Consider the following 57,671-nt stretch of genomic DNA (forward strand, 5'->3'; position numbering starts at 1 on the left):
TGAGGTCGGCATAACCCAAGGCCAGCCCAAATTCAGGGTTTGTCGTCATCGGTATTTCCTACCCATACGCCGTTGTGGCCGCTGCGGACCCGGCGACGGCGTAAACATTCCTTAAGCCGCCCATGCGATACGCATTTCGGGTGGATTCAGATCAGCTATGACGATGCTTTACGACGATATGCCGGTACGGCGCCAGCTATCGCGGCCGGCGTGGCGGGCGATCGTTTGCGACACGCGTGGCTCACCAGCGATCGAGTTCGCGATCATTGCACCGATGTTCATCGCGCTCCTGCTCGCCATCATCCAGATCGCGCTGTTCTTCTTTGCGCAGCAAAATCTCGAGACCGTCGCGGAAAACTCGGTGCGCAAATTGATGACGGGCAACGCGCAGCAGGCCAACATGACGCAGGCCCAGTTCAAGAACGCGGTCTGCGCCGATCTTCCGAGTTTCATGAAATGCGCGAACCTGATGATCGATGTGCGGGTTGCGACGTCGTTCTCGGACGCCAATACGGCCGCTCCGACCATCACGTATGACTCGTCCGGCAAGCCGACGAACCTCCAATTCGCCCCGGGCGGCGCTGGTAGCATCGTCGTCGTCAAGACGATGTACGTGTGGGACGTCGCCGATGGCCCGCTCGGGTTCGACATCTCGAACATGTCGAACAACAAACGGCTGCTGATCGCAACGTCGGTCTTCAAGACGGAGCAATACGCATGAACGGTGCGGTGCTGGGCAGGCTGGCGCACGATACGCGGGGCGTCTCGCTCATCGAGTTCGCGATCTGCCTGCCTTTCCTGATCCTGCTTTTCACGGGCAGCTTCCAGTTGAGCGATGCCGTGGCAGCCAATCGCAAGGTCACCATGGCGGCCCGGACGATCGCCGATCTGACTTCGCAATATACCGTGGTGTCCGACTCCGATCTCGATACCATCCTGAACGCTAGCCAGCAGGTGCTGGCGCCCTATTCCGCGGATGCCGCCACCATGACGGTAACACTGGTGACGACCGACGCGCTTGCCAGATCCACTGTCGCCTGGAGCGATGGGAAGAATACCAACGGCCTCAAGCCGGGTACTGCGTTCAACCTGCCGCTCGCCATCAAACAGCCCGGCACGTCGCTGATCGTCGCGCAGGTGGTCTACACGTACAATCCGAGTTTCGGCGCCACGTATATTGGCACGATCCCCCTGACCGAAACGATCATCATGAGCCCGCGCGGTTCCAGCACGATCACGCACTCGTGAAAGGCCCGTTCATCACTCTCCCGAAAACCGGTACAAGACCATGACGATGTCCCTCAGATCCTCGATACGGCGATTGATACGAGATCGGCGCGGTAACGTGCTGATGATCATGGGATTTGCCACGATTCCGATGGTGTTCGCGACAGGCATGGCGATCGATTATTCGGGCGCCGCGCGGCTTAGAACCAAGCTTAACGCCGTCGCGGACGCCGCTGCGCTTGCCGCTGTCACCACGCCGATGATGAGCCAGACGAGGGAAGCGAGCGCACTTGCCGCGTACACCATGTTCACGTCGCAGGCGTCCAACATCAAGGGACTGGAATATACCCTGACGGGCCCGGTCTTCACGTCGAACGCGACCATGGCCTCCTATGATTACGGTGCGTTCAAGATCGTCATCACGCAGACCAACTCGACGGGAATCAATCGTACTGCGGTCGTCAGCTACAAGGCGCGGTCGCAGAACAGCTTCGCAGGCGTGCTGGGCATGGCGACGCTGCCGATCAGCGGATCGTCGACGACCAACGCGAAGGTCGCGCCGAACATCGATTTCTACGTCCTGCTCGATACGTCGGGATCGATGGCGTTCCCCGCGACCTCCGCGGGAATCACGCAATTGCGTGCGCGGACCAACGGCTGTGCCTTCGCCTGCCACTCGACCAATGACGCGACCGCACGCGCTAAAAATGGGTCGTATACCGACTATTACGGCGTCGCCCTTTCGTACGGTATTCCGCTGCGGGTCGACGAGGCGCGCAAAGCGGTCCAGTCGATGATGACGCAGGCCACTCAGACGTCGAACAACAACAATGCCGACTATCGTGCGGCCATGTATACGTTTGCGGCCTCGGATTCTCGCGCCAACAACAGCTTCAAAATGCTGTCACAACTGACGTCAAATCTTCAGTCCGTATCGGACAAGGCGTCACAAGCGCAGACTTCGCTCTATTACAACAACGGCTGCCCGACGAACAAGTTCTGCAACAACGACACCGACACGGCGACAAGTGACGCATTCAACAGAATGAACGCGTTGATGCCTGCTCCCGGCAACGGCACCAACGCTCTCACCGACAAGCCTCAGTCGATCATGTTCGTGATTACCGACGGCATGCGCGATGAACAGCGATCGTCTGGACGGCCCGAGATCCCGATCGACACATCCTGGTGCACGACAGTCAAGGCGCGGGGAATACGCATCGCCATTCTATATACCGAGTATCTGAAGAGCTCTATGGATGGTGACCAATGGTCCCAAGACAACGTCGTGCCATATCTCAGTCAAGTCGAGCCCGCGCTCCAGACCTGCTCGTCGGACGGGCTGTATTATAAAGTAACGACCGACGACGACATATCGACCGCGCTCAACCGTCTCTTCTCGCAAGCCGTGTCCACCGCTCGCATCACGCAGTGAGCGGTGGACACGAGAAGCGTTATTACTTATACGTAACCTTCTTCACCGCCTTCACGACCTTCGCAACGTCGACCAGCATCAGCTTTTCGAGGTTTGCCGCATAGGGCATCGGCACGTCTTCGTTGGTAACGCGCAGCACCGGGGCGTCGAGGTCGTCGAAGCCGTGTTCCATCACCACCGAGACGATCTCCGAAGCGATCGAGCAGGTCGCCCAATTCTCTTCGACGATGATCATGCGGTTGGTTTTGGCGAGGCTCTTCAGGACCGTCTCGGTGTCGAGCGGGCGCAGCGTGCGGAGGTCGATGACCTCCGCGTCGATGCCTTCCTCGGCGAGCTTCTCGGCGGCTTCGAGGCTGATGCCCACGCCGATCGAGTAGCTGACGATCGTCACGTCCTTGCCCTCGCGGACGATCCGCGCCTTGCCGATCGGCAGGACGTGGTTGTCGAGCTTGGGGACGTCGAAGCTGCGGCCGTACATCAGCTCGTTTTCGAGGAACACGACCGGATCCTCGGTGCGGATCGCGGCCTTGAGCAAGCCCTTCGCATCGGCCGCGTCATACGGCGCGATCACGATCAGGCCGGGGACGCTTGCATACCACGCCGCGAAGTTGTGCGAATGCTGCGCACCCACGCGTGACGCCGCGCCGTTGGGACCACGGAACACGATCGGGCAGCGCATCTGGCCACCCGACATGTAGTTGGTCTTGGCAGCCGAGTTGATGATGTGGTCGATCGCCTGCAACGCGAAGTTGAAGGTCATGAACTCGACGATCGGGCGAAGGCCGCCCATCGCCGCGCCTGCGCCGATACCGGCAAAGCCGTATTCGGTGATCGGCGTATCGATGACGCGACGGTCGCCGAACTCGTCGAGCAGCCCCTGCGTGACCTTGTACGCGCCCTGATACTGCGCGACTTCCTCGCCCATCACGAAGACGCGGTCGTCCTCGCGCATTTCCTCAGCCATCGCATCACGAAGGGCTTCACGGACGGTCGTCTTGACCATCTCGGTTCCCTCGGGGATCGCCGGGTCGGAGATGCCGACCTTCTCGGCGGACGCGACGAGCTGCTGCGTGCCGCTCTCGGCCTTGGCCGGCGACGCGCCTTCGGGAACCGGGGGAGCCTTGTCGTCCGACGGCGTTTCCTTTGGCGCGGCGTTGGCCGCATCACCGGAGCGTGCTTCCGCAGGCTTCTGGTCGCTCGCGCTCTCGCCCTCTTCGAGGATCGTCGCGATGACAGTGCCGACCTTCACGTTGTCGGTGCCCTCGGCAACCGCGATCGAGCCGATCGTGCCTTCGTCGATCGCCTCGAACTCCATCGTCGCCTTGTCGGTCTCGATCTCGGCGAGGATGTCGCCCGACTTGACGCTGTCGCCTTCCTTGACGAGCCACTTGGCCAGCGTGCCCTCTTCCATCGTCGGGGAGAGCGCGGGCATCTTGATCTCGATCGCCATCAGTACTTCTCCACCAGAACGTCGGTGTAGAGCTCGGCAGCATCCGGCTCCGGGGTCTGCTCGGCGAAATCGGCGGCTTCGTTCACGATTTTCCTGATTTCCTGTTCAAGGGACTTGAGGTCCGCCTCGGTCACGCCCTGCGCGTCGAGCAGCTTCTTCATGTGATCGATCGGATCGGATTTGTCGCGGACCGCCTGGACCTCGTCGCGCGTGCGGTACTTGGCCGGATCGGACATCGAGTGGCCACGGTAACGGTAAGTCTTCATCTCGAGGATGACGGGGCCCTTGCCCGCGCGGACCCAGGCTAGTGCTTCCTCGGCGGCACCGCGGCACGCCAGCACGTCCATGCCATCGACCTGGATGCCGGGAATGCGGAAGCTCTCACCGCGCCGATACAGCTGGTCCTCGGCGGAGGCGCGATTGACGCTGGTGCCCATCGCGTACTGGTTGTTCTCGATCACGAAGATGATCGGGAGCTTCCACAGCTCGGCCATGTTGAAGCTCTCGTACACCTGGCCCTGGTTCGCGGCGCCATCGCCGAAATAGGCCATGCAGATGCCGCCGTCGTTCGAGTATTTATGCTTGAACGCGAGGCCAGTGCCGAGCGACACCTGCGCACCGACGATGCCGTGGCCGCCGTAGAACTTATGCTCGGTCGAGAACATGTGCATCGACCCGCCCTTGCCCTTCGAGATCCCCGAATTGCGCCCGGTCAGCTCGGCCATAATGACCTTCGGGTCGATCCCGTAGGCAAGCATATGGCCGTGATCGCGGTAGCCGGTGATCACCGAATCGGTCTCGCCGTTGAGCGCGGACTGCAGGCCGACAGCGACCGCTTCCTGACCGATGTAGAGATGGCAGAAGCCACCGATCAGGCCCAAGCCATAGAGCTGGCCCGCTTTTTCCTCGAAACGGCGGATCAGCAGCATCTGCCGATACATTTCGAGCAGTTCGTCCTTCGACGCTTCGTACGGCTTTGGTTCGGCCGGTCGTTCGCGGTTCGTAATCGGCGGTTCGGCGATTGCGCGTGCTGGTGGGGGGGTCTTGGCCACGATGTGGGAAACCTCGTTTTCCGTAGGGGAGTTGAGGGAGCCTATAGGCGCGGACGGGGCGGAACATCAATTCCCGTCTGGGGTATGCACGCCATCCCCCCGAATGACGCCGATTCCACTGCTATCCCCGCCCCAAGCAAAGCTCCGGTTGCCCTGCGCTCTCGACGAGGCCTAAAGCCACCCGCAATGGCTTCAACGATCGATCCGCAACCGCATCCGCTTCGCATTGCCAATTTCCGCGCCTATTGGCTGTCCCGCTTCACCGGCACGATCGCCGTCAGCGCGATGTCGATCGTGATCGGGTGGCAGGTCTACAACCTCGCCCGCGAGACGATGGACATCCGCCAGGCCGCCTTTATGCTCGGCATGATCGGGTTCGCGCAGTTCGTGCCGCTGTTCCTGCTGACCCCGATCACCGGCCTCGTCGCGGACAGCTTCGATCGCCGCTGGATCGTCCGCGCCACGACCGCACTCCTGGTACTGACCGCCGCCACGCTCTGGCTGCTGACCTGGTCGGGCCATCTGAGCCTCGGCGTGCTGTTCGTCGCCGCGGTCGCATTCGGGATAGCCCGTGCCTTTTCCGGGCCGGCCTATTCCGCGCTTGCCCCCAACCTCGTCCCCCGCGCGGTCCTCCCGACCGCGATCGCGGTGAGTTCGATCGCGTGGCAGGTCGGCACGATCGCCGGACCCAGCGTCGGCGGGCTCCTGTACGCGATCCACCCGGAGGTCGCGTACGGCGTCGCAACGCTGCTGTTCCTGGTGGCGCTCGTCTTCATGTTCCTGATCGGCCCGGTGCCGCAGCCGGCGACGCAGACCGACCACCGCCCGCTCGCCCGCATCATCGAGGGCTTCAGCTATGTCCGCCGCAACCGGCTGGTGCTGGCGACGATCACGCTCGACCTGTTCGCGGTGCTGCTGGCGGGCGCGACGTCGCTGTTGCCGGTCTATGCGCGTGATATCCTGCACGTCGGATCGCAGGGGCTCGGCGTGCTCGCGGCCGGCATGGGCATCGGCGCGGCGGTCACCGCCGTGTGGTTCTCGGTCCGGCCGATGAGCACGAATGTCGGCATCAAGATGCTGATCGCAGTCGTCGTGTTCGGCCTCGGCATCCTCACCTTCGGTCTCGCCACCCCGATCGTCGCGCTGTTCGGGCTCGAGCCCGCCTCCATCGCCGGCGTGCCCGTCAACCCCGCCTTCATCCTCAGCCTCGTCGCGCTCATCGTCGCGGGGGGCGCGGACATGATCTCGGTCTATGTCCGCCAGTCGCTGATCCAGCTCCACACGCCGGACGCGATGCGCGGCCGGGTCAGCGCGGTGTCGCAATTGACCATCTCCGCCTCGAACGAACTCGGCGAATTCGAGAGCGGGGTGATGGCCTCGCTGCTCGGCCCGGTCGGCGCAGTGGTATTTGGCGGCGTCGGCGCTATTGCGATCACGATCGGCTGGGCGCGACTGTTCCCGGAACTCAGGGCGGCAAAAACCTTTGATCCCCCCGAGATGTTAGAGACCGAACCTCAGCACGGAGACGCCAAGCCATGAAGGCCACCTCGATTCTCGACACGATCGGCAACACGCCGCACGTCCGCCTGTCGAAGCTGTTCCCCGATTCCGAAGTCTGGGTGAAGTCCGAGCGCTCGAACCCCGGCGGTTCGATCAAGGACCGTATCGCGCTCGCGATGATCGAGGCGGCGGAAAAGGACGGCCACCTCCAGCCCGGCGGCACGATCATCGAGCCTACCAGCGGCAATACCGGCATTGGCCTGGCGCTCGTCGCGGCGGTCAAAGGGTACAAGATCGTTCTCGTCATGCCCGAAAGCATGTCGATCGAACGCCGCCGCCTGATGCTGGCCTACGGCGCGACCTTCGACCTGACCCCGCGCGAGAAGGGCATGAAGGGCGCGATCGAGCGTGCGCTCGAACTCGTCCAGCAGACCCCCGGTGCATGGATGCCGCAGCAGTTCGAAAACCCCGCGAACATCGCGGTGCATGTCGCGACGACGGCGCAGGAAATCCTCGCCGACTTCCGCGAGACGCCGATCGACGTGATCATCACCGGCGTCGGCACCGGCGGCCACATCACCGGCGTCGCCGAAGCGCTGAAGAAGGAGTGGCCGTCGCTCAAGGTCTACGCGGTCGAGCCCGCCGCCTCGCCGGTCATCGCGGGCGGCCAGCCCGGGCCTCATCCGATCCAGGGGATCGGCGCAGGGTTCATCCCGGTCAACCTCCACACCCAGGCGCTCGACGGCGTGATCGAGGTCGACGCCGCGGTCGCTAAGGACATGGCGCGCCGTTCGGCGACCGAAGAGGGCATGCTGGTCGGCATCAGCTCCGGCGCGACGCTCGCGGCGATCCTCCAGAAGCTGCCCGACCTGCCTGACAATGTGCGGGTTCTCGGGTTCAATTACGACACCGGCGAGCGCTATCTGTCGGTTCCGGACTTCCTGCCCGAACAGTGAGCGTTCCTTCTTCCGCGCGCGGCGCGCCGTCCTCCTCCGCGCGCGGTTCGACCGCGCTGCACGTCGTTCTGACGGCAATCGCCGGGCTCGCCATCGTCGGCCCGGCGCTGGTGGTGGCCAATGCGCCCGTTATCGTCCCGACGAAGCGCGTGGCACTGCCGCCGCGGCGCGTCGTGCCGAAGGCCGAGGTCCCACAGGTCGAACCGTTGAAGTTCGTCGACCTGACCCCGACCGACGCCCGCGCCTTCAACGCGACCGTCCCGTTCTCGACCGAGCCGAACCCGGCGGCCAAGCCGTTCCACTTCGCCGGCGCGCCGGACGATCGCGCGCGGGCAATGGACTGCATGGCCGCGGGCATCCTCTATGAAGCCGGCGACGACACGCTCGGCGAACGCGCAGTGGCGCAGGTCGTTCTGAACCGTTTGCGCCATCCCGCCTTTCCGAAGACCGTCTGCGGCGTGGTATTCGAGGGGCAGGACCGCACCACCGGCTGCCAGTTCAGCTTCAGCTGCGACGGCGCGATCACCCGCTGGCACCCGACCGAGGACGCCTGGCGCCGCGCGCGCGAGGTCGCCACCGCGGCGCTCGGCGGCGCGGTGTTCAGCCAGGTCGGCTATGCCACGCACTACCATACCGACTGGGTCGTGCCCTATTGGCAGTCGAGCCTGGACAAGATCACCGCGGTGCACACGCACTTGTTCTTCCGCTGGTCCGGCTGGTGGGGCACACCGGCGGCGTTCGGCCGTCATCCCGAAACCGTCGAACCGGTGATCACTCAGCTGGCCAGCCTGTCAGACGCGCACAAGACCGGCGCGGCCTTCGACGAGGCCCAGGCGGCGTTGGCCGAGGCCTCCGCGGCGATGGGGTTCGTCACGGCCGCGGACTCGGATGACGCTGGCGCCGATGACGCCTCCGCGCGGCGCATCGACGCGGATACCGTCGTCGTCGTGTTCCCGCGCGGGCAATCGCTGGACACGCTCGTGACGGCCGCGACGCAGTCGTGCGGCAACCGGTCCTTCTGTCGGTACATGGCATGGCTCGACGGCACGAAGGTGCCCACGTCGCTGCCGCTCGATACCGCGCAGATGACCTCGCTGACGTTCAGTTATCTGCGCGATCGATCGAACGGCTATGAACGGGCGTTGTGGAACTGCCGCGAGTACAAGCGCCCGGATCCGTCGCAGTGCCTCCAGCCGCCGGGAACAAAGATCGCGGCCCCGCCGCCCGCCGCAGCAGATCCCGCGGTCAAGCCTTCCGGAGCAGACCTCAATGGCGTCAGACGGAAGCCCACGGCTCCGTCGGACCCAGTCGCACCGGCAGCCAAAACCGTCGCCGGTCAGTAAGTCGCGTAGGCCTGAAGGCGATCAGCAGGTGGAGGGATGCGGCACGTCGTCGCATCCCTCCCGTTGCGGCAGACCTGCTACTTCGCGACACCAAGCTGTTGCAGCATGAATGCCTGCCATTCGGCATTCTGGCGATAGCGCTCGAACCGGCCGGACTTGCCGCCGTGGCCGGCTTCCATGTTCACCCGGAACAGCAGCGGGTTCTTGTCGATCTTTAGTTCGCGGAGCTTGGCGACCCACTTGGTCGGCTCGTAATATTGCACCTGGCTGTCCCATAGCCCGGTGCCGACATAGAGCGCCGGATACGCCTTCGCCTTGACGTTGTCGTACGGCGAATAGCTCAGCATGTAATCGTACGACGCCTTCTGCGCCGGGTTGCCCCATTCGTCATATTCGAACGTCGTCAGCGGGATCGACGCGTCGAGCATCGTCGTCACCACGTCGACGAACGGCACCTGCGCGATGATCAGCTTGTAGTCCTGCGGCGCCATGTTCGCGACGCCGCCCATCAGCAGCCCGCCCGCGCTGCCGCCCATCGCCGCGACGCGGTCCTTGGCGGCATATTTTTGCGCAACGAGATAGCGGGTGACGTCGATGAAGTCGGTGAAGCTGTTCTTCTTGTTGAGCAGATGGCCGTCGTCGTACCAGCCGCGCCCCATCTCCTGCCCGCCGCGGATATGCGCGATCGCATAGACGACGCCGCGATCGAGCAAGCCGATCCGGCCCGGATCGACCGCGGGATCGCTCGATATTCCGTAGCTGCCATAGGCGTATTGGAAGAGCGGCGCGGTGCCGTCGCGCTTGGTGCCCTTGGCGTAGACCAGCGACACCGGCACGCGCGTGCCATCCCGCGCAGGCGCCCAGACGCGTTCGGTGACGTATTTCGCAGGGTCGTATCCCGGCACCGGCGCAACCTTCAGCACGCGCCGCTCGCCGGTCTTCGCGTTGACCTCGTAGGTCGTCGTCGGCGTGACCAGCGAGCCATAGGTGTAGCGCACCCACGGCGTCGCCGTCTCCTCGTTGACGTCGAGCGACATGCGATAGGCAGGTTCGTCGGCGGTCACCGCGGTCGACTTGCCGGCATCGTTCAGCACCCGGATCATGCGGTTGCCGCCTTCACGCTGGTCGATCGCGACGAACCCGTCGAACGGCTTGAACCCCTCGATGAAGACGCTGTCGCTGGCCGGCGTCAGGTCGCGCCACGCTGCCGTGCCCTTGGCGAGATCAGCGTCGGCGACGGTGACGAGCTTGTAGTTCTTCGCGCCCTTGTTCGTGCGGATGATCCAGCGATTGCCGATATGATCCGCGCTATACCGGAACTCCCGCGCGCGCGGTGCGACGATCGTGAAATTCGTCGGGGCGGCCGCGGGCGCGCAGCGTTGCTCGTCACTCACCGTGCTGCCGACGCCGATGCAGACGAACTTGTCATCGGAGGTGCGCGAGACCTCCATCGAATAGGTGTCGTCCTTCTCTTCGTAGAGCAGACGGTCGCTGGCGACCGGCGTGCCGAGGACATGCGCCTTTACGCGGTAGCCGCGCAACGTGACGGGGTCCTTCTCGACGTACAGCAACGTCTTGTTGTCGTCCGCCCAGACGACGTTCGGCTCGATGTTCGAGAGCGTGTCGGCGATCGCCGCGCCGGTCGCGAGGTCCTTCACCTTGAGCACATATTGGCGCCGCCCAACGGTATCTTCCGCCCAGGCGACGCGGGCGTTGTCGGGGCTCACCGCCCAGTCGCTCAGCGCGAAGAAGCTGTGGCCCTTCGCCATCGCCGGCTCGTCGAACAGTGTTTCGGCAGGCGCGGTCGGGCTGCCCTTGCGGCGCTCGAGGATCGGATAATTTGCCCCCGTCTCGAACCGCGAACCGTAATAATAGCCGTTCTTCGCATACGGCACCGAGCTGTCGTCCTGCTTGATATGCGAGACGGTCTCTTCGTACAGCTTGGCCTGAAGCGGCTTCAGCGACGCGAGTTGCGCGTCGGCATAGGCGTTCTCCGCGGCAAGGTAGGCGAGCATCTCCGGGTTCTTCCGCGTGTCGTCACGCAGCCAGTAATAATCGTCCTCGCGCGCGCCGTTGGGCGACGTCACCTGGAACGGCTTCTTGGCGACACGCGGTGGTTGGACCTGTGCGACCGCCGCGGTCGAGACCAGCGCTACGCCGGCCAGCATAATGTACCGTATCGTCATTGTGCTGCTCCCTGTGCCGGCGTCGTTGCGCCTGCCGGCTTTCGGTATCGATCGAACCAGGCGATGATCGCCGACGCTTTTGCCGCCGATTGCGACGGGCGGGCGGCAAGGCCACCGTGGCTCGCACCCGGCACCTTCACAAGCGCGGTCGGCACGCCGCGGATCTGAAGCGCCGCGTAATATTGCTCGGACTCACTCACCGGCGTCCGGTAATCGTCGCCACCGACCACCACCAGCGTCGGTGTCTTGACGTTGCCGACCAGGCTCAGCGGCGAGCGGTTCCAATAGCTCATCGGATCTTCCCACGGCAGCTTGGTGAACCAGTAGCGCGAAGTGAAAAGCGTGTTGTCCATCGTCAGCGCCTCGCTGATCCAGTTGATCACCGGCTTCTGCGTCGCGGCGGCCTTGAACCGGTCGGTCTTGCCGACGATCCACGCGGTCAGCAGCCCGCCGCCCGAACCGCCGGTCACGAACAGATTGTCCGGATCGGCGGTACCCTCCGCGATCGCCGCGTCGACCGAGGCGATCAGGTCGTCATAGTCCGCGGCGGGATAGGTCTTGTCGATCAGGTTGGCGAACCCGGCCCCGTAGGAGGTCGAACCGCGCGGGTTCGTCCACAGCACCGCGTAACCGGCCGCGGCGTAGAGCTGCATATCGGTCGCGAAGCCCGGGCCGTAGGCGGCGTTCGGACCGCCGTGGATCTCCAGGATCAACGGCACGCGTTGACCTGCGACACGCCCCGGCGGAGTGGCGAGCCATGCGTCGATCGGGCGACCGTCGGGCGCAGTCACCGCGATCTTCCGCACCGTCGCCAGCGCCTTCGATCCGGTCAGCACCGCGTTCAGCGTCGTCAGGCGTCGCGGCTTGCCGCCCGCCAGCACCCAGACGTCGGCGGGGGCGCTCGCATCGCCGCCGGTATAGGCGATCGTGCCGCCCTTCGAGACCGAGAACTCGCCGCCGGTATAGGGCCGGTCGAGCCCGCCGCCCGCGACATTGTCGATCAGCGGCGTGACGCGACCATCGACACCGACGCGTGCGACGCGACGCTGGCCGTGGTCATCATAGCTCGCATACAGGCTGCGACCGTCGGCAGACCACACCGCGTCCTCGATTCCGCGGTCGAGCGTGGCGGTGAGCGAGCGCGGCAAGGCAGCGTCGCGATCACCGACATAGAGCTGCGTGTTCTCGTAGCTGCGGCGCTTGTCGTCGAAACCGAGCCACGCGATCTTCGAGCCATCCGGCGACACGCGCGGTTGGGCGTCGGGGCCGTCGCGCGTCGTCAGCGTCCGCATCGTGCCGCTCGTCGCATCGACCGCGATCACGTCGGAGTTCATCACCTGGCGATCGGCGGCGGGGCCACGGATCGCGGCGAAGACGATGCTGCGGCCATCGGGCGTCCACGACAGCGGGCCACCATCGTCGAACTTGCCGTATGTCAGCTGCCGAGCCGCGCCCCCGTCCGCGCCGACCACGAACAGATGATCGTACCCCGGCTTCACATAGCCCGGCCCGTCGTTGCGGTAGTTGACGCGGTCGATGATCGTCAGCGGCTCGGCCCATTTCGCGCCCTCGGGCTTGGGTGGCTGCGTGCCAAGCTTGGTCCCCTCGCCCGCCACCGTGGCGATATAGGCGAGCTTCGTGCCGTCGGGCGACCAGGCGAGCGCCTGCGGATCGCCGGGGAAACTCGTCACGCGCGCGCTCTGCGCACCGCCGATCCAGCGGACGAACAGCTGCGATCCTTCGCCGTCGCGCGCTGCATAGGCGATCCTTGCCCCGTCGGGCGACCAGCGCGGGCTGCTGCCGTCGGTGGCGAACGGGGTCTGGCGACCACTCGCGACGTCGATCAGCCAGAGCGAGGATTGCATCTTGTCGGTCATCACGTCGCCGGTGCGGCGGACATAGACGATGGTCTTGCCGTCCGGACTGATCTGTGGATCGGCTGCGATCGTCAGACCGAACAGATCGCTGCCGGTGAAGCTGCGCGATGGACCGTCAGGTACCGGGGCAGTCGGCTGTTGCTGGGCAAAGGCCGGCGTCGCCGCGAGCAGGAGGAAGGCAAGGGTCAAGCGCAACGAACGGCTCCTTCGATTGAACCGCGGCACGATGACACATTATCACGTGGAGGCAAGCGGTACGAACGTGACCGGCAAACCATCCTTCGGCCGTGGGATCGGGAACACCTGCCACGCGTCGCCGCTGCCCGCCGCCGCCTCGATCCGGTAGCGCGTGAGCAGGTGCGCGATCAGCAGTCGCATCTGCATCGTCGCGAAGTGCAAGCCGATGCACATGTGCGCGCCGCCGCCGAACGGCACCCACGCGAACCGGTGCCGCCCCTTCGACGCCTCGGGCGTGAAGCGCAGCGGGTCGAAGCGCTCGGGATCGGGCCAATATTCGGCCATCCGGTGCGTATAGGTGATCGCCGTCCCGACGCTCGTCCCTGCGGGAATGTCATACCCGCCGAAGCTGAAACCCTTGAGCGCACGCCGCGGGATCGACGGGACCGGCGGCATCATCCGCAGCGATTCCTTGAACGCGTATTCGGTGAGGATCAGGCGATCGAGCTGCTCGGTCAGCGGCAGCGCCGTATCCAGCGCGGCGACTTCCTCGCGCAGCCGCTCCTGCCACTCCGGGTTGCGCGCGAGCAGCATCACCAAGCTCGTCGCGGAGGACGTGATCGTGTCGTGCGCCGCCATCATCAGGAAGTTCATATGGTCGGCGATCGCCAGCGCAGACAGCGGCGCGCCGTCGTCGTCTGTCGCACGGCAGAATTGCGAAAAGAAATCCTGACCGTCGCCGGTCCGCCGCGCGGGGATTTCGCGCTCGAAAAAGTCGACGAGATACGCGCGCGCCTTCACCCCTTTGCGCATCTGCGTGCCTGGCCAGGGCTTGCGGATCGGCGAGACGCTCGCCTGCACCTCGTCGACGAACGCCTGGTTGATCCGGTCCGCCTCCGCGCCGAGCGGCACGCCCAGGAAACTGGTCGCGGCGAGATCGAGCGTGAGCTTTTTCACCACGTCGTAGAAGCGCAACGTTTGCCCGGCCCAGCCACCGATCGCCGCTTCGATCCCGGTATCGAGTTCGGTCGCATAATGCCGCATCGGCTCGGGCTTGAACGCCACCGACAGCGTCTTCCGGTCGGCGCGATGCTTGTCGAAATCCATCAGCATCAGACCGCGCGGGAACAGCAGGTTGAGCACCGGGCCCCAGCCCTGTTCGGACGAGAACATCTTGTCGCGGTCGAACAGCACCAGTTCGTTCGCATCGGGACCGAGCAGGTTGACGCCGGTACCGCCGAGCGCGCGATTGCGATACACCGGGCCATAGCGCGCCGCCATATCTTCAGAGAACGCGATCGGATCGGCGAGCAATTTGAAGGTGTTGCCGACGAACGGCAGCCCGTAGTTGCCCGGGATATGATCGAGCGCGCCCTTTCGCTGACGCGGGAGCCAGTGCGGACTGGCGTTCTGCAACATGGCGTGGCTCATCGGCGGATCCTCAGCGACATGCCGGCTTGGCAAGCCTCGAATACGGGCATAACTAATGTTCTGCAACCGGGGCGCGGATCCCGGGGCTTTGACAGGAGAGATGCATGGACCTCGCAAACAGTGCTGCCGTGGTGACCGGTGGCGCGTCAGGATTGGGCGCGGCAACCGCGCGTGCGCTGGCCGCCAAGGGCGCGAAGGTCGCGATCTTCGACCTCCAGGCGGACAAGGGCGAAGCGCTCGCGGCGGAGATCGGCGGGGTGTTCTGCAAGGTCGACGTGACGTCGGACGACAGCGTCGATGCGGGGTTCGCGGCGGCGCGGGCGGCGCACGGTCAGGAGCGGATCCTGGTCAATTGTGCCGGCACGGGGAACGCGGCGAAGACCGCGGGACGATCGAAGCAGGACGGCTTGATCAAGCATTTTCCGCTCGATGCGTTCGACCGGATCATCCAGATCAACCTCGTCGGCACGTTCCGCTGTCTCGCCAAGTCGGCGGCCGGGATGCTGACGCTTGAGCCCGGCGAGGACGGCGAGCGGGGGGCGATCGTCAATACGGCGAGCGCGGCGGCGGAGGATGGCCAGATGGGGCAAGCCGCGTATTCCGCGTCGAAGGCTGGCGTAGTCGGGATGACCTTACCGATCGCGCGCGACCTGATGAGCGAGGGTATCCGGGTGAACACGATCCTGCCGGGGATCTTCGACACGCCGCTGCTGGCGGCCGCCCCGCAGCAGGTGCGCGATGCGTTGGCGGCATCGGTGCCGTTTCCGAAGCGGCTCGGGCGGCCGGAGGAATTCGCGGCGCTGGCGCTGACGATGATCGAATGCGGGTATTTTAACGGCGAGGATGTGCGGCTCGATGGCGCGATCCGGATGGCGCCTCGGTAACGTAAGTCGTCCTCACCCTTCTCACGGCCACACGATAGCGGGCCGCTCCCTCTCCCAACTGGAAGAGGGAGAGACGCCGAAGGCGGCGATGGGTGAGGATCGACGGGTGCGCAGGACTAAAACCCATCACCACCACCCCGGCGGAGGCCGGGGCCCAGTTGGGGAACGGTGCTGACGAAGGACCGCACGTCGTTATTGATACCTTTCCAACTGGGCCCCGGCCTCCGCCGGGGTGGTGTTTATTCAGCGGAGGTAGTGCTCGGTTTAGCGGGACTTTAGTCTCAAGCAGCCCGCGCCAATTGCCGCCCCTTGATCATGTCCGCCGCCTTCTCCGCGATCATGATCGTCGGCGCGTTGGTGTTCGAGCCGATCAACGTCGGCATCACCGATGCGTCCACCACGCGCAGTCCCTGCAACCCGCGCACCGCCAATGTCGCATCGACCACCGCCAGCTTATCGTCGGAAGTGCCCATCTTGCACGTCCCCACCGGGTGGTAGATCGTCTCCGCGGTCCGCCGCACCCAAGCGTCGATCTCGTCGTCGGTGCGCACGTCCTCACCCGGCGACAGCTCCCCCGCCCGGTACGGATCGAGCGCCGCCTGCCGAGCGACCTCACGACCGATCCCGACGCACGCCCGCATCACCCGCCGATCCTCCACGGTCGCCAGATAGTTCGCGACGATCACCGGATCGGCAAACGGATCGGCCGAGCGCAGCCCGATCCGCCCCCGGCTTTCAGGGCGCAACTGGCAGAGATGCAGCGTGAAGCCGTCCTCGGTCGCCTTCACCTTGCCGTGATCCTGCATGATCGCGAGCACCGCGTGGATCTGCACGTCGGGCCGCGACAGCCCTTCGCGCGACGCTACGAACGCGCCGGCCTCGAGGAACTGCTGCCGCCCCGCACCCTTGCCGCGCAACAGGTAATTGAGCCCGACGCCGATCATGCCGACGCCCTTGGTCATCGCATAGCCGGTGCGTAGCCCGCGCGACTTCCAGTTCATCACGACGTCCAGATGATCTTGCAGATTCTCCCCCACACCGGGCAACGCATGCACCACGCCGACGCCCGCCGCGGTCAGCCGGTCGGGATCACCGATCCCCGACAGCTGGAGGATATGCGGCGACTGGACCGCCCCCGCACACAACAGTACCTCGCGCGCCGCGGTCACCGACTCCGCCCGAGCCCCCTTGTCGAGCACATAGTCGACACCGACCGCACGCCCCTTGTCGATCCGGATCCGCGTCGTCCGCGCGCCCGTGACGCAGGTCAGATTGCGCCGCGCCAACACCGGGCGCAGATACGCCGCCGCCGTGCTCCACCGCTTTCCGTCCGCCACCGTCAGGTCGTACCGCCCGAATCCCTCCTGGCTCGCGCCGTTGAAATCCTCGGTCACCGGATAGCCCGCCTGCCGCCCCGCCTCGACCAGCGCGTCGTAGAACGGGCTGTCGGACTCGCCGCCCGAGATCGTCAGAGGCCCGCCACCGCCATGCAGGGCGCACTCGCCGCGATGATGCCCCTCGAGCCGCTTGAAATACGGCAGCACGTCGTCGAACGACCAGCCCGGCAGCCCCATCTGCCGCCACTCGTCGTAATCCTCCGGATGCCCCCGCGTGTAGATCATGCCGTTAATCGACGAACTGCCGCCCAGCCCCTTGCCGCGCGGCCACCACAGCCGGCGGTTGTCGAGATTGGGCTCGGGTTCGGTCCAGAAGCCCCAGTTGCTCGCATTCTTGCTCTTGATCAGCTCGCCGACGCCAGCGGGCATCCGCACCAGTACGCCGTCGTTGCGCCCGCCCGCCTCGAGCAGCAGCACTGACACATCGGGGTCCTCGGTCAGCCGCGCGGCGAGCACACAGCCGGCCGAGCCCGCGCCGATAATCACGTAGTCATACGTCTGCATGCCCGCATCCTCTTGTTCACGCTCCGCTTTTTACGGAGTCGCGGTATCAGGCTAGCGCTCGCACAGCAGCGTTAGCAACCCACCGCGCAGCACGTCGCGGTCGATCGCCTCGTCCGGATGCAGTTCGCTGAGACCAATCGCGAGCAGCGCATAGGCGCGGATCCCGGCTTCGACCGAGTCGAACCCGTGCGCCGACAATTGCGCGACGAGAAACGCCATCACCGTATCGTCATGCTCGCGGATCGCCGCCGCCACCCGAGCGTCGCTTTTCGCCCAAGCGCGCATCGCCAGCGCCAGCTGCGCCATGTCGTGATCGCGGACATGATCGGCGAACGCCCGAATCCGCTCGACCGGCGACAAGTCCGACGCGGAGAGCTTGGCCACCAGCGGGTCGATATGCGCCTCGACGAAATATCCCGCGAGCGCCGCGTGATAGCCATCGAAGTCCTTGAAATGATGGTAGAAGCTGCCGGTCGACGCGCCGAGCGCCTGCGCCAGGCTGCGCAGTTTCAACGCGCGCAGCCCGCCGGTCTTGAGCGACGACAGCCCCATCTCCAGCCAGTCGCGCGGCGCCAGATCGCCACGCGGTGCCGTCACCTCTTCCACCAATACCCTGCTTGACAAGCCATTCCCCATAACGAATGTTACGCCGTACCGAAGCCGGACGCAATCCGGCATCAGGCACCACGACCGAAACGGCGGGTGCAACAGGAGAGCGATGTGGCCGAGGCACTGATCATCGACGCCGTCCGTACCCCGCGTGGGATCGGCAAGACCGGCAAGGGCGCGCTTGCGCACATGCACCCCCAACATCTCGCCGCGACCGTCCTGAAGGCGATTGCCGAGCGAAACAAGCTGGATACCGCCGATGTCGACGACATCATCTGGTCGACCTCGACGCAGCGTGGCGAACAGGGCGGCGATCTCGGGCGGATGGCGGCGCTCGATGCGGGCTATGACGTGAAGGCGAGCGGGACGACGCTCGACCGGTTCTGCGGCGGGGGGATTACGGCCGTGAACTTCGCCGCGGCGCAGATCATGAGCGGGATGGAAGACCTCGTGATCGCCGGCGGGACCGAGATGATGTCGCTGACAACGACGATGATGCAGGACGACATGGCGGCGGGGAAGCGGCCGCTCGGGATCGGCTCGGGCAACGCCAGGCTCGACGCCGCGCATCCGCAATCGAACCAGGGCATCTGCGCCGACGCGATTGCCAGCATCGAGGGGATCGACCGCGAAACGCTCGAAGCGCTCGGGCTCGAAAGCCAGCGGCGGGCCGCAGTCGCGATCGCCGAAGGGCGGTTCGATCGCAGCCTTGTCCCCGTCACTGATACCACCGGCGCGCTGGTCCTCGAAAAGGACGAATATCCGCGGCCCGACACCACCGCCGAGGGGCTCGCTGCGCTGCGCCCGTCGTTCGCCGGGATCGCCGACGTGCCACTCGACGACAAGGGCACGACGTACCGAAAGCAGATCAACCGCCGCTATCCCGACGTCGATATCAAGCACGTCCATCACGCCGGCAATTCGTCGGGCGTGGTCGATGGCGCCGCGGCCGTGCTTCTCGCGAGTGCCGACTATGCCGCCAAGCATGGCCTCAAGCCCCGCGCGCGGATCGTCGCGATGGCGAACATGGGCGACGACCCGACGCTGATGCTCAACGCCCCCGTCCCCGCCGCGCGAAAAGTGCTCGCGAAGGCCGGGCTGACGGTCGACGACATCGACCTGTGGGAGATCAACGAGGCGTTCGCGGTGGTCGCCGAGAAGTTCATCCGCGACCTGAAACTGGATCGCGAGAAAGTGAACGTCAATGGCGGCTCGATCGCGCTCGGCCATCCGATCGGCGCGACCGGGGCGATCCTGATCGGCACGATATTGGACGAGCTCGAACGCCGTGACCTGAAACGCGGGCTCGTGACGATGTGCGCGGGCGGCGGGATGGCCCCGGCGATCATCATCGAGCGCGTCTGATGCACCCCGTCGCGCACGCGCTGACGACGCCCGACAAACCCGCCTACATCATGGCGGCGACGGGCGAGACGGTGACGTATCGCGACCTGGACGAACGTGCAAACCGGGGTGCGCATCTCCTCAGGTCGCTCGGGCTGAAGCGCGGCGACGGCATCGCGGTGCTGATGGACAATTCGCCGCGCTATCTCGAAGTGATGTGGGCGGCCGAACGCACCGGTGTGTACTGCACCTGCCTGTCGTCGAAACTGACCGCGAGCGAAGCGGCCTACATCATTCGCGACGGCGATTGCCGCGTGCTGATCGCGAGCAAAGGTTGCACAGAGGTGGCAGCGGCCCTCGTTCCAATGCTCGATGACGTGCGGCGCTACGTCGTAGACGGCGCGATCGACGGGTACGCGTCTTACGAAGCCGCGCGCGATGCGAAACCCGCCGCGCCTATTGCCGATCCCTCGCCCGGCGGCATCCTGCTCTATTCGTCGGGCACCACCGGCAAGCCCAAGGGCGTCAAGCACGCGCTGTCGGACGAGCCGTTCGGCACCAACATCTCGCCGCTCGTGATGCTCGGCAAGGGGCTGTACGGGTTCACGCCCGAGATGGTCTATCTCTCGCCCGCGCCGCTCTATCACGCCGCGCCGCTGCGCTGGTCGATGGCGGTGCATCAGGTCGGCGGCACCGTCGTCGTGATGGAGCATTTCGATCCCGAAGCTGCGCTCGCCGCGATCGAGCGCTACCGGATCACGCACGCGCAATGGGTGCCGACGCACTTCATCCGCCTGCTCAAACTCCCACCCGAAGTCCGCGCGCGCTACGACGTGTCGTCGCTGAAGGCGGTGTGGCACGCCGCCGCCCCCTGCCCGCTCCCGGTCAAGCAGGCTATGATCGACTGGTGGGGGCCGATCATCGGTGAATATTACGCCGGCACCGAAGGCAACGGGTTCTGCGCGATCTCCAGCGCGGAATGGCTGACGCACAAGGGTTCGGTCGGCCGCAACCTGACCGCGCAGACGATGATCTGCGACGAGCAGGGCAACGCATTGCCCCCGCGCGCGGAAGGCGACGTGTATTTCGCGGGCGGCGGCGCGTTCGAATATCACAACGATCCCGCCAAGACCGCGGAGGCCGCCAACGCGCACGGCTGGACCACGCTCGGCGACGTCGGCTGGCTCGACGAGGAGGGCTATCTCTACCTCACCGATCGCAAGAGCTTCATGATCATCTCCGGCGGCGTGAACATCTACCCCGCCGAGATCGAGAACCTCCTCGTCACGCACCCGAAGGTCGCCGACGTCGCGGTGATCGGCGCGCCCGACGACGAGATGGGCGAACAGGTGGTGGCGATCGTCTGCCCCGCCGACCCGACCGAGGATCGCGTGCAACTCGCCGCCGAACTCAGCGCCTTCGCCCGCGCGAACCTCAGCCATGTGAAGGCGCCGCGCCGGATCGACTTCCGAGAGACCTTGCCGCGGCACGAAACGGGCAAGCTCTACAAACGCCTGCTCCGCGACGAATATTGGGCGAAGCCTCAGGAGTCCGCATGAACTTCGATTATTCCGACGACCAGAAATTCCTCAAGGACGAAGCGCGCAAATTTCTGACGGCGCACTGCGGCAGCGACCGCGTCCGCGCGGTGCTCGATGATGTCGGCACCGCCTATGACGTCGATCTCTGGAGCGCGGTCGGCGCACAAGGCTGGCTCGGCGCGGCGATCCCCGAGGAGTTCGGCGGACTGGGGCTTGGCCATATCGAACTCTGCGCGATCGCCGAGGAACTGGGGCGAGCCTGCGCCCCGATCCCGTTCGCCTCGACCGTCTATTTCGTCGCCGAAGCGCTGCTGCTGTACGGCAGCGACACCCAGAAAGTCCGATGGCTGCCGAGGATCGCGGCGGGCGACGTCATCGGCGCGTTCGCGACGTCGGAAGGTGCCGGCCCGGTCACCGCACGCTCGGTCCGCACCACCGTCTCCGGCGGCAAGCTCACCGGCGAGAAGATTCCCGTCACCGACGGCGACGTCGCCGACCTGATTGTCGTTCTCGCCCGCGACGGCCTTTACCTCGTCGAGCAGGGCGCAGGCGTCACCGCGGAGGTGCTTGAAACGCTCGACCCGACCCGCAGCGCCGCCCGGCTCACCTTCACCGACGCGCCTTGCGAAAGGCTCGGCACCGACGACGGCATCGCTGCGATGCAGGCGGTGTTCGACCGCGCCGCCGTCCTCCTCGCGTTCGAGCAGCTTGGCGGCGCGGATCGCTGTCTGGAGATGGCGAAGGGGTACGCGCTCGACCGCTATGCCTTCGGGCGGCAGATCGGCGGCTACCAGGCGATCAAGCACAAGCTCGCCGACATGTACGTGAAGAACGAACTCGCGCGCTCGAACGCCTATTACGGCGCGTGGGCGCTCAACGCGGGCGCCGCCGAACTCCCGCTCGCCGCCGCCACGGCGCGCGTTGCCGCCTCCGACGCCTATTGGTTCGCGTCGAAGGAGAACATCCAGACGCATGGCGGGATGGGCTTCACCTGGGAGTCCGACTGCCACCTCTATTACCGGCGCTCGCGCCAGCTCGCGCTCGTCGCCGGCAGCCCCGCGGCGTGGCGCGAACGCCTCGTCGGCCAACTCGAAATGCGCAACGCCGCCTGATCGGAGCAGCACATGGACTTCAAGGACAGCGACGCCGAAGCCACGTATCGCGCCGCCGCACGCGCGTGGCTCGACGCGAACATCGCCGAGCACGATGCCGGGCACTACGACGATGACATGGCCAAGGCGAAGGCATGGCAGGCGCGCAAAGCGGCCGGTGGCTACGCCTGCATCACCTGGCCGCGAGAATGGGGCGGCGGCGGCGGCACCCCGATCGAAAGCGTCATCTTCGGCCAGGAAGAGGCGAAACACGCGGTCGACGGCAGCTATTTCACGATCGGGCTCGGCATGTGCGTGCCGACCGTGATGGCCTATGCCGACGGCGCGACCAAGCAGCGCTTCGTCGGCCCCGCGGTGCGCGGCGACGAGATCTGGTCGCAGCTCTTCTCCGAACCCGCCGGCGGCTCCGACGTCGCCGCGATCCGCACGCGCGCCGTCCGCGACGGCGACGAGTGGATCATCAACGGCCAGAAGGTCTGGACCTCGGGCGCGCATTACAGCGACTACGGGATCGTCCTGGTCCGCACCAACCCCGACGTGCCCAAGCACCAGGGCCTGACGATGTTCTGGCTCGACCTCAAGGCGCCGGGGATCGAGATCCGCCCGATCCACCAGATGTCCGGCGGATCGAGCTTCAACGAAGTCTGGTTCCAGGACGTCCGGATGTCCGACGCGCAACGCCTCGGCCCCGTAGACGGCGGCTGGAAGGTCGCGCTGTTCACGCTGATGAACGAGCGTCTGGCGATCGGCACGAGCGGTGGCGTCGGCCCCGAGGACATCCTCGCCTTCGCCGCCCAGGCCAATGGCGGAGACGGCCCGCTGCTGAAGGACGCCGCGTTTCGCCAGACGCTCGCCGACTGGTGGGTGCAATCGGAGGGCCTGCGGAACACCCGGATGCGGACGATCACCGCGCTGTCGAAGGGCCAGGTGCCCGGCCCCGAAAGCTCGATCGGCAAGATCGTCGCCGCCAACCAGTTGCAGGCGATCGGCAACACCGCGGTCGAGGCGGGCGATCAATACGGCATCATCTCCGACCCCGCACTCACCCCGCTGAAAGGCGCGTTCCACGCCGCGACGATGTGGGCGCCGGGCCTCCGCATCGCCGGCGGCACCGACGAGATCCTCAAGAACATCATCGCCGAACGCGTCCTCGGCCTCCCCGGCGAAATCCGCGTCGACAAGGACCAGGCGTTCCGGGACCTGCCGGTGGGAGCGTGAAGCGCATTGCGCCCCCCATCCTTCGTCACAGCCGACGCAACAGAACGTCACCCCAAGACGTGCCCTCTGGGGGGAAGCGTTGCTTCGCTATCTGAGGCTTGGGGGCTTGCCCGATGACCAACGAGGGTTCAGTTTTTACAGATGAAAAACTTGGATATCGCCGAACGCGGGTCGATCAGTCATCGCCACGCTGCCGAAGTTTCAATCCGGATCGGCGCACGTACGAAATTCGATGCCCGCGTGACCAACACTGGCCTGCTTTCCGTCGGCGTCCTCGTGTCGAGTATTCTGCTGTCGAGCGCCGTCATCGTCCTGGCAGCGGGAGGTAAGCACAAACGAAAGCCGTTGGCACCGCCTCCGGCTGAGCATCGCAACTAGCGGGCGGTATCTACGACGTCACACGACCGCTTGGCGTTCGCTTTAACCCCGCTCACCTTGCGAGGCGGGTTCGTTACCCATTCGAGGATGCCCTGATGACCGACATGCACACCATCCTCACCGTCCAGCGCGAAGCGTTCATGGCCGAGATGCCAGTCACGAAAGCCGTCCGCCTAGACCGCCTCAAGCGCACCGCGGCGATGGTACGGGAGAACGCGGCGCGGTTCTGCGACGCGGTGTCGGAAGATTTCGGGCATCGTAGCCGCGAGCAGACGATGATCACCGATATCGGCGCCTCGCTCGCGCCGATCGCGCATGCCGCCAAGCATCTCGACCGCTGGATGAAGCGCGACCGCCGCCCGGTCCAGTTTCCGCTCGGTCTGCTGGGCGCGAAGGCGTGGGTCGAATACCAGCCCAAGGGCGTGATCGGCATTATTGCGCCGTGGAATTTCCCCGTGAACCTGCTGATCGGTCCGCTCGCGGGCGTGTTCGCCGCGGGTAATCGCGCGATGGCGAAAACGAGCGAGTACACGCCCGCCACCGCCGCGCTTTTCGAGGAGATCGCCCCCAAATATTTCGCGCAGGATGAACTCGCGATCGTCTCCGGCGATGCGGAAGTCGGCAAGGCATTCTCCGCGCTTCCGTTCGATCATCTCATCTTCACCGGCGCGACCGCGATCGGCCGCCACATCCTCCATGCCGCCGCCGATAACCTCACGCCGGTCACGCTCGAACTCGGCGGCAAGTCGCCGGTCATCTTCGGCGCTTCGGCGGATATCGCGAAGGCCACCGAACGCGTGACGCTCGGCAAGATGATGAACGCCGGGCAGATCTGCCTCGCCCCAGACTATATGCTCGTTCCCTCCGCGGACGAAGCCAAGGTCGTCGACGGCATAAAGGCCGCCGCTAGCGCGATGTACCCGACGCTGCTCGCCAACGCCGACTACACCTCGGTGGTCAACGACCGCCACCACCAGCGCCTCACCGACTGGATCGCCGACGCCCGTGCAAAGGGCGCGACGGTCGAGGTCGTGAACCCCGCCAACGAGGATTTCGGCGCCGCCAACTCGCGGAAAATGCCGCTGCACATCGTCCGCGATGCGACCGACGACATGATCGTGATGCAGGAGGAGATCTTCGGCCCGGTCCTGCCGATCCGCCGCTACGACGGGATCGACGATGCGATCGCGCAGGTGAACCGACGTGACCGACCGCTCGGGCTCTATTATTTCGGCAGCGACGACGCGGAACGCCGCCGCGTGCTCGACCGGACGATCTCGGGCGGGGTGACTCTCGACGATGTGATATTCCACATCTCGATGGAGGACCTGCCGTTCGGGGGCAGCGGCCCATCGGGGATGGGCGCGTATCACGGGATCGAGGGCTTCCGCACGTTCAGCCACGCACGCGCCGTGTTCAAGCAATCGCGGCTCGATGTCGCCAAGCTCGCCGGGTTGAAGCCGCCTTATGGTGCGGCCGCCGCCAAGACGATCGCCCGCATGATCCGCTGATCCTTCCCGTGCGGGGAGGGCAGGATGGCCAAGTGACAGGCCGTCCGCACCCGGCTACCCCCGATTCGTGCACCGTCTTCGCCGCCTTTCCCTGTCCCATCGCTACCTCGCGGCAATGCTGTGCATGGCGGCGCTGGCGATGAAGCTGCTGGTACCCTCGGGCTACATGGTGTCCAGCGAGCACGGCCGGATCGCGATCACGCTCTGCTCGGGCATGACCCCGCAGGACATGGCGGCCCAGCCGTTGGTGACACAGGCGGTGACCCCCCAGGCAATGGCGATGCCGGGCATGCACGACGACGGTGCCGGATCGACAATGAACCACGATCGCTCGACCAAGCACGACAAGGCGGAGATGCCCTGCGCGTTTTCCAGCCTGACCGCGCACGCGCTGGAAAGCGTCGATCTCGTCCTGCGGATCGCTGCGATCGCCTTCGCCATGGCGCTCGCATGGCGGTATGTCCGACCGCTCCCGCGCGCGCTGACGCGGTATCTGCGCCCGCCGTTGCGCGGCCCGCCGGCCTACCTCTGATCCTCTGAAACGCATGTCGCCGAGCGCGATGTGCACCGATTCATGACGCGCATCCCTGAGATGCGCGCCGATCACTGGAATTGCCGATGTTTCGATTCACGCCTCCCCACGAGGCGACGATGGCGCTGGCCGTCGTCGTGCCGCTGCTCGCCTTCGCCAACCCGAGTGCCGCGCAAACCGCCAATGCCCCGCCGACCGAGAGCGATACGCGCTTCACGATCGGCGATATCGTCGTGACCGCGCCGAGCATGGCGCGGTCGACCGGCAACGTCCTGACCTCGGTCGATCTGCTCGGCGGCGACGTCGCGCAGCGCCAGTCGGTCGACAACGCCTGGGAGATCTTCGCGCGGCTGCCGGGCGTCGTGCTGACCGACTTCAACCAGGGCACGACGTCGGGTCGCTTCTCGATCCGCGGGTTCAACGGCGAGGGCGAGATCAACGCGGTCAAGCTGATGATCGACGGCATCCCGACCAACGACAATGCCGGCGGGATGACAGGAATCGACATGATCGCGCCGCTCGACATCACCGGAATCGAACTGGTCCGCGGCACGTCCGATCCGCGCTGGGGCCTCAACAACATCGCCGGCAACGCCAACATCCTGACCCGGATCGGCGGCACCTACCTAGACGCACGGCTCATCGGCGGCGCGTTCGGGACCGCCGATGGCCAGGTCTCGGCGGGGCTCGAACGCGGCAAGTTCAGCCAGAATTACCTCGTCAGCTATCGCCGCACCGACGGCTATCGCGACCATGCCGATCTGGATCGGCTCAATCTCGCGGGCAAATGGTTCTACGATTTCGGTGCGACCCGGCTGGGTGCGATCGTCCGCTACTCGACTGCGACCGCGCAGGAACCGGGCTATCTAACGGACGCCGACGCCTATACCGACCGGCAACGATCCTATGCCGTGTCCGAAACCGATGGCGGCAAGCGTCGGATCGGCCAGTACAGCCTCCACCTCGATTCGGATCTGGCCGACACGCTGGCGCTCAGCGCGAAGGGCTATGCGAACAGCCTCACCGACGACCGCTATGTGCGGTTCTCGGCCAGCGTCGCGCAACAGCGGCGGCTGACCGACGAATGGCAATATGGCGGCATCGTCGCGCTGCATTATCATCCGCGCGTCGACTTTCTCCACGCGCTGATGATCGAGGCGGGGGGCGACATCCAGGTGCAGGACAATCGCAGCCTGCGCTGGCTGACCGACCGCCGCGTCATCACCAGCCAGACGCGCGACCAGCAATTCGGCCTGACCGTGTATGGCGGCTATCTCCAGGCGGTGATCGAGCCGACCGCCTGGCTCAAGATCACGCCGGCGTGGCGGGTCGACCGGGTCGATGGGCATTTCGCCAACCGGCTCGCGGGCACCACCGCGCCGATCAACGACTATGGCACGATCAGCCAGCCCAAGCTCAGCGTGGCGATCACCCCGGTCGGCGATGTCACGCTCTATGCGAATTACGGCCGGACGTTCCAGATCGGTGCGGGCTCGGGCGCCTATATGGTGCCGCCGCGCACCGTCGATGTCGCCCCCTCGATCAACGAAGGCTATGAGGGCGGTATCAAGGTCACACGGGGTCGCTGGCTCGAGGCACGCGTCGCGCTGTGGCAACAGACCGCAAGCGGCGAACTAAAGCGACGGCTGAACGACCCGTCGGGCGATTTCGACAATCTCGGCAAGACCCGGCGGCGCGGAATCGACCTCCAGCTCGACGTAAAGCCGGCGCGCGGCGTCGACCTGTGGGGCAGCTATTCACACCAGACCGCGACGATCGTCACGCCCGACCCCGCGACCCCGTCGCAGGCTGGCAACGCGATCGATCATGTCCCGCAGAACGTCGTCTCCGGCGGGCTCGACGTGACGACGGTCGACCGGTTGCGGCTGTCGCTCTGGGGCAATGGCCAGTCGAGCTATGAACTCACCCCGGCCAACACGCAGGGCCGCTACGGCGGCTACGTCGTGCTCAACGCCGAGGTCGCCTATACCGTGACGCCGCATGTCGAACTGTCGCTGCAGGTCAAGAACCTCGCCAACGACCACTACGAATATGTCTGGTATGACGGGACGCAGCGGCTCCACGCGCCGGCCGATCCGCGGTCGCTGTTCGGCGCGGTACGGCTGCGACTCTGATGCGCATGCAAACGACTGCGCAGCCGCGGTCGGTCCGCGTCGCGGTCCGCCGCATCCATCTCTGGCTCGGTCTATCGATCGGGCTGGTGTTCGCCTTCGCCGGGCTGACCGGCAGCGCGCTCGTCTTCTACCCGGAGATCGACGCGGCCTTCAGCCCGCCATTGCGCGCGATCCCGGCGGGCACGCGCCCGCCATCATGGCAGGCGGTGGTCGATACGCTCCACCGCGAGCATCCGTCGCGGACCGGCGCCTGGCGAATCGAAGTCACCTCGGACGGCGGCGCGATCCCGGTCCGCTATTATACGCCGAAGGAAACCGCCGGCCGTGCGTTTGCGCCGATGCTGCTGTGGATCGACCCGGTCCGCCTGACGACGATCCGGACCGGGTTCTGGGGCGATACCGTCGTGACCTGGATCTACGATCTTCATTACCGGCTGTTGCTGGGCGAGCCGGGCGGGATCGCGATGGGCATCGCTGGAATCGCAATGCTCGTCCTGATCGTCAGCGGGATTTGGGCGTGGTGGCCGCGACCCGGCGGCTGGTGGCGCGCGCTGCGGTTCAAACCCGCCGCCGCCGCGATCCGCCGGCTCTACGATCTGCACAAGCTGACCGGTCTTATCGGTCTTATCCCGCTGCTCGCGATCACCGCGACCGGCGTGCTGCTCGATCTGCCAAATCAGACCCGGCCGTTGATTGCCCGCGCCTCGCCGCTGTTTCAGACGCCCGCGCTGGTCGTCGTGCCGGCTGGCCCCGCGCTGCCAATCGACCGGCTGATCGCATCCGCCCGGCGTCGCTTTCCCGACGGTGGGCTCGCGTGGATCGAGACGCCGGCCAATGCCACCGGGCCGATCCGCATCAATCTCGCGCGAAAAGGCGAACCAAGCCGCCGGTTCCCCCGCACCAATGTCTGGCTTGACCCGTACACCGGGCGGATCCTCGCCGTGCGCGACGGCCTTGCCGACGCCAGCGGCGACACCGTGCTGAGCTGGCTGCACCCGCTCCACGGCGGCGAAGCGTTCGGCCTGATCGGGCGGTGGCTGGCGTTCGTCACCGGACTGGTGCCGAGCGTGATGCTCGGCACCGGCCTGTTGCGCTGGCGACGACGATCACCACCCCGCCGACGGTCATGATCCGCAACTAGGCGATACCCGCGCCGCGCCGAACCGCCAGCGCAACCCCCGCCCAGTCGACATCCTCGCCCTCGCTGGCGATCGCCGACCTCAGGTGATCGCGCACAATTCCGAGGATCGGCATCGGCGCGCGCAAGCTGGTCGCGGCGGTGTCGGCCAGCGTCATGTCCTTCAGCCCGAGCGGCGCGGCAAACCCCGCCGGGCGGAACCGGTCTTCGACGAGGATGTCGCCGTAGGTCTGATAGATCGGCGCACCGAACAGCGTGCCGGTCAGCACGTCGAGCAACGTCCGGCGATCGACGCCGCCCTTCTCGGCGAGCGTCATCGCCTCTGCCATCGCCTCGACCGCGGCCATGATCATGAAGTTGCCGCTCAGCTTGACCAGATTGGCGGACGACGGCGTATCGCCGATCCGGAACGTCCGCTGCCCGATCGCGGCGAACAGCGGCTCGCAGATATCGAGGTCGGCCGACGCCCCCGCGGCGATCACGAACAATTTGCCCGCCTCCGCTGCAACCGGCCGCCCGAACACCGGCGCCGAGACGAAACCGTTGCCCGTATCGGCCGCAAGCCGATCCGCGAGCGCGATGCCGATCGTGCTGTGCGACACGTGCAGCGCGGGCGCGTTGCGGATACCCCCCTCGCCGTACACCACCGCCTCGACCGCAGCATCGTCCGCGAGCATCGTCATCACGACCTCGCCTTGCGCCGCATCGACCGGCCGTTCGGCCAACCGCGCGCCGGAATCGACCAGCGCCGCGGCCTTGTCCGCAGACCTGTTCCAAACCGTCACGTCATGCCCGGCCTTGACCAGGTTGGCCGCAATCGCGCTGCCCATCTGGCCGAGGCCGATAAAACCGATCTTCATGTCCTGTATCCTGTCGTAGTACGCCACATCACAGCGCAGAGACTGCGCGGACGTTCCCGTTGTCGCACCAGGCCTACGACCGGAACGACGCTATTCCGTCGATCGCACGACCTCGACGATGTCGAAATCATACCGTTCCCAACCGCGCGCGATGCCCGGATCGCGCGCGGCGGCGCGCTTGCGACGCGCCTCGGCAAGCGACTTGGTATGACCCCAGAACACCTCGGTCCGCCCGCCCCCGAGGTGCGCGACGAGCCGCCAGTAATGCGTGAACTCGGTGGCCGTCGGTCCGATCGTCTTCACATACCCGTCAGGCAACGTCGCGGTCAGCAGATATTTCTTCTTCGCCATAGGCCGGCGAGCATGCACGAGGATTGGGCACACGGCCATTGGTCGCGTGGCGGTTGAAGTCTGCCGCAGAGGCGTCGCAGTGAAGGCGCACGGGGTTGCGCCTCGGCAATGCCCCGACGATGTAGCGAACGCTGGGTGCCGCCCACGCCTCCACGGTGAAGGCTGGCTTACCCAACCGCAACACGCCCTGAAACAGGTATGGAGACGATCGATGACGACGGCCTATGACACGAGCCTCGGCCTATATATCGCCGGCGAATGGGTTAGCGGCGGCGGGCGAGATACGCGCGACGTGCTCAATCCGGCGACCGGCGCGGGCCAGGCCGCGCTGCCGCTGGCAACCGTGGCGGATCTCGACCGTGCGCTGGAGGCGACCCAGCGCGGGTTCATCGCCTGGCGCGCGACTCCGCCCGAAAAGCGTGCGGCGATCCTGACTCGTACAGCCCAACTGCTCCGCGAGCGCGCCGACCACATCGCCCGGATCGCGACGCTCGAACAGGGCAAGATCCAGGCCGAGGCAAAGGGCGAGGTCGCCTTCGCCGCCGCGCTGCTCGATTTCCACGCCGGCGAAGCGCAGCGCATCTACGGTCGCGTGCTCCCGCGTCCGTCGGGCACCCGCAGCCTCGTCCTGCACCAGCCGGTCGGGCCGGTCGCCGCGTTCTGCGCGTGGAACTTTCCGGTGATGAACGTCGTCCGCAAGATCGCGCCGGCACTTGCAGCGGGCTGCTCGATCATCATCAAGCCGTCCGAGGAAACCGCGGGCAGCGCGGTCGAGGTTCTCAAGTGTTTTCAGGATGCCGGGCTCCCCGGCGACGTCGCGCAGTGCGTCTTCGGCGTCCCCGACATGGTGTCGCGCCACCTGCTCGCCTCGCCGATCACGCGGAAGCTCAGCTTCACCGGCTCGGTGCCGGTCGGCAAGGCGCTGATGAAGCTCGCCGCCGACACGATGATGCGGACGACGATGGAGCTCGGCGGGCACGGTCCGGTGCTGGTGTTCGACGATTGCGATCTCGACAAGACGCTCGATACGCTAGTCGCGCACAAGTTTCGTAACGCCGGACAGGTCTGCGTCGCGCCGACCCGCTTCCATGTTCAGGACGGCATCTACGACCGGTTCGCCGCGGGCTTCGCGGAACGCACCCGCGCGCTGAAGGTCGGCGACGGCATGGAAGCCACCAGCCAGATGGGGCCGATGGCCAATGCCCGTCGACCCGAGGCGATCGCCGAACTCGTCGGCGATGCGACCGGTCACGGCGCCAAGCTGCTCGCAGGCGGCGAATACGGTGGCAGCGGCGGGTTCTTCTTCCAGCCGACCGTGCTCGCCGACGTCCCCCTCTCGGCACGTGCGATGAACGAGGAGCCGTTCGGCCCGATCGCGCTGCTCAGCCGCTTTGCGACTGACGAGGACGCAGTCACCGAAGCCAACCGCCTGCCGTTCGGCCTCGCCGCCTATTGCTTCACCGAAAACGGTCGCCGCCAGAACATGCTCGGCGACGCGATCGAGGCGGGGATGATCGCGATCAACAACGTCCGGCTCAGCTATCCGGACAGCCCGTTCGGCGGGATCAAGGACAGCGGCCATGGCTCCGAGGATGGTCCGGAAGGTGTCGCCGCACATCTGATCACCAAGGCCGTCCACATCAGCTGACACCATCTCGATGGCGGCCGATGCGACGATCGGCCGCCATTCGACGGCTTAGAACGACTGCGCCAGCCGCCGATGCATCGAGCGCACCGCGCTAGGTTCTGGGGCGGGCATTGTTTGCGCGGCATCGAGCAGCGCGACCCGGCGGTGCAGATCCGTACTCGAGTCGATCAGCGACCGGGCGCGGGCGGGTAGCGATTCAAGCAGAACCCGATCGGTAACCGGCCCATCTCCCAGCCGCCGCGACGGATCGAGCGCATCCTTGACCGCCAATTCCCCCGCCTGGATCGCGCGCTGCGTCAGCAGCCAGGCGATCACGTGCATCAACCGCGTCGTCACCTTCAGTGATTCGCAGCTGAAGCCGACCCGTACGAACGGGTCTAGTCCGTCGCGCTCGTTGCGGCCGACCTCGTCGAAATACGCGCGCGCTTCATCCGCAAGCAGCATCGATTCGCTGTACAAGGCATCGATCAAGCGAGGGTGCAGCCGCGATTCGGCCTGGACGTCCATCATGTCTGCGGCGATGCCATAGCGCGTGCCTCTGCCACACCATGGAAAACGCCGCGTTAACCTAGAGCTGTCCCGAAATGCGTCGATTCGATCGCCCACGCTTGGCGCCGGACCCGTGCGTCTATCAGGCGATGATGTCGGGTATCAGCATGTCCTCGCGCGCAGCAATTTCATCGCGCAACCGCAGCTTGCGCCGCTTAAGGCGCGCGATCTGCAGCTGGTCGGGTACGGGCTTGGCCGCCAAGGCCGCGATCGCGTCATCGAGATCGCGATGCTCGACCCGCATGCTTTCAAGTTGAGCCTTGATCTGCGCCTCGTCCACCTCGTCCCCCGGTATTACTGGCTGCCGGTCCGCCCCTTAGCAAATTCACCGGGAGGCGCGAGCGATAAACGCGGCTGTCCCAAATCCAGTCTGATTCGCGCCTCCATCACCGGTCATCGCGCAAAACGGGTCGTCCAATCGATTTGGTCCATTTCCGATGAAGACATTTTCGTGACGGAGTGGTTTACTCCGTCCCCCAACCCGAATGCAGGAGGTATCCTACCGTGCAGACGACGCATCAGACAGCTCTGGAAACCAAGCACGCCGTGCTCGATCAACGGATTGCAGCCGAAGCTCACCGGCCTTTGCCCGATGCGACCATCCTGGCAGGATTGAAAAAGCAGAAACTGAAGCTGAAGGAAGCCATCGTCAGCCTGTGATACGCTGAAACCAGCCCTCCCCGGACGTCGATCCGGGGAGATACGCGGTAGCCAATGACATCGCCCGGCGATCAGGGTCCCGATGTAGCCTTGGTCTGGAACGATGTGTCGACCGGCTTTGACGCTCCGACGGCTTTCCGCGCTTTTTTGGGATCGACTGGCGAATCGAACGCGACGCCGACGCGCCCCTCGGTGCACCAGGCAACCTTGCCGCCGACCTCTCCGATCCCGCGCACGTCGAGCTGCACCGGAGTCGCTATAGCGACCATTTTATCCAGTTCGAGCATCAGGCCGCGTTCGGACAGATTACGAACCCGGACTTCGCGCGTCTGTTGCTCGCCGGCCAACCGAAGGTGCGCCATCAACAACAGGCTGTCTCGACTACCGACCCGGCCGCCGGATAGCTTGGCGGAGCCTTCCTCGCGTTCGACGCCATCCGCGGCGGCGGTCAACCGGTCAAAAATATCTGCCACTGATACCGCCCGTCTGGCCGAGTTGGCCCGTCTGATTGCCGACCGATCCTGATCTTCGACCGAGCATAGCATCGCGCCGTGGCTAAATACCTAACGCATTCACCCACGGTCGACGACCCGGCAATCGCGGGCGGATCGTCAATCTTCGCGCGAAACCTTCTCATGCCGCTCGTGCCGCTCTTGCGCCTCGACCGTCATCGTCGCGATCGGTCGCGCTTCCAGTCGTGCAAGACTGATCGGTTCGCCGGTAACTTCGCAATAGCCGTATTCGCCCTCGTCGATCCGGCGGATCGCGGCCTCGATCTTGGAGACGAGCTTGCGCTGACGATCGCGTGTACGCAGTTCGATCGACCAGTCGGTCTCGCTCGATGCGCGGTCCGTCAGATCGGCTTCGCGCAATGAGTCGACCTGCAACTGTGACAGGGTTTCCTGCGACTCCCGCAGGATCGCCTCTTTCCAAGCTTGCAGCTTGCGACGAAAATACGCCTGCTGCCTTAGGCTCATAAACGGCTCGTCCGCGTCGGGGCGGTACCCTGCGCCGTCCGCACTGCCGTCCTCCGCGCTCCGGTCGTTGGCAGCGCCGCGATTGGAATTGTCGGTATCGTCCATACGATTCATAACGGTCGCCATACCACTCTCCCTTTGGCTCCGTCGGATCAGCCACGCCGATCTCCAGAAGCCCCCCCAAAATGGTGAAAGCGCCTATAGTCGCACCCGCCATACACCACAAGCGAGAGGACTTGCGCATAATCGGGGATTAACGACATTTTATTACGGACGCTTTAGACGCGGTTGCACGACGAACTCGGTGAGGCCGATCTGGACCATATAAGTCGTACGGCGACAGCGGGTTGAACCCCGGTCCACTTTGGCACTTTTCTGTCCCACGCCGGTACGTTAACGTCGATCCTGACGAATATGGATTCGATACCAGCTCGTTAACTATGCGAGACTTGATCAAGGCGGTTGCATTTAACCGTTTCTTTTGCCGTTAGTAGTACAGCGGAGTGGAAGCTGCGGACGGGGTGCGACATTGAAGCGAATGTCGAAAATGAAAGAATGACGATATGTCGGTGAGGATGGCTCTGGCGAAATTATGCGCATGCGCATGCGGCGGTGCGTTGATCGGCGGCGGTGCCGTGCACGTGGCCGAACGCCCGGCACGCACCGCCAACACCAAACGCGTGCTGGTCAAACGCGTCGTTCATCGTCAGGTCGCCTCGGTACGGCCGCGCCTGCGTCGCCACGTAACGACCACCACCAGCACCGCCTGCACGCCGACGATCGTCACGGTCGCCAACGCCGCCCCAAACCCCGCAATCGCGCCAGTCGGTAGCGGCTTCATCGGCGGCGGCGGCGGTGGTGGCGTTCCGGTCGTCGTCGGTGGGAGCGGCGGCTTCTTCGGCGGCTCGGGTGGGTTCGGCGGCGGCTTCGGGGGAGGCTTTGGCGGCGGCGGGTCGAGTGGCAGCATCGTGATCTCCTCGACGTCCAGCGGCGGGTCCACCTCGACCGGCGGCGTCAGCAGCACTTCCGCGTCGGGTGGGTCGAGCGGCGACGTATCGTCCTCGTCCAGCGGCAACGTCTCCTCGTCCTCGAGTGGCAACGTCTCCTCGTCCTCAAGTGGCAACGTTTCTTCGTCGTCGAGCGGTAACGTGACCTCCGCGTCTAGCAGCAGCACCTCCTCAGCATCGTCGACCTCGTCAGCGAGCAGCACGTCGACCAGCAGCAGCACGAGCTCCGGTGGCCATCATGATGATCCACCGGGATCGAGCGGTGGTCCACCTGCCCCCGTCCCCGCGCCGCCCATGGTGCTGCTGTTCGGTGCCGCCGCGGCGGCGCTGGTGGCCCGAAAGCGGTTCAGCAAACCGAAGACAGTTCAAGCCTGAGCTTCGGCCGCAGAGCATAAAAAAGGCCCCGGTGGATAAATCCACCGGGGCCTTTTAAATATCCATTACGGAATTCCGGTTCGCGTCAAACCTGTCGCGTCAGGCATTCTTCAGCGCCTTCTCGATATCCGCGATCGGATGGCCGGTCAGGTCCTTGTCCAGCTCGCCCGCCAGCCGGCTGCTGACCTCCTTGTGGTAATGCTTGCGCATTTCCCCCAGCGTCTTGGGCGGTGCGACGATGATCAGCGACTCGTAATCGTTCTTCAGCGCCCGCGCCTTGAGGAAATCCGCGGCTTCGGCGGCGAACCGATCCTCTTCGATCTGGTGAAAGTCGGTCGGCTCGACCGAGCTCTGCACGCCGCCCTGCGGTGACGAGGCACGTCCCGCGGCATCGGTGGCCTGGTCGCGCGTCGCAGGGTTGATCTGCTCCTGCGCCTTCTCGACGACCAGATTGGGGGCGGCATTGTCGCCCTCGTTGCGCAGGAACAGCATTTTCCGACCGTCCGCGACGAGCACGACGGAATTGTGGGGAAGCTGCATGCGGTCTCTCCTTTTCGCTCTGCGTATGCGGGGTGAACGCGCCGCATACCGGGGAGGTTGCGAACCCTTCTGATCCTCCCCCGCCAGGGGGAGGTGACTGGCACTTGCCAGACGTAGAGGGAGGTAAGGGATGACCGCCGTCCCGTGTCCCCCCTCCGTCGCCTTGGCGCCACCTCCCTCCTGGCGGGGAGGATCGTAAGGGTAGCACTGCCTTGCGCGTGCCACGCCGTCTCGGCATAGCCTCGGCCATGCACGACATTCGCCTGATCCGAGACGATCCCGCCGCCTTCGACGCCGCCCTCGCCAAGCGCGGCGTCGCGCCGCACTCCGCAGCGCTCGTAGCGCTCGACGAGCAGCGCCGCGCGACGATCGCGGAATCGCAGAGCGCGCAGACGCGGCGCAACGAATTGTCGAAGGCGATCGGTCAGGCCAAGGGACAGAAGGACGAGACCAAGGCACAGGCGCTGATGGTCGAAGTCGCGACCCTGAAGGACGCACTTCCCGAACTCGAAGCGACTGTCACACGGCTCGATGGTGAACTTGAATCCGCGATTGCAGCGATCCCCAACCTTCCCGCAGCCGACGTGCCTCAAGGTGGCGGCGAGGACGACAATGCGCTGATCCACACCCGCGGCACGCCGATCAGCTTTCCCTTCACCGCACGTGAGCATGACGCGATCGGCCCGGCCCTCGGCCTCGATTTCGAGACCGGCGCAGCGATGTCCGGCGCGCGCTTCACGCTGGTCCGCGGGCTCGCCGCCAAGCTGCAGCGCGCGCTTGGGCAGTTCATGCTGGACCACGTGTCCGAGGCCGGCTTCGAGCAGGTGTCGCCGCCCCTCCTCGTCCGCGACGAAGCCGTGTTCGGCACCGGCCAGCTGCCGAAATTCGCGGAGGACCTGTTCCGCACCACCGATGGCCGCTGGCTGATCCCGACCGCCGAAGTGAGCCTCACCAATATCGTCCGCGAGCAGATCCTGAGCGAGGCCGAACTGCCACTGCGCTTCACCGCGCTGACGCCGTGCTTCCGCTCCGAGGCGGGCGCGGCGGGGCGCGATACGCGCGGCTATATCCGCCAGCATCAGTTCGACAAGGTCGAGATGGTCTCGATCGTCACCCCCGATATGTCCGAAGCCGAGCACGAGCGGATGACGGCCTGCGCGGAGGGCGTGCTCGACGCGTTGCAGCTACCGTTCAGGCGGATGCTCCTATGCACCGGCGACATGGGCTTCACCGCGGCACGCACCTACGATCTCGAAGTCTGGCTGCCCGGCCAGGCGCGCTACCGTGAGATCAGCAGCGTCTCGACCTGCACCGACTTCCAGGCGCGCCGGATGAACGCACGCTATCGGCCCGAAGGCGAGAAGGGCACGCGGTTCGTCCACACGCTCAACGGCTCGGCGCTCGCGGTCGGCCGCACGCTCGTCGCGGTGCTGGAAAATTATCAGCAGGAGGATGGCTCGGTTGCGGTGCCGGCGGTGCTCCAGCCGTATCTCGGCGGGCTGACCGTGCTGGAGCCGAAGCGCTGATGCGGATACTGCTCACCAACGACGACGGCTATCATGCGCCCGGCCTGAAGGTGCTGGAGACGATCGCCCGGACCTTGTCAGACGACGTCTGGGTGGTCGCGCCGGCCGAGGAACAGTCGGGCGCCGGCCACTCGCTGACACTGTCGCGGCCGATCCGCGTGCGGAAACACGGCGAGAAGCGCTACGCGGTCGCAGGCACCCCGACCGATGCGGTGATGATGGCGCTCGCCAAGATCATGAAGGACTGCCCGCCCGACCTGATCCTGTCGGGCGTCAACCGCGGCGCGAATCTAGCCGAAGACGTGACGTATTCGGGTACCGTCTCGGCGGCGATGGAGGGCGCGCTGGGCGGCATCCGATCGATCGCGCTGAGCCAGATTTACAGCCGCGAAGGCATGGGCGACAGCGTCCCGTTCGAGGCGGCGGCGACATGGGGCGAACGCGTGTTGCGGCCACTGCTCGACGCGCCGCTGGCGCCGCGCACCTTGGTCAACATCAACTTCCCCGCCGGCCCGGCCGATGCGGTGAAGGGGGTTCGCGTCGTCGGCCAGGGCTTCCGCGACTATGGCCGGTTGCAGATCGTCAGCAACACCGATCCGCGTGGCTATGACTATCACTGGTTCGCGCTCGGCCGGACCGTCGAGACACCCGCACACGCGACCGACCTCGAGGCGACCGCGGACGGATTCGTGTCGGTTACGCCGCTTCATCTCGACCTGACACATACCGAGTCGCTGGACATGCTCGCCCAGGCCTATCGGTGATGGTGCGTGCGCGGTTCCTGGCGGCGGTAGCGGTGCTGCCGTTGCTCGGGCTTGCCGCGTGCATTCCGCAGGTCGAACGCCCCGCCGGCTATGGACAGCCTGCTCCGGAGAGTCGTCCTCAGCGCCCGTACCGAAATCCGCCCGCCCAGCGCGATACCCCGCCACCGCGGCAGGCTGAGCCCGTATCGCGGGACAGGGCTGATGATCGCCCCGGCCGCGATACCGGCGAAGTGACCACCCTGCCCGCGCCGCGTCCCGCGTGGGAGGCACGCCAGGTCCGCGCGGATGCGAAGACGATCCCCGATACGACCTATGTCGTGCAGCCCGGCGACACGCTGAGCCGGGTCGCCGATCGCAGCGGTGCTAGCCTCGAGGCCATCGCGCGCGCGAACGATCTCGATTCGCCCTACACGATCGAGACCGGCGAACGGCTGAGGATCCCGGGTGGTCGTTATCACCAGGTCCGGCGCGGCGAGACCGGTATCGCGATCGCCCGCGCCTATGGCGTCGAATGGTCGCGGATCGTCACGGCGAACGCGCTGGTCGAGCCCTATGTGCTGCGCGCCGACCAGCGGATTCTGATCCCCGACGCGCCCGGCGGTGGCAGGCCGAGTGCCTCGGAACGCGCGCAGGCCTTTACGCTCGACATCGACGACATTCTGACCGGCGGCGAGCCCGCGCTTGCGAGCAACCAGGCTCCTGCGAAACCGATCGCGACGCCGCGCCGCGTGCTGCCGTCCAACGCCGTCGTCACCGGGCCGGCGCGACTGGCGAGTGGTGGTTTTCTTTGGCCGGTCGACGGCAGGGTCGTGAAGCGCTTCGGCCCCGGCGCGAGCGGCGAACGCAACGACGGCATCAAGATCGCGGTGCCGATGTCGACGCCGATCCACGCCGCCGCTGACGGCGTCGTCGCCTATGTCGGCGACGGCATCGCCGCACTCGGCGGGCTGGTGATCGTCAAGCACGGTGGCGGCTGGACGAGCGTCTACGGCCATGCATCGAAACTGCTCGTCCAGCGCGGCCAGAGTGTGAAGCGCGGGCAGACCATCGCGCTATCGGGCGACACCGGGTTCGCCGACCGCCCCGAACTCCACTTCGAACTGCGCAAGGGGCGGACACCGGTGGACCCGACGTCGCAGCTCCCGCGAAGCTGAAACCGCCTCCCCCCCCCGTCATCCCAGCGAACGCTGGGATGACGGCGGTGGCCGGAATAAAGCGAATCTCCCCTCCCGCTTGCGGGAGGGGTCGGGGGAGGGCATGGGGGCGACGAAGCCCCTCCCCTAACCCCTCCCGCACGCGGAAGGGGAATGAGACGCACCATGACCTACCAGTCCGACCTGCTCACCACGCTGACCTCGCGCGGCTATGTCCACCAGATGACCGACGCCGCCGCGCTCGACGCGCTTGCCGGCAAGCAGGTCGTGCCCGGCTATATCGGCTTCGATCCGACCGCGCCGTCGCTGCACGTCGGCAGCCTCGTCCAGATCATGCTGCTCCGCCGGCTCCAGCAGACCGGGCACAAGCCGATCGTGCTGATGGGCGGCGGCACCGGCAAGATCGGCGATCCGAGCTTCAAGGACGAGGCGCGCAAACTGCTCGGCGAGGACGGGATCAAGGCCAACGTCGCCTCGATCCGCCGCATCTTCGAACGCTTCCTCACGTTCGGGGATGGCCCCACCGACGCGGTCATGCTCGACAACGCCGAGTGGCTCGACGCGCTCGAATACATCCCGTTCCTGCGCGATGTCGGCCAGCATTTCTCGGTCAACCGGATGCTCGCGTTCGATTCGGTCAAGCTCCGCCTCGACCGCGAGCAGTCGCTGAGCTTCCTCGAATTCAACTACATGATCCTCCAGGCGTACGACTTCCTCGAACTGTCGCGGCGGGCCGACTGCCGGTTGCAGATGGGCGGATCGGACCAGTGGGGCAACATCGTCAACGGCATCGAACTGTCGCGCCGAATGGACGGCACCGAGGTCTACGGCGTCACCACCCCACTGATCACCACGGCGGATGGCGGCAAGATGGGCAAGACGATGTCGGGCGCGGTCTGGCTGCACGAGGACCAGCTGTCGACCTTCGAGTACTGGCAGTTCTGGCGCAACACCGACGACCGCGATGTCGGACGCTTCCTCCGCCTCTTCACCGACCTCCCACTCGACGAGATCGCGCGTCTCGAAGCGCTTCAGGGTGCGGACATCAACGCTGCCAAGATCGTCCTCGCCAACGAGGCGACGGCGATGTGCCGCGGTCGGGCTGCCGCCAAGCAGGCTGCCGATACCGCCCGAAAGACATTCGAGGAAGGCGCCTCGGGCGATTCGCTGCCGAGCTTCCCGGTCAGCGGTGGCGCGATCGGCATCGTCGAGGCGCTGGTCGGCCTGGGCTTCGTCGCGTCCAACGGCGAAGCGCGGCGCAAGATTGCCGAGGGCGCGGTCCGGGTCGATGGCGAGGCCGTGAAGGAGCCAAGCGCCTCGATCGACGTCGCATCGCCGGTTCGTCTCAGCCTCGGAAAGAAACGGCACGGGATGCTAACCCCCTCGTAATCGGCACATTTTCTTAACGGAAAACCGAGCGTTAAGCATCCTCGTTCGTTCGGGGTTCACCGCCGGCACGCTAATCCGATAGCTTCCGTAACTGGGGGAACATCCGATGCGAAACTATGCCACGGCTGTTCGAGACCATCGCGGCGAGCCGCGCGACGAGATCATGCACCGTACGCACGCGATCGACGGCGACGGTCGCAGCATGAAGCTGGTGCTGGTCAACATGTCGGCGAATGGCCTGATGGCGCGCTGCGAAGGTGCGCCCGAGGCGGGCGACCGGTTGCGGATCACGCTGCCGATCCTCGGCGGTGTCGATGCCGTCGTGCGCTGGTCGCTGGGCGGGCGGATCGGCTGCGAGCTCGAACGAACGATCCCGCTCGCCGAGTATTACGGGATGCTGTCGGTGCTGGTCCGCAACAGCTGAGGTCAGCCGGCGCGGACCAGCAGCACGCCGCCGATCACCAGCACCACGCCTGCAACGCGCATGAGACTGATCGGCTGGGCGCTGAGCCCGAGCAGGCCGAACCGATCGAGCACCAACGCGGTCACAAGCTGGCTTCCGACCGCGATCGTCAACGCGGACGCGAGCCCAAGTCGCGGCGACGCATAGGCCAGCGCCGCGACGAAGCACGCGCCGTAGAGCCCGCCAAGCCACGCCCAGCTGGGCGCGCCCTTCAGCGCTGCCGGCATCGTCCGATCGGCCGCCGCCCAGATCGCGAACAGGATCGCGGTGCCCATCGCAAACGAGACCAGCGACGCGAGCCAGACCGAGCCGGACGCCTTTGCCAACGCGGCGTTGGTCGGCGGCTGGACCGCCAGCCCGACACCGGCGAGCAGGACGATGAGGATCGGGAAGAGCGGTGGCATCCGTCGTCCGTGGCGACGGGCGGCCGCGAATGCAACCGGTGAGACGTGCATCTCAACCCGATCGCAGCAGCGCCACACCCGCATCGCGGTCGAACAGGTACAGGGCAATGCGTGCGGCCTGACCCCGCGGCCCCTCCAATCCACCGTCGCGATCGATAAGCAGTCGCGCGTCGTCGTGCGCGCATTCCAACAGGTCGGCCATCATCTCCGGCGTCGCGAGTCGGAACGCCATCTCGCCGGACTGCCTGGTACCGAGCAGTTCGCCTGCGCCGCGGAGGCGGAGGTCCTCCTCGGCGATGCGGAAGCCGTCGTTGGTCTCGCGCATCAGGGCGAGGCGCGCGCGGGATGTCTCGCTGAGCGACGAACCGCGCATCAGCAGGCAGATCGACCGGCCGGTGCCGCGCCCCACCCGTCCGCGGAGCTGGTGGAGTTGGGCGAGACCGAAGCGGTCGGCATGCTCGATCACGATCAGCGTCGCGTTGGTGACGTCGACGCCCACTTCGATCACGGTGGTGGCGACGAGGACGGACGTGCGCGCGGCGGAGAACTCGGCCATCACCGCGTCCTTCTCAGCCGGTTTCATGCGGCCGTGGACGAGCGCCACCTTGTCGCCGAAGCGGGCACGCAGTGTCTCCGCGCGCATTTCGGCAGCGGCGAGGTCGCTCTTCTCGCTCTCCTCGACCAGCGGGCACACCCAGTAAGCCTGCCCGCCATCCGCCAGATGCCGGCCGAGCGCATTGACCACGTCGTCGAGGCGGTCCTCCGAGATGACGCGCGTCTCGATCGGCTGGCGTCCGGGCGGCATCTCGTCGAGGCGGCTCACGTCCATCTCGCCATATTGCGCGAGCGTCAGCGTGCGCGGGATCGGCGTCGCGGTCATCGCGAGCAGATGCGGCGGCGCGACGCCTTTTGCCTGCAACGTCATCCGCTGCGCCACGCCGAAGCGGTGCTGTTCGTCCACCACCACGAGCGCGAGGTCCTTGTAGCCGACCGCATCCTGAAAGATCGCGTGCGTGCCGACGAGAATGTCGATCTCGCCACTCGCCAGCGCCATCAGCGTCGCCTCGCGTACGCGACCCTTATCACGGCCAGTGAGCACACCGATCTCGATCGGCAGCCCGGCGAGCGTCTTTCGCAACGTCTCGTAATGCTGGCGAGCGAGGATCTCGGTGGGTGCAAGCATCGCGGCCTGTGCGCCCGCCTCGACCGCTATCAGCATCGCCATCGCCGCGACCAAAGTCTTGCCCGAGCCGACATCGCCTTGCAGCAGCCGCAGCATTGGCGATGTCTGCGCGAGATCGCCCTCGATCTCGGCCACGGTGCGGGATTGGGCGCCGGTCAGCGTGTAGGGCAGCTTGAGCAAGTCACGCAGCCGGCCGTCACCGTGGAGTGCCCTGCCCCGCCGCTTGCGCGTGTCGGCGCGGACCAGCGTCATCGCGAGCTGGTTCGCGAACACCTCGTCATACGCCAGCCGCTCCCGCGCCTTCGCATCCGACGGGTCGGCGTGGATGCGCGCCAGCGACTCGTGCCAGCCCGGCCATTCGCGTTTTGCCTTGAGCCCTGGCTCGATCCACTCCGGCAAGTCCGGCGCGCGCGCGACCGCCTGCGTGGTCAGCGCCGCCAGCCGTCGCGACGTGAGCCCTTCCGACAGCGGATAGATCGGCTCGCGCTCGCGCAACTCCTCGTCCGGCTCGACGATGTCGGGATGGACGATCTGCAATTCCTGGCCATATTCGTCGAGCCGCCCCGAGATCCGCTTGGCCTCCCCGATCGGGAGGAGCTTCTTCGCCCAGCCCGAACTGCCGCCGAAGAAGACGAGGCTGACGTAGTTGCCGTGCTCGTCGGTCGCCTGCACGCGCGTAGGCCCCCGCCCCGCGCTGATCTTGTAGTCGCGCGGGGTGAGCGTGATTGTGATGATCCGCCCGGCATCGCTCGACATCAGCTCGGTGCGCGGCAGGCGATCGACGTAGCCGGTCGGCAGATGGAAGGCGACGTCGACGACGCGCGCGAGCCCGAGCCGGTCGAGCGGCTTGGCGAGCGCAGGCCCCACCCCCTTCAGGACGAGGGTTTCGGCGAACAGCGGATTGAGGATTTCGGGTCGCATGACTATCTGGCCTCTATAGCCTAGCCGACGCTCGCTACCAGCGGGTCGCCGGCTCTTCGTGTTTGGAGATACGATGGATCACGAGACCCGCCTCAAGCGCCTGGGCTTCCGCAGCTCGCACCGCGGCACGCGCGAAGCCGACATGATGATCGGCGGCTTCTTCGCGACCTACGGCCGGACGTGGACGCCCGAGCAGCTCGACTGGTTCGAGGCGCTGCTGGAGGAACAGGACGTCGACATCATGGGCTGGGCGATCGGCTCGATCCCGTGCCCGCCGGAGTGGGACGGCCCGATGATGCAGGCGATGCGCGACATCAATTACGTCACGGTCGTGAAGTAACGCACTCCCTCTCCCCGCTGGGGAGAGGGTCGGGGTGAGGGGCAGCCAAGCAGTGCAGTGCCCGGAACAGCCCCTCACCCAGCCCTCTCCCCAACGGGCAGAGGGCTTTAGGAAACCAATGCCAGACCTCAAGACGATCCTCTCCGCGACGAGCCCGCTGATCCTCTCGGGCGTGCCGTCCGGCTTCCAGCCGTCGCTGCTCGCCGACCTCGCCCGCGCTGCGAAGACCCGCGCGGTGTTCATCGCGCCCGACGACGCCGCCATGCGCGCGATCGCCTCGACCGCCGCATATTTCGCGCCCGATCTCGAAGTGCTGAGCTTCCCCGCCTGGGACTGCCTCCCCTACGACCGCGCCTCTCCCACCCTACGCATCATGGCCGAGCGTGTCGCCGCGCTCCAACGCCTGCAAGGGAAGCCCAAGGGTCCGCAGCTCCTGCTGACCACCGCCAACGCCGCGACTCAGCGCGTCCTCACCCCGTTCCGCATCCGCCAGCTCGTCGCGCGGCTCGCGCCCGGCGAGCGGATCGGTCGCGACAAGCTCGCGATGCTGCTCCAGGCGAACGGCTATGTCCGCACCGACACCGTCCACGACCAAGGCGAGTATGCGGTGCGCGGCGGAATCGTCGATCTCTACCCGTCGGGCGAAGACCACGCGCTGCGCCTCGATTTCTTCGGCGACGAGATCGAGAGCGTCCGCACGTTCGACGCGGCCGACCAGCGCACGACCGGCCGGATCGACGGCTTCGTCCTGCTCCCCGCCTCCGAAGCGCTGCTCGACGAGGACTCGATCAAGCGCTTCCGCACCCGCTACCGCGATGCGTTCGGCGCGACCGCGACCGGCGATCCGATGTACCAGGCGATCTCCGAAGGCCGCCGCATCGCGGGCATGGAGCATTGGCTGCCGCTGTTCGAGGAGAAGATGGCGACGCTGTTCGATCATCTCGGCGCCGACGACGTCGTGGTGCGCGACAACGGCGTCGCGGCGGCGGTGGAGAGCCGGCTCGAATCGATCGCCGACTATTACGAGAACCGCAAGCGCGCCGAGGCGGCCCAGCCCGGCAGCTATCGCCCGCTCACCGCTAAGGCGCTCTATCTCGACGCGCAGGAATGGTCCGGCGGCGTCGAGGCGTTCGCCGCGCACATCACCTCGCCCTTCCACGAACCCCCGAGCGACACCGTGCTCGACTTCGACGTCGACGGCCCCCGCGATTTCGGCCCCGAACGCGCCGCGCAGGCGAACATCTACGAAGCGGTTGCCGATCACGTCGAGAAGCTGCGCAAGCAGGGGCGGAAACCGATCCTTGCCAGCTACTCGATCGGAGCGCGCGAACGCCTGGGCAGCCTGCTCGCCGACCACGGCATGAAGGGCGGCAAGCACGCCGAGACCTGGCAGGAAGCACTCGGCATCGCCGACACTGCCCGCAGTTTCGGCGTCGCGCTGATCGTCCTGCCGCTCGATCACGGCTTCACCGCGCCGGAGATCGCGGTCCTCACCGAGCAGGACATGCTCGGCGACCGCCTCGTCCACCGCAAGAAGCGCAAGAAATCCGCCGACGCGTTCCTAGCCGAACTGGCCACGCTGACGCCCGGCGACCTCGTCGTGCACACCGAGCACGGGATCGGCCGCTATGAAGGCCTGACCTCGATCCCCGTCGGCCAGAGCCCGCATGACTGCGTTGCGCTGAGCTATGCCGGCGGCGACAAGCTGTACGTGCCGGTCGAGAATATCGACGTCCTGTCGCGCTACGGCTCGTCCGAGGAAGGCGCGACGCTCGACCGTCTCGGCGGCGAAGGCTGGCAGCGCCGCAAGTCGAAGATGAAGGAGCGGATCCGCGAGATCGCCGGCGAACTCATCGCGACCGCCGCCGAACGCGCGCTGCATCCGGGCGACGTGCTCGAACCCGATGCAAGCGGGTACCCCAGCTTCGTCGACCGTTTCGCGTACGAGGAAACCGAGGACCAGGACCGCGCGATCGAGGACGTGCTCGGCGATCTCGCGGCGGGCAAACCGATGGATCGGCTGGTGGTCGGCGACGTCGGCTTCGGCAAGACCGAGGTCGCGCTCCGCGCGGCATTCGTCGCGGCGATGGGTGGCAAGCAGGTCGCGATCGTCTGTCCGACGACGTTGCTCGCGCGCCAGCACTACAACAACTTCGTCGCGCGCTTCGAGGGTTTCCCAATGAACATGGGCCGCCTGTCGCGGCTCGTCACCGCGAGCGAGGCGAAGGCGACAAAGGAAGGGCTGGCGAACGGCACGATCGACGTCGTCATCGGCACGCACGCGCTGCTGGCGAAGAATATCGACTTCAAGCGGCTCGGGCTGGTGGTGGTCGACGAGGAGCAGCGGTTCGGCGTAACGCACAAGGAGCGGCTGAAGGCGCTGCGGGCGGACGTCCACATGCTGACGCTGACCGCGACGCCGATCCCGCGCACGCTGCAGATGGCGATGTCGGGAATCCGCGAGCTTTCGGTGATCCAGACCCCACCGGTCGATCGCCTTGCGGTGCGGACGTACATCATGCCGTTCGATCCGGTCGTGCTGCGCGAGGCGCTGCTGCGCGAGCATTACCGTGGCGGGCAGAGCTTCGTCGTCACGCCGCGCGTTGCCGACCTGCCCGAGATCGAGGATTTCCTGCGCGAACAGGTGCCCGAGATCCGCTTCGTCGTCGCGCACGGCCAGATGTCGCCGACCGAGGTCGAGGAGCGCATGTCGGCGTTCTACGACAAGAAGTTCGAAGTGCTCGTCTCGACCACGATCATCGAGAGCGGGATCGATATCGCGTCCGCCAACACGATGATCGTCCACCGCGCCGACCGCTTCGGTCTTGCTCAGCTGTACCAGTTGCGGGGGCGTGTCGGCCGATCGAAGACGCGTGCCTATGCGTATCTGGTGACGCCGCCGGAGCGACAGATGACGGTGACGGCGGAGAAGCGCCTGAAGGTCCTATCCGATCTCGATTCGCTCGGCGCCGGCTTCCAGCTTGCGAGCCACGATCTGGATATTCGCGGCGCGGGCAACATGCTCGGCGACGAGCAAACCGGGCATATCAAGGAGGTCGGTTTCGAACTCTACCAGGCGATGCTGGAAGAGGCGATTATGGACGCCAAGGCCGGCGGCATGACTTCTGGGCGCCCGCGCGATTTCTCGCCGCAGATCACGGTCGACGCGCCGATCCTCATTCCCGAGGATTACGTGCCCGATCTCGACCTTCGGATGGGGCTGTATCGCCGCCTCAACGATCTCGACGAGGGCCAGGAGATCGAGGCATTCGCGGCCGAGATGATCGATCGGTTCGGGCCTTTGCCGGATGCAACCGAGAATTTGATCAAGGTCATCGAGATCAAGCTGAACGCGAAACGTGCGTGCGTGTCGAAGATCGACGTCGGGCCGAGGGGCGTGCTGGTGTCGTTCCACAACGACACGCCGCCGAACATCGACAAGCTGCTGGCGTATGTCGAGCGGCTCAACGGCGTCGCGCGGTTGCGGCCGGACAGCAAGCTGGTGTTGCAGCGGGCGTGGGGCGATCCGAAGGCCCGGCTGCACGGCGCGCTACAGCTGTCGAAGGGTTTGGCGAAAGCTGCTTCCTAAAGCCCTCTCCCCCTCGGGGAGAGGGTTGGGTGAGGGGCGCCGCGAGCGCTGCCCTCTACAACAGCCCCTCACCCCGACCCTCTCCCCGCCGGGGGAGAGGGAGCAGCGTAACAAAAAGGCCGGACTACCCTGGGGTAGCCCGGCCTTTTCGCTGTCTCGAAAGCCGCAGCTTACTTCGGCAGCACGACGCTCGGCCCGATGCTGTCGACGACCTTCCGCGCATCGAACGCCCGGATGTTGTCGCGCGGGATCGGTCCCTTGCGCATCACGATCTCCGCGGTCGCTTCATAGCGGTCGATCGTGCGGATATCGAAGTCGTTGCCCCATGGGCCGCCACCGAAACCGCCACCGAAGTACGGATCCCAGCTACGCCAGCCGAACCCGCGGCCGTAATAGCGCCACGACGGGCCCCAATAGCCGCCGAAGCCGCCATAGCCGAACCCGCCACCGATCCCCGGCGTTGAGTAAGTACGCGACTGGAGATTGGTGTCGCGGTCGGCCATCAGGAAATAGTCGTAGCCGTTCTGCAACGTCAGTTCGGCGGCGCGGAAGAACAGATAGCGCTCGACCGTGTCGCGCGAGGTGACGCTGTTGCCGGCAAAGCTGACGAGAAAGCGACCCGGCTCGACTTGGCGGTCGCTATAGCCGGTACGGTTGAAGCCCTGGCCCGTCGCAGGCCGATACGTGGTTTCGGTCGCGCATCCGGCCAGCAGCAGCGCGCCCGTTGCGAGCGCTGCGAGTGCGACCTTGCCACCCGGTGTCTTGAACATGGTGTCGTCTCCGTTCGCGGCGAATGCGGCGAAACGCCGCTTATTAGCCGTCAGTTGTGGAACGGTTGATGAACGACATCGCTCCAATGCGCCACCGGCCTGACGCATTTTTCATGATCGACGTCAGTCGCCGATGACATGCAGCGCCAGCGTGCGCCGATGCGGACGACGGCGGTGCTCGAAGAGATAGATCCCCTGCCATGTACCGAGCGCGAGTCGGCCCTCGATCAGCGGGATCGACAGCTGAACCTGGGTAAGCGCGGTGCGGAGGTGTGCGGGCATGTCGTCCGGGCCTTCGTCGTCGTGCAGGTAGTCGCGCGACTCGGGGGCGATGCGGGCGAAATAGGCTTCGAGATCGGTGCGGACTTCGGGGGCCGCATTTTCCTGGATCAGGAGGGACGCGGAGGTGTGACGGCAGAATACCGTCAGCAAGCCTTCGGTGAGGCGCTCGTCGCGGGTCCAGCGGGCGATCTTGTCGGTGACATCGACCAGGCCCTGGCGGGTAGTGTCGATGGTTAGCATTGTGGAGGCTTGGCGCATGGGGTCCTAACGAGCGGTCGGGAGGGTTGCTCCCCAGTTCCCCCGCGAAGGCGGGGGTCCAGAAATCTCATGCGCCATCGCCGGTAGCCTAGGCTCCCGCCTTCGCGGGATAACTGACGGGCGCCGACACGCGCCCTCTTCACCACCCCGGCGGAGGCCGGGGCCCAGTTGGGGGACGTCGCTAACTGCGGTAGTGCTTCGTTACTTCGACCTTTCCAACTGGGCCCCGGCCTTCGCCGGGGTGGTAGCGAGCTGGGCGGGTCTCGTCAGTTCGTCAAATCTCAAACAGCCCCGTGGCACTGCTTATACTTACGCCCCGACCCGCAAGGGCACGGCGCGTTGCGGCTCACCACGCCCTCCCAGTTCGCCGGATCCTCGCCGATATCGGCCTCCTGCGGCTGAGGAATCTGCAACGGCGGCATTGTCGAGGTGATGTGGCCGCGCGTGCCCGCATCGAAATCGTTCGAGTTGTCCTCGCCCGTGAACGGGTCGAAATGCGTCGTGATGAAGTCCGGCAGCTCGGGCAACCCGACCGGCGCCTGCATCTGGAACTGCGCGTGCGCGATCGTCTTGGTCACGTCCTCGCGGATCGTCTCCAGCATGCGCTGGAACAGCGAGAACGCCTCCTGCTTATACTCGTTGATCGGCGTCTTCTGCGCGTACGCGCGCAGATGAACGACCTGACGGAGCGCATCGAGCGTCGCCAGATGCTCCTTCCAGTGATGGTCGAGGTTCTGCAACAGGATCGACTTCTCGACCGACGTCCACGTCTCGGGATCGAGCTCGGCGGCCTTCTGCGCGATCGCCTCGTCCGCCATCGCGCGGACGCGCTCCTCGATCACCTCGGGGTCGACCGACTCTTCCAGCAGCCACGCGTCGATCTGCGGCTCGAGGTTGAGCACCTCGGCGAGCCGCGTCTTCATCCCCTCGATGTCCCACTGCTCGGGATAGGAGTTGGGCGGGCACGCATCGCCGACGATCACGTTGACCGTCTCCGCGCGCATGTCGGTGACCACGTCGCCGACGGTATCGGCATCCATGATGTCCGCGCGCTGCTCGTAGATCACTTTCCGCTGCTCGTTCATCACGTCGTCATATTCGACGACCTGCTTGCGGATGTCGTAGTTGCGCGCCTCGACCTTCTTCTGCGCGGTCTCGATCGCCTTCGACAGCCACTTGCTGCCGATCGCCTCGCCGTCCTCGATATTGTTGCGCATCATCTTCGCGAACAGCGTGTCCGGCCCGAAGATCCGCAGCAGATCGTCGTCGAGGCTCAGATAGAAGCGCGACAGGCCCGGATCGCCCTGACGCCCCGAGCGCCCGCGCAGCTGGTTGTCGATACGCCGGCTCTCGTGACGCTCGGTGCCGAGCACGAACAGGCCGCCCGCGGCGAGCACCGCCTGCTTCTCCGCCTCGATCTCGATCGTGATCCGCTTCGCCGCCTCGTCATATTCGGGCGTGCCCTCGACCAGTTCCGGATGCTCGTCGAGCATGCGGAACTCCAGGTTGCCGCCGAGTTTGATGTCGGTGCCGCGGCCCGCCATGTTGGTCGCAATCGTCACCGCGGACTTGCGCCCCGCCTGTGCGACGATGTGCGCCTCCATCTCGTGGTAGCGCGCGTTGAGGACCTTGTGGTCGACGTTCTCGGCCTTGAGGAACTCGCTCAGCATCTCCGACTTCTCGATCGACACCGTGCCGACCAGCACCGGCTGGCCCAGCTCGGCATGATACTTGATCTTCTTGGCGATCGCCGCGAACTTGTCCTTTGTATCCTTGTAGAACTCGTCTTCCTCGTCGACGCGCTTCACTTCGACGTTGGTCGGGATGCTGACGACGTTGATCTTGTAGATGTCGTAGAACTCGGCCGCCTCGGTCGCCGCGGTGCCGGTCATGCCACCGATCTTGGGGTACATGCGGAAATAGTTCTGGAACGTGATCGAGGCCATCGTCTGGTTCTCGGGCTCGATCTGGACGCCCTCCTTCGCCTCGACCGCCTGGTGCAGGCCGTCCGACCAGCGCCGGCCGTCCATCATGCGACCGGTGAACTCGTCGATGATGATGACCTTGCCGTCCTTGACGATGTAGTCGATGTCCGACTTGAACATCACGATCGCGCGCAACGCCTGGTTGAGGTGATGGACGACCTGCGTGTTCTCGAAGTCGTACAGGTTCTGCCCCTCGAGCAGCCCCGCCGCCTCGAGCATCCGCTCGACCTTCTCGGTACCGTCCTCGGTGAGGATGATCGTCTTCTGCTTCTCGTCCTTGTCGTAGTCGGCGGGATCGAGTTGCTTCACGACCGCGTCGACCTGCATGTACAGCTCGGACTTGTCGTCGGTCGGGCCGGAGATGATCAGCGGCGTGCGGGCTTCGTCGATCAGCACCGAGTCGACCTCGTCGACCACCGCGAAGTTGAACGGACGCTGCGTCATCGCGCTGCGCTCGTACTTCATGTTGTCGCGGAGGTAGTCGAAGCCGAACTCGTTGTTGGTGCCGTAGGTGATGTCGGCTGCGTACGCGGCGCGGCGCTCATCGTCCGACAGGTTGGGGATGATGACGCCGATCGTCATGCCGAGGAAGGTGTAGACCTGCCCCATCCACTCGGCGTCGCGTGCCGCGAGGTAGTCGTTGACGGTGACGACGTGGACGCCGTCGCCGGGCAGCGCGTTGAGATAGGTCGCGAGCGTCGCGACGAGCGTCTTGCCCTCGCCCGTGCGCATCTCGGCGATCTCGCCGCGGTGAAGGACGATGCCGCCGACCATCTGGACGTCGTAATGGCGCTGGCCGAGCACGCGGTGCGCAGCCTCGCGGACCGTCGCGAACGCCTCGGGGAGCAGGTCGTCGAGCTTCTCGCCCTCTGCGAGCCGCGCGCGGAACTTGACCGTCTGCGCCGAGAGTTCCTCATCCGACATCGCCTGGAGCGAAGGCTCGAACGAGGCGATCTTGGCGAGGATCGGGTTGAGCGACTTGACGTAGCGGTCGTTGGACGAACCGAACAAGGATTTGGCGAGGCCACCGAACATGGGCTGATTTCCTGAATTTGAGACGCGTCGGCACGCTGGGGGCACGCACGCGGGGAGAGATAGGGCGGCCGGTAAGCCGAAGGGTCAGACGCCCGACGCTATTCGCGCCGGCGGTCCGCCCAGATCGGAGCCTCGCTCAAGGCAATGACTCGCAAGGCCGCGGAGACGCAAACGTCTTCCAACGACGCCAGAACCGCAGCCGGCCGTATCGCAACCTTGACCGGCACTGCCGCCACCGACCGCGAGCAAACGCTACCCTGCGCGACAGCCTGTGCCGACTGGCCACGCACACCCGGAACCGCGCCGGTCAGTGCAGACAGAAGGGCGGAGAGGAGCAGCAGCAGGTTCATGCGGCACCGGCTGTATGCGAGCCGGCGCGATAAATCTACCGTTCGTCTCGTGACAGCGCCCATCGAACGCGGGGAAGCGCGAAGCGCGAGACGATCGCCGCGCCGCGTGCATCGCGCGCCGGCCGGAAGCGACCGTCGCGGACCGCCGCGCGGCACGTCCCGCGATCGAGCCTCCTGATACCGCTTCGGGCGAGGATCTCGCAGGCTTCGACGCGGCCATCGATGCCGACGAGTAGCGCGACCCGGACCGCACCCTCCTGCTCGGCCCGGATTGCAGTCGAGGGATAGTCATCGGGACCGAACCAGTCCGCATAGCGGCCGATCGGGCGCGCGGGGGTTACGGCAACGGGAAGATCACGGGGGAGAATCCTTGGGTACGGAGATCGCCACGAGCGATAACCGTCCCTGGCGACGAGCAGGATGCAGGCGGCGAAGGCGAGGCTGCACGCCGCGACCAGCGCGAGGACGGTTACCATCACGATCCTGCTGCTGCCATCGAACCGGGCATCCAAGTGGCTGTAATAGGGTTCGCTTGCGTTCGCGTCCGTCATCGTCGAGCCCCCTCGCGCCATCTTGGACACCGACGGACCGTCGATGGTCAAGCGCGAACGGCGATCTTGCCGCCCGGATTGCAGCGACTATGAAGGCGGGATGCAGACATCGCCGCTCGCCTTGCCCTTCCCCGCCGCCCCTTCGATCGACGGAGTCGCGCTGCATGTCGCGCGCGCGGCGTACAAGAATTGGGATCGGTGCGACCTGACGTTCGTGACGCTGGAGCCGGGGACCATGGTCGCCGGTGTGCTGACGCAGAGCAAATGCCCGTCGCCTGAGGTGGAGTGGTGCCGTGCGGCGCTGACGCTGGGTCAGGCTCGGGCGCTTGTCGTAAATGCGGGTAATTCGAACGCGTTTACCGGCTCGCGCGGCCGCGCGGCGGTCGAGACGATCGCGGCGCGGACCGCGGCGCATCTAGGCTGCCAGCCTTCGGACGTGTTCGTGTCCTCGACCGGCGTGATCGGGGTGCCGTTGCCGATCGACAAGGCCGAAGCGGGACTCGACGCTGCGTTCGCTGCCGAGCCGTGTGGTTGGGAAGACGCCGCCGCGACGATCATGACGACCGATACGTTCACCAAGGGGGCGGTGACGACCGCGGTGATCGGCGACCGGACCGTCAAGCTGGTGGGGATCATCAAGGGATCGGGGATGATCGCGCCGGACATGGCGACGATGCTGGGGTTCATCTTTACCGATGCCGCGGTCGAGCCGGAATTCCTGCAGGCCGCGCTGTCAAAGGCAAATGCGCCGAGCTTCTCGTGCATCACGGTCGACAGCGATACCTCGACCAGCGATACGGTGCTGGCGTTCGCGACCGGCAAGGCTGGCAACGTCCCGCTGGCGGATGATGACAGCGTGGGGGCGGACGCCTTCCGCGCTGCACTGGCTGACCTATGCCATCAACTCGCGATGCTTGTGGTCCGCGACGGCGAAGGCGCGCAAAAGCTTATCGAAATCCAGGTGACCGGCGCGGAGAGCGATCGGAGCGCACACCGCATCGCGATGAGCATCGCCAACTCGCCGCTCGTGAAGACCGCGATCGCCGGCGAGGACGCGAACTGGGGCCGGGTCGTCATGGCGGTCGGCAAGGCCGGCGAGCCCGCTGACCGCGATACGCTCTCGATTCGGTTCGGGAATACGCAGGTTGCCGAGGGCGGCTTGGCGCTGAGTGGTTACGACGAGGCGCCGGTCGCCGCACATCTCAAGGGGCAGGAAATCGAAATCGGCGTCGATCTCGCTCTAGGCAAAGGGCGGGCCACTGTATGGACCTGCGACTTCACGCATGGCTACATCTCGATCAACGCCGACTATCGTAGCTAAGCTCGGCCGAAGCAGAGCTCAGTCGAAGCCAATCTTCCAACCCGTCACCCCGCCTACGTCCGTCACCCCAGCGAAAGCTGGGGTATCCCCGTTGGCGAGCGGTGTGGCTCCAACCGGTAGATCCCAGCTTTCGCTGGGATGACGGAGGGGGCTCTAGGGGCGGGTAGGCGAAGGTCTATTTTAGGCCAGCTCGCCTTCAAGCCAAGCCTTCAACCGGCCCTTGGGCTCTGCACCGACCTTAGTTGCCGCCGGTGCGCCGCCCTTGAACAGGATCATCGTCGGTATCCCGCGGACGCCGTACTTCCCCGGCGCGTCGGGGTTCTCGTCGATGTTGAGCTTGGCGATCGTCACCTTCTCGCCGAGTTCCTCGGAAATTTCCTCGAGCGACGGCCCTATCATCTTGCACGGACCGCACCATTCCGCCCAGAAATCGACGAGCACGGGGCCATCGGCGTTCAGTACGTCCGCATCGAAGCTGGCATCGGTGATCTGCTTGGTCGCCATCGTGAATTCTCCTTGGTTGAGTCGTATCTAAGGTCGCTCGCGTGTGCGCTCAACCACCGGAGCGCTAGCTTTGCTCCGTGGGCCGATAGTGCGGCTTGTTCGCGGCCAGCGTCTCGTCGTCCAGCACGATCAACCGCGGTCCTGCGGTGTACAGCAAGGCCGCCTCGACCGACCGCCCCGGAAAGATCACGCCCAAGGCTTCGGCATAGGCTGCCATCTGCTTCAGATGGTAGTCCGGCACGTCGTCGAGGCCGCGCGGTGCGCGTCGTCCGGTCTTGAAGTCGACGACGCGGATGCGGTCGGGCTCGATCAATAGGCGATCGACCGTCCCCGACACGACCATGCCGTTCGCGAGGGTGGCGGCGATCGGCGCTTCGGCCAACGTATCCGCGCCGAACAGCTCGGCAAAGCGCGGGTCGTCGAGCACGGCGACCACGCTCTGTACGATTTCGGACCGCGCCGCGACATCGTCGACGCCGCCTGCTTTCGCCAGCCAGCGATCGGCTGCCATCGCACGATCGGAGGAAGCAACCGCCGGCAGACGCTCGAACAGCGCATGGATCAGCCGGCCCCGCTCCGCTGCGACGCGCATCGCAGGCGTCGGCGGTGGATCGGATACCGCGTCGTCGCCCAGCGCAGACGGCGACAGCGGACGAGGCGGACGCGCTTCTTGCGGTGCGGGTTCATGCGCCCAGGCCGGCAGCTGCGCGTTAGCCGCAATCTCGACCAAAGCCGAAGACTTGGCGATCACCGCAGGCTGGGGCTCGACCCCAGCGAACGTCCGCGCGCCCTCGCCCATCGGCACCTCGAGTGCCGTCAACGCACGATCGGACGCCGCGTACCAGCTGTTCTCCGGCGGCACGCCCTTCGCGCGCGGCCCGAGTGCACCGGCTATCACCAGTCGCTCTTCGGCGCGCGTGGCGGCGACGTAGAACAGCCGCCAATGCTCCTCCAATTCGCGCTGCTCGGCGGCCGACACGACGGCATCCAGCGGGCCGCCGCGCTCAGCCGATCGCGGCCGGAACACCGGGATCGGGGCGGCCCCCGGCTCGGGCGCCCATTTCAGGATCGAGCGCGGCGCCGCCGACGGGTCCGCCGTCGCATCCGCCAGGATCACCAGCGGCGCCTGCAATCCCTTCGCGCCGTGCGCGGTCATCACCCGGACCGCATCGAGCGGCGCAGACGGATCGCGAACGATCTCGACGTCGCCGCGGTCGAACCAGTCGAGGAAGCGCTGCAACGACGGCGTCGTCGTGCTCTCGAACGTCAGCGCGGCGTTGAGCAGTTCCTCGATCGGATCGCGTGCCTCGGTCCCCAACCGCCGGATCAGTTTTCGGCGACCATCGAGCGGGCCGGAGAGCAGTTCCTCCAGGAACTGGTACGGCGTCGCGATGTCGGCGCGCGCAAGCATCGCTAGTAATGGCGCCAGTCTTGTTGCGGGTTGCGTGCGTTGCAGGTGGCGCCAAAGCGGCCCGGCCTCGCGCGGGGCGGCGGCCATCAGTTCGTCCTGCGTCCAGCCAATTAGCGGGGATACGAGCAGCGCAGCGACGCTAAGATCGTCCTCCGGCTGCAACACGAAGCGGATCGTCGCGAGCAGGTCCTGTACCGCGAGCGGCGCGTTGAGCCGCAGGCGATCGACCCCCGCCACCGGCACGCCCTCGGCATAGAGCCGCGCGACGATCAGCGAGGAGAGATCGCCGCGTCGCTTGACGAGGATCATCACGTCCTCGGGCCGCAGTCGCCGGCCTTTGCTCTCCAGCATCAGGCCGGTGTCGGGCGCGAGCCACCCCTTGACCGCGCGCGCGATATCGCTGGCGAGCTTGCGCACCGCGTCGTCGACCCAGCCCTCCTCGTCGTCCTCGCTGCCGCCTGCCGAGACGGGCGGCCACAAGGTCACCGTGCCGGGCCCGGCCACCTCGCTGGCGTGACGCTCGACTTCGCCGGCGATCCCGAGGCCCGGTTCGCCGATCGCGTCGATCGCCGCATCGACGAACTCCAGCACGGTCCGCGTCGATCGGAACGAGTGGCGCAACGACAGCCGCGCCAAGGGCAACCCGCGCTCCTCCTCGGGCCAGTCGTCGTCGCCTTCCGCCTCGCTTGCCCGACCGCCGAAATATTGCTCGGCCGCCTGGAAATTGAGCGGATCGGTCCCCTGAAACCCGAAGATCGCCTGCTTGTAATCGCCGACCGTGAACAGCGTGCGCGTCGACGGCGCATAGATGCCGCGACCGACGAAGAACTCGTCCGCCAGCGCACGCACGATCCGCCATTGATGCCCGTTGGTATCCTGCGCCTCGTCGATGAGCAGGTGTTCGGTCGCCTGGTCGAGCTTGTAGCGCACCCATTCGCCGATCCCCGGCTGGTCGAGCAGCGCCACCGTCGTAGCGATCAGGTCGTCGAAATCGACCGCGCCTGCGCGCCGCTTGGCCAAGGCATAGCCCCGCGCGTAATCGCGCCCGATATCGAGCCCGTCGGCGAGCAGATCGCAATAGGTCGCACGCTGCACCATCGACAGCACGTCGGTGCACGCCTCACCTAGGTCGCGTGCGAGGATTTCGTAATCGGGCTCGGCATCGATCAGTTTTTTCGACGCTTTACGCTGCGTGCCGGTGCCGGTCAGCACCACGCTCGCGAGGTCGGCCAAGGTCGCCGCGCGATCTTCGGAGTCGAGCCAGCGTTGCACGGTCGCCGCCGCGGCCTGCCCGGTGGCGGTCCCCCAGGCGCGATTGGCCGCCGCAATACGCGCGATTGCGTCAAGGTCGAGCGCATCGCACCATTCCTCGATTGCTTCGTCGATATCCCCGGACGGAAGCCCGAGTTCGCGCCGAAGCCACGGCTGAATCCCGACCGGCAGCGCCTCCAGCGCCGGCAGCGCGCGGGCGCAGGCGAGCAGGAACGCCTCCGCCCCACCCTCGCCCATCCGCAGCGACAGGCGGCCGACGATCTCGACCGGGCGTTCGCGGCCTTCGCGTTCGGCG

The 57,671-nt window shown here is 66.1% G+C and carries 51 protein-coding genes (2 of these 51 only partly in view); 26 read left to right on the top strand and 25 right to left on the bottom strand.

Annotated features, from left to right (window positions below; genetic code table 11):
- Positions 1-49, bottom strand: partial view of a squalene/phytoene synthase family protein gene (locus ACLBWL_RS12075; protein ID WP_447793308.1) — the start only. 602 nt of this gene lie to the left of the window's left edge; only the first 49 of its 651 coding nucleotides appear in the window; its start codon is at positions 47-49; the stop codon falls past the left edge of the window.
- Between the two features lie 108 nt (positions 50-157).
- Here ACLBWL_RS12075 and ACLBWL_RS12080 point away from each other — a divergent pair, with 108 nt between their 5' ends.
- From ACLBWL_RS12080 to ACLBWL_RS12090, 3 genes are all read left to right on the top strand, one after another.
- Positions 158-721 (top strand): TadE/TadG family type IV pilus assembly protein, encoded by a 564-nt coding sequence (locus ACLBWL_RS12080; RefSeq protein WP_447793309.1) that lies wholly within the window; start codon positions 158-160, stop codon positions 719-721.
- Positions 718-1,248 (top strand): TadE/TadG family type IV pilus assembly protein, encoded by a 531-nt coding sequence (locus ACLBWL_RS12085; RefSeq protein ID WP_447793311.1) that lies wholly within the window; start codon positions 718-720, stop codon positions 1,246-1,248. Before ACLBWL_RS12080 ends, ACLBWL_RS12085 begins: the two co-directional genes overlap by 4 nt.
- A gap of 103 nt (positions 1,249-1,351) precedes the next feature.
- The gene (locus tag ACLBWL_RS12090) at positions 1,352-2,662 is read left to right on the top strand and encodes a pilus assembly protein TadG-related protein (protein WP_447793313.1); all 1,311 of its coding nucleotides are present in this window, start codon (positions 1,352-1,354) and stop codon (positions 2,660-2,662) included.
- A 22-nt stretch (positions 2,663-2,684) separates the two neighbouring features.
- On the opposite strand, the gene ACLBWL_RS12095 is transcribed toward ACLBWL_RS12090, so the two are convergent.
- Positions 2,685-4,112 (bottom strand): pyruvate dehydrogenase complex E1 component subunit beta, encoded by a 1,428-nt coding sequence (locus ACLBWL_RS12095; protein ID WP_353464417.1) that lies wholly within the window; start codon positions 4,110-4,112, stop codon positions 2,685-2,687.
- Entirely contained in the window at positions 4,112-5,164 is a 1,053-nt protein-coding gene (gene pdhA, locus ACLBWL_RS12100; protein WP_056048766.1) for a pyruvate dehydrogenase (acetyl-transferring) E1 component subunit alpha, read from the bottom strand. The genes ACLBWL_RS12095 and pdhA overlap by 1 nt, the downstream gene beginning before the upstream one ends.
- A gap of 186 nt (positions 5,165-5,350) precedes the next feature.
- Between pdhA and ACLBWL_RS12105 the strand changes: the two genes are divergently transcribed.
- The 3 genes from ACLBWL_RS12105 to ACLBWL_RS12115 are packed head-to-tail and all read left to right on the top strand — an operon-like array spanning position 5,351 to position 8,963.
- Complete coding sequence (locus tag ACLBWL_RS12105) at positions 5,351-6,703, top strand: MFS transporter (protein WP_447793316.1); 1,353 nt, start codon at positions 5,351-5,353, stop codon at positions 6,701-6,703.
- A complete protein-coding gene (cysK, locus tag ACLBWL_RS12110; RefSeq protein ID WP_447793317.1) occupies positions 6,700-7,620 on the top strand; it encodes a cysteine synthase A in 921 nt (306 codons plus the stop codon). The genes ACLBWL_RS12105 and cysK overlap by 4 nt, the downstream gene beginning before the upstream one ends.
- Positions 7,617-8,963, top strand: a complete 1,347-nt coding sequence (locus ACLBWL_RS12115; protein ID WP_447793318.1) for a cell wall hydrolase — start codon at positions 7,617-7,619, stop codon at positions 8,961-8,963. The genes cysK and ACLBWL_RS12115 overlap by 4 nt, the downstream gene beginning before the upstream one ends.
- A gap of 77 nt (positions 8,964-9,040) precedes the next feature.
- Here the strand turns inward: ACLBWL_RS12115 and ACLBWL_RS12120 are convergent, their stop codons facing one another.
- The 3 genes from ACLBWL_RS12120 to ACLBWL_RS12130 are packed head-to-tail and all read right to left on the bottom strand — an operon-like array spanning position 9,041 to position 14,634.
- Positions 9,041-11,149, bottom strand: coding sequence for a S9 family peptidase (locus ACLBWL_RS12120; RefSeq protein ID WP_447793319.1), 2,109 nt, complete (start codon positions 11,147-11,149; stop codon positions 9,041-9,043).
- Positions 11,146-13,221 carry a prolyl oligopeptidase family serine peptidase gene (locus ACLBWL_RS12125; protein WP_447793320.1) on the bottom strand — a complete coding sequence of 692 codons (2,076 nt, stop codon included), beginning with the start codon at positions 13,219-13,221 and terminating at the stop codon, positions 11,146-11,148. The genes ACLBWL_RS12120 and ACLBWL_RS12125 overlap by 4 nt, the downstream gene beginning before the upstream one ends.
- Before the next feature lie 42 nt (positions 13,222-13,263).
- Positions 13,264-14,634: a cytochrome P450 gene (locus tag ACLBWL_RS12130; RefSeq protein ID WP_447793321.1), complete on the bottom strand. Its 1,371-nt coding sequence runs from the start codon at positions 14,632-14,634 to the stop codon at positions 13,264-13,266.
- 104 nt (positions 14,635-14,738) lie between these two features.
- Here ACLBWL_RS12130 and ACLBWL_RS12135 point away from each other — a divergent pair, with 104 nt between their 5' ends.
- On the top strand, positions 14,739-15,518 hold the full coding sequence (locus tag ACLBWL_RS12135; RefSeq protein WP_447793322.1) for an SDR family NAD(P)-dependent oxidoreductase: 780 nt from the start codon (positions 14,739-14,741) through the stop codon (positions 15,516-15,518).
- A 281-nt stretch (positions 15,519-15,799) separates the two neighbouring features.
- Here the strand turns inward: ACLBWL_RS12135 and ACLBWL_RS12140 are convergent, their stop codons facing one another.
- Positions 15,800-17,419, bottom strand: coding sequence for a choline dehydrogenase (locus ACLBWL_RS12140; RefSeq protein ID WP_447793323.1), 1,620 nt, complete (start codon positions 17,417-17,419; stop codon positions 15,800-15,802).
- A gap of 51 nt (positions 17,420-17,470) precedes the next feature.
- Entirely contained in the window at positions 17,471-18,016 is a 546-nt protein-coding gene (locus tag ACLBWL_RS12145; protein ID WP_447793325.1) for a TetR/AcrR family transcriptional regulator, read from the bottom strand.
- A 123-nt stretch (positions 18,017-18,139) separates the two neighbouring features.
- On the opposite strand from ACLBWL_RS12145, the gene ACLBWL_RS12150 reads away from it, so the two are divergent.
- From ACLBWL_RS12150 to ACLBWL_RS12190, 9 genes are all read left to right on the top strand, one after another.
- Positions 18,140-19,393 carry an acetyl-CoA C-acetyltransferase gene (locus tag ACLBWL_RS12150; protein WP_447793327.1) on the top strand — a complete coding sequence of 418 codons (1,254 nt, stop codon included), beginning with the start codon at positions 18,140-18,142 and terminating at the stop codon, positions 19,391-19,393.
- Complete coding sequence (locus ACLBWL_RS12155; RefSeq protein ID WP_447793328.1) at positions 19,393-20,931, top strand: acyl-CoA synthetase; 1,539 nt, start codon at positions 19,393-19,395, stop codon at positions 20,929-20,931. Before ACLBWL_RS12150 ends, ACLBWL_RS12155 begins: the two co-directional genes overlap by 1 nt.
- The gene (locus ACLBWL_RS12160) at positions 20,928-22,025 is read left to right on the top strand and encodes an acyl-CoA dehydrogenase family protein (protein ID WP_447793330.1); all 1,098 of its coding nucleotides are present in this window, start codon (positions 20,928-20,930) and stop codon (positions 22,023-22,025) included. The genes ACLBWL_RS12155 and ACLBWL_RS12160 overlap by 4 nt, the downstream gene beginning before the upstream one ends.
- Before the next feature lie 12 nt (positions 22,026-22,037).
- A complete protein-coding gene (locus ACLBWL_RS12165) occupies positions 22,038-23,243 on the top strand; it encodes an acyl-CoA dehydrogenase family protein (RefSeq protein WP_447793332.1) in 1,206 nt (401 codons plus the stop codon).
- 150 nt (positions 23,244-23,393) lie between these two features.
- Positions 23,394-23,621, top strand: coding sequence for a hypothetical protein (locus ACLBWL_RS12170; RefSeq protein ID WP_447793334.1), 228 nt, complete (start codon positions 23,394-23,396; stop codon positions 23,619-23,621).
- Positions 23,622-23,716: 95 nt separating this feature from the next.
- Entirely contained in the window at positions 23,717-25,132 is a 1,416-nt protein-coding gene (locus ACLBWL_RS12175; protein WP_447793336.1) for a coniferyl aldehyde dehydrogenase, read from the top strand.
- Positions 25,133-25,199: 67 nt separating this feature from the next.
- Positions 25,200-25,664 (top strand): hypothetical protein, encoded by a 465-nt coding sequence (locus ACLBWL_RS12180; protein ID WP_447793338.1) that lies wholly within the window; start codon positions 25,200-25,202, stop codon positions 25,662-25,664.
- Positions 25,665-25,750: 86 nt separating this feature from the next.
- Positions 25,751-27,799: a TonB-dependent receptor gene (locus ACLBWL_RS12185; RefSeq protein ID WP_447793340.1), complete on the top strand. Its 2,049-nt coding sequence runs from the start codon at positions 25,751-25,753 to the stop codon at positions 27,797-27,799.
- Positions 27,799-28,929, top strand: coding sequence for a PepSY-associated TM helix domain-containing protein (locus ACLBWL_RS12190; protein WP_447793341.1), 1,131 nt, complete (start codon positions 27,799-27,801; stop codon positions 28,927-28,929). The genes ACLBWL_RS12185 and ACLBWL_RS12190 overlap by 1 nt, the downstream gene beginning before the upstream one ends.
- A gap of 7 nt (positions 28,930-28,936) precedes the next feature.
- Here ACLBWL_RS12190 and ACLBWL_RS12195 read toward each other — a convergent pair whose 3' ends face one another.
- Positions 28,937-29,824, bottom strand: a complete 888-nt coding sequence (locus ACLBWL_RS12195; RefSeq protein ID WP_447793343.1) for an NAD(P)-dependent oxidoreductase — start codon at positions 29,822-29,824, stop codon at positions 28,937-28,939.
- Between the two features lie 63 nt (positions 29,825-29,887).
- Complete coding sequence (locus tag ACLBWL_RS12200) at positions 29,888-30,148, bottom strand: hypothetical protein (protein WP_447793345.1); 261 nt, start codon at positions 30,146-30,148, stop codon at positions 29,888-29,890.
- Between the two features lie 211 nt (positions 30,149-30,359).
- Between ACLBWL_RS12200 and ACLBWL_RS12205 the strand changes: the two genes are divergently transcribed.
- On the top strand, positions 30,360-31,796 hold the full coding sequence (locus ACLBWL_RS12205) for an NAD-dependent succinate-semialdehyde dehydrogenase (RefSeq protein WP_447793347.1): 1,437 nt from the start codon (positions 30,360-30,362) through the stop codon (positions 31,794-31,796).
- Between the two features lie 48 nt (positions 31,797-31,844).
- Here ACLBWL_RS12205 and ACLBWL_RS12210 read toward each other — a convergent pair whose 3' ends face one another.
- Positions 31,845-32,303: a DUF1465 family protein gene (locus ACLBWL_RS12210; RefSeq protein WP_447793508.1), complete on the bottom strand. Its 459-nt coding sequence runs from the start codon at positions 32,301-32,303 to the stop codon at positions 31,845-31,847.
- A gap of 124 nt (positions 32,304-32,427) precedes the next feature.
- Positions 32,428-32,589: a DUF465 domain-containing protein gene (locus ACLBWL_RS12215; protein ID WP_447793510.1), complete on the bottom strand. Its 162-nt coding sequence runs from the start codon at positions 32,587-32,589 to the stop codon at positions 32,428-32,430.
- A gap of 260 nt (positions 32,590-32,849) precedes the next feature.
- On the opposite strand from ACLBWL_RS12215, the gene ACLBWL_RS12220 reads away from it, so the two are divergent.
- Positions 32,850-33,005, top strand: a complete 156-nt coding sequence (locus ACLBWL_RS12220) for a DUF465 domain-containing protein (protein WP_447793349.1) — start codon at positions 32,850-32,852, stop codon at positions 33,003-33,005.
- Positions 33,006-33,076: 71 nt separating this feature from the next.
- Here the strand turns inward: ACLBWL_RS12220 and ACLBWL_RS12225 are convergent, their stop codons facing one another.
- The 4 genes from ACLBWL_RS12225 to ACLBWL_RS12240 form a co-directional block, all read right to left on the bottom strand.
- Complete coding sequence (locus tag ACLBWL_RS12225; protein WP_447793351.1) at positions 33,077-33,478, bottom strand: PilZ domain-containing protein; 402 nt, start codon at positions 33,476-33,478, stop codon at positions 33,077-33,079.
- A gap of 138 nt (positions 33,479-33,616) precedes the next feature.
- Complete coding sequence (gene dksA, locus ACLBWL_RS12230; protein WP_447793353.1) at positions 33,617-34,108, bottom strand: RNA polymerase-binding protein DksA; 492 nt, start codon at positions 34,106-34,108, stop codon at positions 33,617-33,619.
- 580 nt (positions 34,109-34,688) lie between these two features.
- Positions 34,689-35,210: a hypothetical protein gene (locus tag ACLBWL_RS12235; protein ID WP_447793355.1), complete on the bottom strand. Its 522-nt coding sequence runs from the start codon at positions 35,208-35,210 to the stop codon at positions 34,689-34,691.
- Positions 35,211-35,463: 253 nt separating this feature from the next.
- The gene (locus ACLBWL_RS12240; protein ID WP_447793357.1) at positions 35,464-35,904 is read right to left on the bottom strand and encodes a host attachment family protein; all 441 of its coding nucleotides are present in this window, start codon (positions 35,902-35,904) and stop codon (positions 35,464-35,466) included.
- A 248-nt stretch (positions 35,905-36,152) separates the two neighbouring features.
- Between ACLBWL_RS12240 and serS the strand changes: the two genes are divergently transcribed.
- The 5 genes from serS (at position 36,153) to ACLBWL_RS12265 (ending at position 41,161) form a co-directional block, all read left to right on the top strand.
- On the top strand, positions 36,153-37,430 hold the full coding sequence (gene serS / locus ACLBWL_RS12245) for a serine--tRNA ligase (RefSeq protein ID WP_447793359.1): 1,278 nt from the start codon (positions 36,153-36,155) through the stop codon (positions 37,428-37,430).
- The gene (gene surE, locus ACLBWL_RS12250; RefSeq protein WP_447793361.1) at positions 37,430-38,194 is read left to right on the top strand and encodes a 5'/3'-nucleotidase SurE; all 765 of its coding nucleotides are present in this window, start codon (positions 37,430-37,432) and stop codon (positions 38,192-38,194) included. Before serS ends, surE begins: the two co-directional genes overlap by 1 nt.
- A complete protein-coding gene (locus ACLBWL_RS12255; RefSeq protein WP_447793512.1) occupies positions 38,194-39,348 on the top strand; it encodes a peptidoglycan DD-metalloendopeptidase family protein in 1,155 nt (384 codons plus the stop codon). The genes surE and ACLBWL_RS12255 overlap by 1 nt, the downstream gene beginning before the upstream one ends.
- Before the next feature lie 165 nt (positions 39,349-39,513).
- The gene (gene tyrS, locus ACLBWL_RS12260) at positions 39,514-40,737 is read left to right on the top strand and encodes a tyrosine--tRNA ligase (protein ID WP_447793514.1); all 1,224 of its coding nucleotides are present in this window, start codon (positions 39,514-39,516) and stop codon (positions 40,735-40,737) included.
- A gap of 106 nt (positions 40,738-40,843) precedes the next feature.
- Positions 40,844-41,161: a PilZ domain-containing protein gene (locus ACLBWL_RS12265; RefSeq protein ID WP_447793362.1), complete on the top strand. Its 318-nt coding sequence runs from the start codon at positions 40,844-40,846 to the stop codon at positions 41,159-41,161.
- 2 nt (positions 41,162-41,163) lie between these two features.
- Here ACLBWL_RS12265 and ACLBWL_RS12270 read toward each other — a convergent pair whose 3' ends face one another.
- Positions 41,164-41,604: a DMT family transporter gene (locus tag ACLBWL_RS12270; RefSeq protein WP_447793364.1), complete on the bottom strand. Its 441-nt coding sequence runs from the start codon at positions 41,602-41,604 to the stop codon at positions 41,164-41,166.
- Between the two features lie 52 nt (positions 41,605-41,656).
- Positions 41,657-43,708, bottom strand: coding sequence for an ATP-dependent DNA helicase RecG (gene recG / locus ACLBWL_RS12275; RefSeq protein ID WP_447793366.1), 2,052 nt, complete (start codon positions 43,706-43,708; stop codon positions 41,657-41,659).
- A 73-nt stretch (positions 43,709-43,781) separates the two neighbouring features.
- Between recG and ACLBWL_RS12280 the strand changes: the two genes are divergently transcribed.
- Both ACLBWL_RS12280 and mfd read left to right on the top strand, forming a co-directional pair.
- A complete protein-coding gene (locus ACLBWL_RS12280; RefSeq protein ID WP_447793367.1) occupies positions 43,782-44,048 on the top strand; it encodes an FAD assembly factor SdhE in 267 nt (88 codons plus the stop codon).
- Between the two features lie 118 nt (positions 44,049-44,166).
- On the top strand, positions 44,167-47,637 hold the full coding sequence (gene mfd, locus ACLBWL_RS12285) for a transcription-repair coupling factor (RefSeq protein ID WP_447793369.1): 3,471 nt from the start codon (positions 44,167-44,169) through the stop codon (positions 47,635-47,637).
- 170 nt (positions 47,638-47,807) lie between these two features.
- Here the strand turns inward: mfd and ACLBWL_RS12290 are convergent, their stop codons facing one another.
- The 5 genes from ACLBWL_RS12290 to ACLBWL_RS12310 all read right to left on the bottom strand — a co-directional run bounded on the left by ACLBWL_RS12290 (position 47,808) and on the right by ACLBWL_RS12310 (position 52,868).
- A complete protein-coding gene (locus ACLBWL_RS12290; RefSeq protein WP_447793371.1) occupies positions 47,808-48,407 on the bottom strand; it encodes a CC0125/CC1285 family lipoprotein in 600 nt (199 codons plus the stop codon).
- Between the two features lie 123 nt (positions 48,408-48,530).
- Positions 48,531-48,947, bottom strand: a complete 417-nt coding sequence (locus ACLBWL_RS12295; protein ID WP_447793373.1) for a secondary thiamine-phosphate synthase enzyme YjbQ — start codon at positions 48,945-48,947, stop codon at positions 48,531-48,533.
- 281 nt (positions 48,948-49,228) lie between these two features.
- A complete protein-coding gene (gene secA / locus ACLBWL_RS12300) occupies positions 49,229-51,967 on the bottom strand; it encodes a preprotein translocase subunit SecA (protein ID WP_447793375.1) in 2,739 nt (912 codons plus the stop codon).
- Positions 51,968-52,065: 98 nt separating this feature from the next.
- Positions 52,066-52,317, bottom strand: coding sequence for a hypothetical protein (locus tag ACLBWL_RS12305; RefSeq protein ID WP_447793377.1), 252 nt, complete (start codon positions 52,315-52,317; stop codon positions 52,066-52,068).
- A gap of 35 nt (positions 52,318-52,352) precedes the next feature.
- Positions 52,353-52,868 (bottom strand): TonB family protein, encoded by a 516-nt coding sequence (locus ACLBWL_RS12310; RefSeq protein ID WP_447793379.1) that lies wholly within the window; start codon positions 52,866-52,868, stop codon positions 52,353-52,355.
- 100 nt (positions 52,869-52,968) lie between these two features.
- Between ACLBWL_RS12310 and argJ the strand changes: the two genes are divergently transcribed.
- On the top strand, positions 52,969-54,189 hold the full coding sequence (gene argJ / locus ACLBWL_RS12315; RefSeq protein ID WP_447793381.1) for a bifunctional glutamate N-acetyltransferase/amino-acid acetyltransferase ArgJ: 1,221 nt from the start codon (positions 52,969-52,971) through the stop codon (positions 54,187-54,189).
- Positions 54,190-54,369: 180 nt separating this feature from the next.
- Here argJ and trxA read toward each other — a convergent pair whose 3' ends face one another.
- Both trxA and addA read right to left on the bottom strand, forming a co-directional pair.
- Entirely contained in the window at positions 54,370-54,693 is a 324-nt protein-coding gene (gene trxA, locus ACLBWL_RS12320; RefSeq protein ID WP_055877560.1) for a thioredoxin TrxA, read from the bottom strand.
- A gap of 64 nt (positions 54,694-54,757) precedes the next feature.
- On the bottom strand, positions 54,758-57,671 hold the 3' portion of the coding sequence (gene addA, locus ACLBWL_RS12325) for a double-strand break repair helicase AddA (protein ID WP_447793384.1). Its footprint extends 518 nt past the window's final position; 2,914 of the gene's 3,432 nt are visible here — the last part of the coding sequence; the start codon falls outside the window, past its right edge; the stop codon is at positions 54,758-54,760.

It is taken from the genome of Sphingomonas sp. M1A8_2b (genome assembly GCF_053345535.1).

Bases quoted from the DNA above. Each gene is read 5' to 3' on its own strand.
- ACLBWL_RS12270 (WP_447793364.1), bottom strand. From the start codon at position 41,604: ATGCCACCGCTCTTCCCGATCCTCATCGTCCTGCTCGCCGGTGTCGGG.
- ACLBWL_RS12105 (WP_447793316.1), top strand. From the start codon at position 5,351: ATGGCTTCAACGATCGATCCGCAACCGCATCCGCTTCGCATTGCCAAT.
- ACLBWL_RS12205 (WP_447793347.1), top strand. From the start codon at position 30,360: ATGACGACGGCCTATGACACGAGCCTCGGCCTATATATCGCCGGCGAA.
- ACLBWL_RS12310 (WP_447793379.1), bottom strand. From the start codon at position 52,868: ATGACGGACGCGAACGCAAGCGAACCCTATTACAGCCACTTGGATGCC.
- cysK (WP_447793317.1), top strand. From the start codon at position 6,700: ATGAAGGCCACCTCGATTCTCGACACGATCGGCAACACGCCGCACGTC.
- ACLBWL_RS12265 (WP_447793362.1), top strand. From the start codon at position 40,844: ATGCGAAACTATGCCACGGCTGTTCGAGACCATCGCGGCGAGCCGCGC.
- tyrS (WP_447793514.1), top strand. From the start codon at position 39,514: ATGACCTACCAGTCCGACCTGCTCACCACGCTGACCTCGCGCGGCTAT.
- serS (WP_447793359.1), top strand. From the start codon at position 36,153: ATGCACGACATTCGCCTGATCCGAGACGATCCCGCCGCCTTCGACGCC.
- ACLBWL_RS12295 (WP_447793373.1), bottom strand. From the start codon at position 48,947: ATGCGCCAAGCCTCCACAATGCTAACCATCGACACTACCCGCCAGGGC.
- recG (WP_447793366.1), bottom strand. From the start codon at position 43,708: ATGCGACCCGAAATCCTCAATCCGCTGTTCGCCGAAACCCTCGTCCTG.
- ACLBWL_RS12160 (WP_447793330.1), top strand. From the start codon at position 20,928: ATGAACTTCGATTATTCCGACGACCAGAAATTCCTCAAGGACGAAGCG.
- secA (WP_447793375.1), bottom strand. From the start codon at position 51,967: ATGTTCGGTGGCCTCGCCAAATCCTTGTTCGGTTCGTCCAACGACCGC.
- ACLBWL_RS12085 (WP_447793311.1), top strand. From the start codon at position 718: ATGAACGGTGCGGTGCTGGGCAGGCTGGCGCACGATACGCGGGGCGTC.
- ACLBWL_RS12305 (WP_447793377.1), bottom strand. From the start codon at position 52,317: ATGAACCTGCTGCTGCTCCTCTCCGCCCTTCTGTCTGCACTGACCGGC.
- ACLBWL_RS12120 (WP_447793319.1), bottom strand. From the start codon at position 11,149: ATGACGATACGGTACATTATGCTGGCCGGCGTAGCGCTGGTCTCGACC.
- ACLBWL_RS12215 (WP_447793510.1), bottom strand. From the start codon at position 32,589: ATGCGGGTCGAGCATCGCGATCTCGATGACGCGATCGCGGCCTTGGCG.
- ACLBWL_RS12080 (WP_447793309.1), top strand. From the start codon at position 158: ATGACGATGCTTTACGACGATATGCCGGTACGGCGCCAGCTATCGCGG.
- ACLBWL_RS12210 (WP_447793508.1), bottom strand. From the start codon at position 32,303: ATGGACGTCCAGGCCGAATCGCGGCTGCACCCTCGCTTGATCGATGCC.
- ACLBWL_RS12090 (WP_447793313.1), top strand. From the start codon at position 1,352: ATGATCATGGGATTTGCCACGATTCCGATGGTGTTCGCGACAGGCATG.
- dksA (WP_447793353.1), bottom strand. From the start codon at position 34,108: ATGGCGACCGTTATGAATCGTATGGACGATACCGACAATTCCAATCGC.
- ACLBWL_RS12255 (WP_447793512.1), top strand. From the start codon at position 38,194: ATGGTGCGTGCGCGGTTCCTGGCGGCGGTAGCGGTGCTGCCGTTGCTC.
- mfd (WP_447793369.1), top strand. From the start codon at position 44,167: ATGCCAGACCTCAAGACGATCCTCTCCGCGACGAGCCCGCTGATCCTC.
- ACLBWL_RS12240 (WP_447793357.1), bottom strand. From the start codon at position 35,904: ATGCAGCTTCCCCACAATTCCGTCGTGCTCGTCGCGGACGGTCGGAAA.
- ACLBWL_RS12095 (WP_353464417.1), bottom strand. From the start codon at position 4,112: ATGGCGATCGAGATCAAGATGCCCGCGCTCTCCCCGACGATGGAAGAG.
- surE (WP_447793361.1), top strand. From the start codon at position 37,430: ATGCGGATACTGCTCACCAACGACGACGGCTATCATGCGCCCGGCCTG.
- ACLBWL_RS12155 (WP_447793328.1), top strand. From the start codon at position 19,393: ATGCACCCCGTCGCGCACGCGCTGACGACGCCCGACAAACCCGCCTAC.
- ACLBWL_RS12200 (WP_447793345.1), bottom strand. From the start codon at position 30,148: ATGGCGAAGAAGAAATATCTGCTGACCGCGACGTTGCCTGACGGGTAT.
- ACLBWL_RS12175 (WP_447793336.1), top strand. From the start codon at position 23,717: ATGACCGACATGCACACCATCCTCACCGTCCAGCGCGAAGCGTTCATG.
- ACLBWL_RS12135 (WP_447793322.1), top strand. From the start codon at position 14,739: ATGGACCTCGCAAACAGTGCTGCCGTGGTGACCGGTGGCGCGTCAGGA.
- ACLBWL_RS12190 (WP_447793341.1), top strand. From the start codon at position 27,799: ATGCGCATGCAAACGACTGCGCAGCCGCGGTCGGTCCGCGTCGCGGTC.
- ACLBWL_RS12140 (WP_447793323.1), bottom strand. From the start codon at position 17,419: ATGCAGACGTATGACTACGTGATTATCGGCGCGGGCTCGGCCGGCTGT.
- ACLBWL_RS12165 (WP_447793332.1), top strand. From the start codon at position 22,038: ATGGACTTCAAGGACAGCGACGCCGAAGCCACGTATCGCGCCGCCGCA.
- ACLBWL_RS12290 (WP_447793371.1), bottom strand. From the start codon at position 48,407: ATGTTCAAGACACCGGGTGGCAAGGTCGCACTCGCAGCGCTCGCAACG.
- trxA (WP_055877560.1), bottom strand. From the start codon at position 54,693: ATGGCGACCAAGCAGATCACCGATGCCAGCTTCGATGCGGACGTACTG.
- ACLBWL_RS12185 (WP_447793340.1), top strand. From the start codon at position 25,751: ATGTTTCGATTCACGCCTCCCCACGAGGCGACGATGGCGCTGGCCGTC.
- ACLBWL_RS12130 (WP_447793321.1), bottom strand. From the start codon at position 14,634: ATGAGCCACGCCATGTTGCAGAACGCCAGTCCGCACTGGCTCCCGCGT.
- ACLBWL_RS12280 (WP_447793367.1), top strand. From the start codon at position 43,782: ATGGATCACGAGACCCGCCTCAAGCGCCTGGGCTTCCGCAGCTCGCAC.
- argJ (WP_447793381.1), top strand. From the start codon at position 52,969: ATGCAGACATCGCCGCTCGCCTTGCCCTTCCCCGCCGCCCCTTCGATC.